This is a genomic window from Streptomyces sp. NPDC058758 (genome assembly GCF_042746075.1).
GTDB lineage: Bacteria > Actinomycetota > Actinomycetes > Streptomycetales > Streptomycetaceae > Streptomyces.
The window spans coordinates 55,727-111,606 of record NZ_JBHYPS010000027.1 but is presented as its reverse complement, the minus strand read 5'-3'; the positions used below and the strand labels follow the sequence as shown (position 1 = coordinate 111,606).

At 74.0% G+C, this 55,880-nt stretch carries 50 protein-coding genes and 2 pseudogenes (2 of these 52 running past the window's edge); 29 read left to right on the top strand and 23 right to left on the bottom strand.

Going from position 1 to position 55,880, the window contains the following annotated elements:
* Together ACFW6A_RS27165 and ACFW6A_RS27160 are read left to right on the top strand one after the other, a co-directional pair.
* Nucleotides 1-900, top strand: partial view of a serine/threonine-protein kinase gene (locus ACFW6A_RS27165; RefSeq protein WP_386643558.1) — the 3' portion only. 561 nt of this gene lie to the left of the window's left edge; 900 of the gene's 1,461 nt are visible here — the last part of the coding sequence; its start codon lies beyond the left edge, outside the window; it ends in the stop codon at nt 898-900.
* 269 nt (nt 901-1,169) lie between these two features.
* Nucleotides 1,170-1,619 (top strand): PASTA domain-containing protein, encoded by a 450-nt coding sequence (locus tag ACFW6A_RS27160; protein ID WP_386483258.1) that lies wholly within the window; start codon nt 1,170-1,172, stop codon nt 1,617-1,619.
* 35 nt (nt 1,620-1,654) lie between these two features.
* Here the strand turns inward: ACFW6A_RS27160 and ACFW6A_RS27155 are convergent, their stop codons facing one another.
* Entirely contained in the window at nt 1,655-2,809 is a 1,155-nt protein-coding gene (locus tag ACFW6A_RS27155) for an acyl-CoA dehydrogenase family protein (RefSeq protein WP_351854449.1), read from the bottom strand.
* 116 nt (nt 2,810-2,925) lie between these two features.
* On the opposite strand from ACFW6A_RS27155, the gene ACFW6A_RS27150 reads away from it, so the two are divergent.
* Complete coding sequence (locus tag ACFW6A_RS27150; RefSeq protein WP_351854451.1) at nt 2,926-3,531, top strand: TetR/AcrR family transcriptional regulator; 606 nt, start codon at nt 2,926-2,928, stop codon at nt 3,529-3,531.
* Nucleotides 3,532-3,599: 68 nt separating this feature from the next.
* Complete coding sequence (locus ACFW6A_RS27145) at nt 3,600-4,925, top strand: ROK family transcriptional regulator (protein ID WP_351854454.1); 1,326 nt, start codon at nt 3,600-3,602, stop codon at nt 4,923-4,925.
* A gap of 26 nt (nt 4,926-4,951) precedes the next feature.
* On the opposite strand, the gene ACFW6A_RS27140 is transcribed toward ACFW6A_RS27145, so the two are convergent.
* Both ACFW6A_RS27140 and ACFW6A_RS27135 read right to left on the bottom strand, forming a co-directional pair.
* Nucleotides 4,952-5,287, bottom strand: a complete 336-nt coding sequence (locus tag ACFW6A_RS27140; RefSeq protein ID WP_351854456.1) for a hypothetical protein — start codon at nt 5,285-5,287, stop codon at nt 4,952-4,954.
* A 43-nt stretch (nt 5,288-5,330) separates the two neighbouring features.
* Nucleotides 5,331-5,639 (bottom strand): hypothetical protein, encoded by a 309-nt coding sequence (locus tag ACFW6A_RS27135; protein WP_351854458.1) that lies wholly within the window; start codon nt 5,637-5,639, stop codon nt 5,331-5,333.
* 203 nt (nt 5,640-5,842) lie between these two features.
* On the opposite strand from ACFW6A_RS27135, the gene ACFW6A_RS27130 reads away from it, so the two are divergent.
* Nucleotides 5,843-6,718 carry a helix-turn-helix transcriptional regulator gene (locus ACFW6A_RS27130; RefSeq protein WP_386643553.1) on the top strand — a complete coding sequence of 292 codons (876 nt, stop codon included), beginning with the start codon at nt 5,843-5,845 and terminating at the stop codon, nt 6,716-6,718.
* A gap of 4 nt (nt 6,719-6,722) precedes the next feature.
* Here the strand turns inward: ACFW6A_RS27130 and ACFW6A_RS27125 are convergent, their stop codons facing one another.
* From ACFW6A_RS27125 to ACFW6A_RS27105, 5 genes are all read right to left on the bottom strand, one after another.
* Nucleotides 6,723-7,862, bottom strand: coding sequence for an XdhC/CoxI family protein (locus ACFW6A_RS27125; protein WP_351854463.1), 1,140 nt, complete (start codon nt 7,860-7,862; stop codon nt 6,723-6,725).
* A gap of 38 nt (nt 7,863-7,900) precedes the next feature.
* Nucleotides 7,901-9,373: an NCS2 family permease gene (locus ACFW6A_RS27120; RefSeq protein ID WP_351854465.1), complete on the bottom strand. Its 1,473-nt coding sequence runs from the start codon at nt 9,371-9,373 to the stop codon at nt 7,901-7,903.
* Between the two features lie 251 nt (nt 9,374-9,624).
* Nucleotides 9,625-12,024, bottom strand: coding sequence for a xanthine dehydrogenase subunit D (gene pucD, locus ACFW6A_RS27115; RefSeq protein ID WP_386643549.1), 2,400 nt, complete (start codon nt 12,022-12,024; stop codon nt 9,625-9,627).
* 2 nt (nt 12,025-12,026) lie between these two features.
* Nucleotides 12,027-12,632, bottom strand: coding sequence for a (2Fe-2S)-binding protein (locus ACFW6A_RS27110; RefSeq protein ID WP_351854470.1), 606 nt, complete (start codon nt 12,630-12,632; stop codon nt 12,027-12,029).
* Nucleotides 12,633-12,634: 2 nt separating this feature from the next.
* Entirely contained in the window at nt 12,635-13,525 is an 891-nt protein-coding gene (locus tag ACFW6A_RS27105; RefSeq protein WP_043231124.1) for a xanthine dehydrogenase family protein subunit M, read from the bottom strand.
* A gap of 318 nt (nt 13,526-13,843) precedes the next feature.
* Between ACFW6A_RS27105 and ACFW6A_RS27100 the strand changes: the two genes are divergently transcribed.
* Complete coding sequence (locus ACFW6A_RS27100) at nt 13,844-15,538, top strand: PucR family transcriptional regulator ligand-binding domain-containing protein (protein WP_351854473.1); 1,695 nt, start codon at nt 13,844-13,846, stop codon at nt 15,536-15,538.
* A 381-nt stretch (nt 15,539-15,919) separates the two neighbouring features.
* Nucleotides 15,920-16,723 carry a hypothetical protein gene (locus ACFW6A_RS27095; RefSeq protein WP_386485095.1) on the top strand — a complete coding sequence of 268 codons (804 nt, stop codon included), beginning with the start codon at nt 15,920-15,922 and terminating at the stop codon, nt 16,721-16,723.
* Nucleotides 16,724-16,810: 87 nt separating this feature from the next.
* Here ACFW6A_RS27095 and ACFW6A_RS27090 read toward each other — a convergent pair whose 3' ends face one another.
* Both ACFW6A_RS27090 and ACFW6A_RS27085 read right to left on the bottom strand, forming a co-directional pair.
* Nucleotides 16,811-18,436 carry a WD40 repeat domain-containing protein gene (locus tag ACFW6A_RS27090; protein WP_351854478.1) on the bottom strand — a complete coding sequence of 542 codons (1,626 nt, stop codon included), beginning with the start codon at nt 18,434-18,436 and terminating at the stop codon, nt 16,811-16,813.
* Nucleotides 18,437-18,527: 91 nt separating this feature from the next.
* Nucleotides 18,528-19,340 (bottom strand): GntR family transcriptional regulator, encoded by an 813-nt coding sequence (locus ACFW6A_RS27085; protein WP_386643545.1) that lies wholly within the window; start codon nt 19,338-19,340, stop codon nt 18,528-18,530.
* Nucleotides 19,341-19,533: 193 nt separating this feature from the next.
* Between ACFW6A_RS27085 and ACFW6A_RS27080 the strand changes: the two genes are divergently transcribed.
* The gene (locus ACFW6A_RS27080) at nt 19,534-20,403 is read left to right on the top strand and encodes a (2Fe-2S)-binding protein (protein ID WP_386643543.1); all 870 of its coding nucleotides are present in this window, start codon (nt 19,534-19,536) and stop codon (nt 20,401-20,403) included.
* Between the two features lie 213 nt (nt 20,404-20,616).
* Nucleotides 20,617-21,714: a DUF2637 domain-containing protein gene (locus ACFW6A_RS27075; protein WP_386643541.1), complete on the top strand. Its 1,098-nt coding sequence runs from the start codon at nt 20,617-20,619 to the stop codon at nt 21,712-21,714.
* 33 nt (nt 21,715-21,747) lie between these two features.
* Here ACFW6A_RS27075 and ACFW6A_RS27070 read toward each other — a convergent pair whose 3' ends face one another.
* From ACFW6A_RS27070 to ACFW6A_RS27055, 4 genes are all read right to left on the bottom strand, one after another.
* Complete coding sequence (locus ACFW6A_RS27070; RefSeq protein ID WP_386643538.1) at nt 21,748-22,110, bottom strand: ATP-binding protein; 363 nt, start codon at nt 22,108-22,110, stop codon at nt 21,748-21,750.
* Between the two features lie 127 nt (nt 22,111-22,237).
* The gene (locus ACFW6A_RS27065; RefSeq protein ID WP_351849600.1) at nt 22,238-23,980 is read right to left on the bottom strand and encodes a pyruvate dehydrogenase; all 1,743 of its coding nucleotides are present in this window, start codon (nt 23,978-23,980) and stop codon (nt 22,238-22,240) included.
* A 27-nt stretch (nt 23,981-24,007) separates the two neighbouring features.
* The gene (locus tag ACFW6A_RS27060; protein ID WP_386643534.1) at nt 24,008-25,663 is read right to left on the bottom strand and encodes a protein phosphatase 2C domain-containing protein; all 1,656 of its coding nucleotides are present in this window, start codon (nt 25,661-25,663) and stop codon (nt 24,008-24,010) included.
* Between the two features lie 123 nt (nt 25,664-25,786).
* Nucleotides 25,787-29,557 carry a S8 family serine peptidase gene (locus ACFW6A_RS27055; protein ID WP_386643531.1) on the bottom strand — a complete coding sequence of 1,257 codons (3,771 nt, stop codon included), beginning with the start codon at nt 29,555-29,557 and terminating at the stop codon, nt 25,787-25,789.
* 230 nt (nt 29,558-29,787) lie between these two features.
* Between ACFW6A_RS27055 and ACFW6A_RS27050 the strand changes: the two genes are divergently transcribed.
* Both ACFW6A_RS27050 and ACFW6A_RS27045 read left to right on the top strand, forming a co-directional pair.
* Nucleotides 29,788-30,771: a helix-turn-helix domain-containing protein gene (locus ACFW6A_RS27050; protein ID WP_351849595.1), complete on the top strand. Its 984-nt coding sequence runs from the start codon at nt 29,788-29,790 to the stop codon at nt 30,769-30,771.
* Between the two features lie 118 nt (nt 30,772-30,889).
* Complete coding sequence (locus ACFW6A_RS27045; RefSeq protein WP_386478084.1) at nt 30,890-31,372, top strand: DUF456 domain-containing protein; 483 nt, start codon at nt 30,890-30,892, stop codon at nt 31,370-31,372.
* Here ACFW6A_RS27045 and ACFW6A_RS27040 read toward each other — a convergent pair.
* From ACFW6A_RS27040 to ACFW6A_RS27025, 4 genes and pseudogenes are all read right to left on the bottom strand, one after another.
* Nucleotides 31,359-32,702 (bottom strand): AlkA N-terminal domain-containing protein, encoded by a 1,344-nt coding sequence (locus ACFW6A_RS27040; protein ID WP_351849594.1) that lies wholly within the window; start codon nt 32,700-32,702, stop codon nt 31,359-31,361. The genes ACFW6A_RS27045 and ACFW6A_RS27040 overlap by 14 nt on opposite strands.
* A gap of 63 nt (nt 32,703-32,765) precedes the next feature.
* Nucleotides 32,766-33,893, bottom strand: a complete 1,128-nt coding sequence (gene rsgA / locus ACFW6A_RS27035; protein ID WP_386478090.1) for a ribosome small subunit-dependent GTPase A — start codon at nt 33,891-33,893, stop codon at nt 32,766-32,768.
* Nucleotides 33,894-34,213: 320 nt separating this feature from the next.
* Complete coding sequence (locus ACFW6A_RS27030) at nt 34,214-34,885, bottom strand: hypothetical protein (RefSeq protein WP_386478080.1); 672 nt, start codon at nt 34,883-34,885, stop codon at nt 34,214-34,216.
* 121 nt (nt 34,886-35,006) lie between these two features.
* Nucleotides 35,007-35,785: pseudogene (locus ACFW6A_RS27025) on the bottom strand (IS5 family transposase); the annotation flags it as partial.
* A 282-nt stretch (nt 35,786-36,067) separates the two neighbouring features.
* Here ACFW6A_RS27025 and ACFW6A_RS27020 point away from each other — a divergent pair.
* Genes ACFW6A_RS27020 through ACFW6A_RS27010 form a run of 3 tightly spaced genes read left to right on the top strand, consistent with a single transcriptional unit; the run spans nt 36,068 to nt 38,712 of the window.
* Nucleotides 36,068-36,553, top strand: a complete 486-nt coding sequence (locus ACFW6A_RS27020; protein WP_351849591.1) for a hypothetical protein — start codon at nt 36,068-36,070, stop codon at nt 36,551-36,553.
* Nucleotides 36,554-36,599: 46 nt separating this feature from the next.
* Complete coding sequence (locus ACFW6A_RS27015; RefSeq protein WP_351849589.1) at nt 36,600-38,072, top strand: hypothetical protein; 1,473 nt, start codon at nt 36,600-36,602, stop codon at nt 38,070-38,072.
* A 10-nt stretch (nt 38,073-38,082) separates the two neighbouring features.
* Nucleotides 38,083-38,712 carry a hypothetical protein gene (locus ACFW6A_RS27010; RefSeq protein ID WP_386643528.1) on the top strand — a complete coding sequence of 210 codons (630 nt, stop codon included), beginning with the start codon at nt 38,083-38,085 and terminating at the stop codon, nt 38,710-38,712.
* A 254-nt stretch (nt 38,713-38,966) separates the two neighbouring features.
* On the opposite strand, the gene ACFW6A_RS27005 is transcribed toward ACFW6A_RS27010, so the two are convergent.
* The 3 genes and pseudogenes from ACFW6A_RS27005 to ACFW6A_RS26995 all read right to left on the bottom strand — a co-directional run.
* Entirely contained in the window at nt 38,967-39,101 is a 135-nt protein-coding gene (locus ACFW6A_RS27005) for a hypothetical protein (protein ID WP_351849586.1), read from the bottom strand.
* Between the two features lie 36 nt (nt 39,102-39,137).
* Nucleotides 39,138-39,287: a hypothetical protein gene (locus ACFW6A_RS27000; protein WP_351849608.1), complete on the bottom strand. Its 150-nt coding sequence runs from the start codon at nt 39,285-39,287 to the stop codon at nt 39,138-39,140.
* Nucleotides 39,288-39,318: 31 nt separating this feature from the next.
* Nucleotides 39,319-39,537: pseudogene (locus ACFW6A_RS26995) on the bottom strand (GTPase RsgA); the annotation flags it as partial.
* 152 nt (nt 39,538-39,689) lie between these two features.
* Between ACFW6A_RS26995 and ACFW6A_RS26990 the strand changes: the two are divergent.
* On the top strand, nt 39,690-40,064 hold the full coding sequence (locus tag ACFW6A_RS26990; protein WP_351849603.1) for a VOC family protein: 375 nt from the start codon (nt 39,690-39,692) through the stop codon (nt 40,062-40,064).
* Here ACFW6A_RS26990 and ACFW6A_RS26985 read toward each other — a convergent pair.
* Nucleotides 40,004-40,762 (bottom strand): helix-turn-helix domain-containing protein, encoded by a 759-nt coding sequence (locus tag ACFW6A_RS26985; RefSeq protein ID WP_351849585.1) that lies wholly within the window; start codon nt 40,760-40,762, stop codon nt 40,004-40,006. The two genes, ACFW6A_RS26990 and ACFW6A_RS26985, sit on opposite strands and share 61 nt — an antisense overlap.
* Nucleotides 40,763-40,799: 37 nt before the next feature.
* Entirely contained in the window at nt 40,800-41,924 is a 1,125-nt protein-coding gene (locus ACFW6A_RS26980) for a YihY/virulence factor BrkB family protein (RefSeq protein ID WP_351849583.1), read from the bottom strand.
* Nucleotides 41,925-41,941: 17 nt separating this feature from the next.
* Here ACFW6A_RS26980 and ACFW6A_RS26975 point away from each other — a divergent pair, with 17 nt between their 5' ends.
* From ACFW6A_RS26975 to ACFW6A_RS26910, 14 genes are all read left to right on the top strand, one after another.
* The gene (locus ACFW6A_RS26975) at nt 41,942-43,579 is read left to right on the top strand and encodes an acyl-CoA dehydrogenase family protein (RefSeq protein WP_386643523.1); all 1,638 of its coding nucleotides are present in this window, start codon (nt 41,942-41,944) and stop codon (nt 43,577-43,579) included.
* Between the two features lie 498 nt (nt 43,580-44,077).
* A complete protein-coding gene (locus ACFW6A_RS26970) occupies nt 44,078-45,370 on the top strand; it encodes a GAF domain-containing protein (RefSeq protein WP_351849580.1) in 1,293 nt (430 codons plus the stop codon).
* 417 nt (nt 45,371-45,787) lie between these two features.
* Nucleotides 45,788-46,357, top strand: a complete 570-nt coding sequence (locus ACFW6A_RS26965) for a GNAT family N-acetyltransferase (RefSeq protein WP_351849579.1) — start codon at nt 45,788-45,790, stop codon at nt 46,355-46,357.
* A gap of 145 nt (nt 46,358-46,502) precedes the next feature.
* Nucleotides 46,503-46,586, top strand: a complete 84-nt coding sequence (locus ACFW6A_RS26960; RefSeq protein ID WP_311136957.1) for a putative leader peptide — start codon at nt 46,503-46,505, stop codon at nt 46,584-46,586.
* A gap of 126 nt (nt 46,587-46,712) precedes the next feature.
* Nucleotides 46,713-48,410: a nitrite/sulfite reductase gene (locus ACFW6A_RS26955; protein WP_351849577.1), complete on the top strand. Its 1,698-nt coding sequence runs from the start codon at nt 46,713-46,715 to the stop codon at nt 48,408-48,410.
* Between the two features lie 180 nt (nt 48,411-48,590).
* Nucleotides 48,591-48,770, top strand: a complete 180-nt coding sequence (locus tag ACFW6A_RS26950) for a hypothetical protein (RefSeq protein ID WP_200428559.1) — start codon at nt 48,591-48,593, stop codon at nt 48,768-48,770.
* Nucleotides 48,767-49,483 carry a phosphoadenylyl-sulfate reductase gene (locus tag ACFW6A_RS26945; protein WP_351849575.1) on the top strand — a complete coding sequence of 239 codons (717 nt, stop codon included), beginning with the start codon at nt 48,767-48,769 and terminating at the stop codon, nt 49,481-49,483. Before ACFW6A_RS26950 ends, ACFW6A_RS26945 begins: the two co-directional genes overlap by 4 nt.
* Nucleotides 49,465-50,049: an adenylyl-sulfate kinase gene (gene cysC / locus ACFW6A_RS26940; RefSeq protein WP_386478060.1), complete on the top strand. Its 585-nt coding sequence runs from the start codon at nt 49,465-49,467 to the stop codon at nt 50,047-50,049. Before ACFW6A_RS26945 ends, cysC begins: the two co-directional genes overlap by 19 nt.
* Complete coding sequence (cysD, locus tag ACFW6A_RS26935) at nt 50,046-50,981, top strand: sulfate adenylyltransferase subunit CysD (protein WP_351849571.1); 936 nt, start codon at nt 50,046-50,048, stop codon at nt 50,979-50,981. The genes cysC and cysD overlap by 4 nt, the downstream gene beginning before the upstream one ends.
* Before the next feature lie 2 nt (nt 50,982-50,983).
* Nucleotides 50,984-52,327: a GTP-binding protein gene (locus ACFW6A_RS26930; protein ID WP_351849570.1), complete on the top strand. Its 1,344-nt coding sequence runs from the start codon at nt 50,984-50,986 to the stop codon at nt 52,325-52,327.
* A 200-nt stretch (nt 52,328-52,527) separates the two neighbouring features.
* Nucleotides 52,528-53,637, top strand: coding sequence for an aliphatic sulfonate ABC transporter substrate-binding protein (locus ACFW6A_RS26925; protein WP_351849569.1), 1,110 nt, complete (start codon nt 52,528-52,530; stop codon nt 53,635-53,637).
* A 26-nt stretch (nt 53,638-53,663) separates the two neighbouring features.
* Complete coding sequence (locus tag ACFW6A_RS26920; RefSeq protein ID WP_351849567.1) at nt 53,664-54,461, top strand: ABC transporter ATP-binding protein; 798 nt, start codon at nt 53,664-53,666, stop codon at nt 54,459-54,461.
* The gene (locus ACFW6A_RS26915; protein ID WP_351849565.1) at nt 54,448-55,335 is read left to right on the top strand and encodes an ABC transporter permease; all 888 of its coding nucleotides are present in this window, start codon (nt 54,448-54,450) and stop codon (nt 55,333-55,335) included. Before ACFW6A_RS26920 ends, ACFW6A_RS26915 begins: the two co-directional genes overlap by 14 nt.
* A gap of 4 nt (nt 55,336-55,339) precedes the next feature.
* Nucleotides 55,340-55,880 carry the 5' portion of a sirohydrochlorin chelatase gene (locus ACFW6A_RS26910; protein WP_351849564.1) on the top strand. Its footprint extends 209 nt past the window's final position, so the window shows 541 of its 750 coding nt (coding positions 1-541); the start codon lies at nt 55,340-55,342; its stop codon lies beyond the right edge, outside the window.

The following is a 55,880-nucleotide window of genomic DNA, read 5'->3' as shown; positions in this document are numbered from 1 at the left end:
GAGCCGGTGGCCCCGTCGAGCGACGTCTTCTCCCTGGGCGCGGTCCTGGCGTACGCCGCGACCGGCCGGGCCCCCTTCGGCGAGGGCCCCGTCCCCACGCTCCTCTACCGGGTCGTCCACGACGAGCCGGACCTGGACGGGGTGCCGCCGGGCCTGCGGCCGCTCGTCGCCGACTGCCTGGACAAGTCCCCGGACCTGCGCCCGACCCCCTCCGGGGTCCTGAACGTCCTGCTGGGCCCGGACGCCGCGGGCCGCCCGGCTCCGCCCCGGCCCCGTGCCGCCGGCCGCGCGGACGCGGAGGCCGCCGGGGCGCCGGGGCCGGCGGAGGCCACGGAGACGGCCGTACCCGACGGGACGGTGGAGGTGAGCGCGGGTCTGCTCGCGGAGCCGAGCAGGCGCTCGGACAACGGCGGCTGCCTCGTGTTCCTGGGCGGGCTCACCGTGCTGCCCGGCTCCGTGGTGGTCGCCCTGTTCGCCCCCTGGCTCGTGGCCGCCCTCGTCGCGGGGGTCGGCCTGGCCGTCTTCGTCGCCGGGGGCTTCCTCCTCTCCGGCCAGCCCACGGTGCGGCGCACGGTCACCCTGACCGGGGCCCATCTGCACTGCCGCTCCCAGCAGCGCGTCTGGTCCTCGGCGTGGCCGGACGTCGCGCGCGTCACCGTGCGGCCCGCCACGGAGGGCGCACGGGACGAGCGCCGCTGGCAGGTGGCGGCGACCCTGCGCAAGGGCGTGCCGGTGCCGACGGGCTTCGCGGGCAAGGGCGGGGAGGCCGCCATGAGGCTCGACTTCGACGCCTCCGAGGACCCCCGGCCGGCGCTCCGGGAGCTCGACGCCGCCCTGCGCCGGCACGCCGGGGAGCGCTACTCCCCGGACGCCGTCCTCACCGCCTACCTGGACCGGTGAAGCGGGGGCGTCGCGGAGCGCCGCACGGAGAGGTGACGGATTCGGCGGCGAGCCGCTTCCGGACAACGGCCCCCCGCCGGCGCACGACGGGGCCGCTCGCCGCCGCCAAGGCGCACCGGTCATCGGCGCCGCGCCCACTGATCCACCATGAGGAGAGCCCGAACCGGCCTGCCCCTGCCCGGGCTTCGGGCCCTGGACCCGCCCCGGGGCAGGCACCACGCGCGTCACAGCGGCGCGCGGCAGCAGAAACCCGCCGAGGAGACACCCGCATGAAGGTCAGCCGCAGCACCCTCGCCGCCGCCACGGCCGTGCTCGCCGTCGTCGCGCTCGCCGCCTGCGGCCCGGAGCCGGCCGACCCGGCGCCGACGCGGACCGCCACGACGCGGCCGGCCACGGAGCCCGCCACTCCGGAGCGGACCGAGGAGGCGCCGGCCACTCCGGAGCGAACCGAGGAGGCCCCCGCCACCCCGGAGCGGACCGAAGAGGCTCCGGCCGCCCAGACGGCCGAGGTCCCCGACGTCGTCGGCATGAACCACGCCGAGGCGCAGAGCCTGCTGCGCAGCCAGGGCTTCATGGTGAACGAGGAGGACGCCGGTCCGGAGGGACGCATGATCCTCAACAACTCCAACTGGAAGGTCTGCCGCCAGGACCCGCAGCCGGGCGCGACGGACGCCCTGCGCGTCGCGATCTACTCGGTCAAGCTCGACGAGTCCTGCTGACCTGACGATCCGGGACCGTCCTCGACCTGCTGCCGCTACTTCTCCGGCCGGGCCAGCCCCCGGCTGATCACCAGCCGCTGGATCTGGTTCGTGCCCTCGAAGATCTGCATGATCTTCGCTTCGCGCATGTAGCGCTCGACCGGGAAGTCGCGGGTGTAGCCGTAGCCGCCGAGGACCTGGACCGCGTCGGTGGTGACCTTCATGGCCGTGTCCGTGGCGATCAGCTTGGCGGCGCTGGCCTGGCGGCTGAAGGGGCGGCCGAGGTCGCGGCGGCGGGCGGCGTCGAGGTAGGTGGCGCGGGCCGCGTCGACGGCGGCGGCCATGTCGGCGAGGAGGAAGCCGAGGCCCTGGTGGTCGACGATCCGGCGGCCGAAGGTGGTGCGCTCGTTGGCGTAGTCGACGGCGGCGTCCAGGGCGGCCTGGGCGAGGCCGGTGGCGCAGGCGGCGATGCCGAGGCGGCCGTTGTCGAGGGCGCTGAAGGCGATCTGGAGGCCCTGGCCCTCGGCGCCGACGAGCCGGTCCTCCCCGATGAGGGCGCCGTCCCAGTAGGCCGAGGTGGTGGGGACCGCCTGGAGGCCCATCTTGCGCTCGGGGGCACCGAAGGAGAGGCCCTCGGTCTCGCCGGGGGCGAGGAAGCAGGAGATGCCGTGGCCGCCGGGAGCGGTGCGGGCGAAGAGGGCGTAGAAGCCGGCCCTGCCGCCGTGGGTGATCCACGCCTTGGTGCCGGTGATCCGGTAGCCGCTCCCGTCCTCCTGGCGCTCGGCCTTGCAGGCGAGGGCCGCGGCGTCCGAGCCGGCCTGGGGCTCGGAGAGGCTGTAGCCGCCGACGAGGCGGCCCTCCAGCATCGAGGGGAGCCAGCGCTCCTTCTGCGCCTCGGTGCCGAAGGCGTAGAGCGGGTGGCAGGCCAGCGTGTGGACGCTGGTGGCCACCGCGACGGCCGCCCAGCGGGCGGCCAGCTCCTCCAGGACCTGGAGGTAGACCTCGTACGGCTGGCCCCCGCCGCCGTACTCCTCGGGGTAGGCGAGGCCGAGCAGGCCGGCCCGGCCGAGCGTGGCGAAGAGACCCTCGGGATAGGTCTCGGCGGCCTCGTGCTCGTCCACCCGCGGCGAGAGCTCGTTGTCGGCGATCTCGCGGGTGAGGGCGATGAGGTCCGCCGCCTCGGGGGTGGGAAGCAGGCGGTCGACATCCATGGCGACTCCATCGGCGCGCAAAGTGGTACTTGGACGGGTACTCCAGTACCGCCAAAAATAGCGCACGGTTCGCCGGGGGACATCCCCCCGGCCGGGCGGCCCGGCATACTGTTCGGGTGATCGAGACCTCCGCCGCCGACGCCCCGAAGCTCACGGGCCGCGGAGCGGCACGCCGTTCCGCGCTCTTCGAGGAACTGGTCGCCCTGCTCGTCGGCGAGGGCTTCGCCCGGCTGACCCTCGACGACCTCGCGGCCCGGCTGCACTGCTCCAAGCGCACCCTGTACGGCCTGGCGGGCAGCAAGGAACAGCTGGTCAGAGCGGCCGTCGTGTACTTCTTCCGGCGCGCCACGACCCGGGTCGAGTCGGTCCTGGCCGCCGCGAACGGGCCGGCCGAGCGGCTCGCCGCCTATCTGCGGGCCGTCTCCGCCGAGCTGGCGCCGGTCTCCCCGCGGTTCTTCGACGACGTGGCCGCCTTCGAACCCGCCGCCGAGGTGTACGAGCGGAACACCCGGGCCGCCGCCGGCCGGATCAAGGAGATCATCGAGGAGGGCGTCGCCGCCGGCGTCTTCCGGGAGGTCCACGTGGCCTTCGCCGCCGACGTCATCTCCTCCGTGATGGTCCGCATCCAGCGCCGTCAGGTGGCCGGCGCCACCGGCCTCGCGGACGCCGAGGCGTACGACCAGCTGGCCGAGCTGCTGCTCAGCGGGCTGCGCCGGGCCTGAGGCGGCCGCCGGATGACCCGCCCGAGCCCCTCTCCCCGCCCGACGGACCACGACCGCGAGGTGCCCCAGTGACCAGACCGAACGGCCGGACCGTGCGGGACCTGCGGCGCGAGAACCGCACCGCGGTCCTCCGGCGGCTCTACTTCGACGGCCCGATGAGCCGCTTCTCGCTCGGCCCCGCCACCGGGCTCAGCTCCGGCTCGGTCAGCAACGTGGTCGCGGAGCTGGTCGCCGAGGGGCTCGTCGAGGAGGCCGGCAGCGTCGAGTCGGCGGGCGGACGCCCCCGGATCCTGCTGCGGGTCGCCCCCTCCGGCGGCCGCATGATCGGCGTCGACGTGGGCGAGACCCGCGTCCGGATCGAGCTCTTCGACCTCACCCTCACCGAACTCGCCCGCGCCGAACGCCCGCTGTCCCCCTCGGCGGAGGGCGGCGAGCGGTACGACGTCGGGGTCGTCGTCGACCACATCCGCGAGGGCATCGCCGAGGTGCTGCGCACCGCGGAGGTCCCCGCCGGGACGCTGCTCGGCGTCGGCGTCGGCGTCCCCGGCATCGTCGAGCACCCCCCGGCCGGGGGCTCCGGGGACGACGGCGGCGGGGCGGTCGTGCACGGCCAGACCATCGGCTGGGACGCGGTGCCCCTGGAACGGCTGCTGCGCGAGGCGGTCGACCTGCCGCCGGAGGTCCCGTACCGGATCGACAACGGCGCCCAGACCCTGGGCCAGGCCGAGATGTGGTTCGGCGCGGGCCGGGGCGCGGCCAGCGCGGTCGTGGTCCTCTTCGGCTCCGGCGTCGGCGCCTGCGTGACCACCGATCCGCTCGGCCCCGGCCGGGCGCTGGAGTGGGGCCATCTGAAGGTGCGGGTCCGGGGGCGCCGCTGCCGCTGCGGCGCCCGGGGCTGCCTGGAGGCGTACGCGGGGGCCGCCGCGCTGCTGGAACGGTGGCGGGAGGCGGGCGGGGAGCCGCCGGCCGGCGCCGGCGAGGAGGCCGCGCTCGCCGCGATGGCGGCGGCCGCCCGCCCCGCGGACGGCGGCGCGCCCGACCCGGCCGCGCTCGCCGTCCTGGAGGAGACCGCCGAGTACCTGGGCGCCGGTTTCGCCGACCTGATCAACCTCTTCCAGCCGGAGCGGATCCTCGTCGGCGGCTGGGCCGGTCTGCTGCTCGGGCCCCGCTTCCTGGCGGACGTCGAGGAGCACGCGCGCGCGTACGCGCTGGCGTACCCGGCGGCCCGGGTCGCCCTCGGCATGGGCACGCTCGGCCCGGACGCGGTCACCGTCGGCGCGGCGAGCCTCCCGCTGGCGGACTTCTTCGCCCGCGGCGGGCGCCGCGAGGAGCCCGGCCCCGTCGGGGAGGCCCCCGCCTGGGCGGAGACCGTCCGGGAGCGCACCGCGCGCTGAGCCCTCGGCCCGGGCCCGCACCGGCCTCAGGGCGCCACCCGGTCCTGGGCGTCCGGGGCGGGCGGCGCGACCCGGGTGACCAGGACCTCCCCGTCGGGGGTGGCCACGGCCAGGAAGCCCTCTTCCCTGAAGACGCTGAGCAGCGCGCGGTCGAGCACCGCCCGGATCCCGTCCATCCGGGCCAGCGCGGCGACCTCGGGGTCGTCGGCGTGTGCGGCGATGGTGGGCCTGAGCAGGGCGTCGGCGTGCCAGCCGACCCGGACGCCGTCGCCCCGGGCCTCGACGGTGAGGCCGCTCCCGGGTCCGTACCCCGCGGCGGCCAGCACGGCCTGTACGTCCCGGACCAGGCGGGTGTCCCTCACGGGCCCTCCTGTCGCCGGCCGGGCCCGCGGCCGTCCGCGGCCCTCACTCCGCGGTCCCGGGGAGCGGGAGGGGCCCGGCGGCCGGGGCGGGCGCGTGGGCGGTGAGCGGCACGCCGAGGCTCCGGCACATGCGGCCGGTCCGCCCGACGGCGCTGAGGGTGGCCGGCGCGGGCCGCTCCGACGGCAGGACGAGCCGGACGCGCCCCGGCCGGTGCGCCGCGACGAGCGCCTCGATCCGCAGGGCCGCCGCGGCCCGGGTGGTGACGTCCAGCTCCCGCAGGAGCTCGATCACGAGTACGTCGCCGTCCCTGCGGTGGGTCAGGAGCTCCGTCTCCTGCTCGCGCCCGCGCATGTCGCCTCCGGTCTCCGTGGCTCTGGGCTCCGGTCCCCGAGACCGCCTTCCCGCCCGGGGACGCTCCGGATGCGTGGCGGGAGGCGGCGACTCCATCCTCGGGGAAGACTCCGGGGTGTGACGTGCGGACGGGGCCGGTCGTTCGTCCGGCGGACAGGTCGTTTCGTGCGGCGGATGCCGGTACCGGGGACGGAAGGGGCGCGATGGAGACGTTCCGCTTCGACAGCGGGAGCCTGGACGAGACCGAGGCGTTCCTCTCGGAGGCGTACACGCCGATGCGGATCGGCGGGCGTCCCGAGGACGCCCGGGCCCGTGTGGTGCGCCGTGAGGCGGGCGGGCTGGTCTCGGACCGGCTGGAGTTCGGCTACACGATGGCGTACGACGCGGGCCGTCTGAACCGGATCTGCCTGGTGACCGTGCACGCCGGGAGCCTCGTCGACACGACCGGGGGCGGCGAGCGCCTGTTCGGGCCCGGGGAGACCTTTCTGCTGGCGCCGCCCGACCGGCCGTACCGGGGCCGGGTGCGCTCCGCCCGCTACACGATCACGATGTTCGACCCGGCCCTGCTCGCCGAGGCCGCGGGCACCGGCGGCGGCTTCCGCGGTCCGGTGCGGCTCACCGGACAGCGCGCGCTCGACGAGGCGGCCCGGCACCTGGCGGCGGTCGTCCTGACCGCGCTGCCCAGCACGGTCCTCGACGACGGGCCCGCGCCGCTGGACGGGCGGGACGCGCACAGCGACACGCTGCGCCGGGCCATGGCCTTCATCCAGGAGAACGCCCACCGGGACATCGGCCTCGCCGACATCGCGGCGGCGGTGCCCGTCACCCCCCGCGCCGTGCAGTACGCCTTCGCCCGGCACGCCGGCACCACCCCGCTCGCGCATCTCCGCCGGGTGCGGCTGGCCCGCGCGCACGAGGAGCTGCGGGCCGCGGACGCCGCGACGACCGTCGTGGCGGCGGTGGCGGCCCGCTGGGGCTTCGCCCACCCGGGGCGCTTCGCCGCCGCCCACCGGCGGGAGTACGGCACCTCGCCGTCCGAGGTCCTGCGCGGTGGCCGGCGCGCGGGGCCGGCCGGCTGAGCCGTCAGGCGACGGAGCCTATGCGGCCCGCCACCGGGGAGTCCGGGCCGTCGTGGTGGATCGGGGTGTGGGCGCCGGTGAGGGAGGCGCCGGTGCCGCCGCGGCGGTTGGCGACGATCTCGGCGCCGATCGACAGGGCGGTCTCCTCGGGGGTGCGGGCGCCGAGGTCGAGGCCGATCGGGGAGCGGAGGCGGGCGAGTTCGAGTTCGGTGACGCCGACCTCGCGGAGCCGCTTGTTCCGGTCCTCGTGGGTGCGGCGGGAGCCCATCGCGCCGACGTAGGCGACGGGAAGCTTCAGGGCGGCCTGGAGGAGGGGGACGTCGAACTTGGCGTCGTGGGTGAGCACGCACAGCACGGTCCGGGCGTCGACCTCCGTCGACTCCAGGTAGCGGTGGGGCCATTCGACGACGATCTCGTCGGCCTCGGGGAAGCGGAGCTTCGTCGCGAAGACCGGGCGGGCGTCGCAGACGGTGACGTGGTAGCCGAGGAACTTGCCGACCCGCACGAGGGCGGAGGCGAAGTCGATGGCGCCGAAGACGATCATGCGGGGGGCCGGGACGGAGGACTCGACCAGCAGGGTCAGCGGCTGCCCGCAGCGGCTGCCGTCCTCGCCGATCTCCACCGTGCCGGTGCGGCCGGCGTCGAGCAGCGCGCGGGCCTCGGCGGCGGCGGTGCGGTCCAGCTCGGGGTGGCCGCCGAGCCCCCCCTCGTACGAGCCGTCCGGGCGGACCAGGAGCGCCGCGCCGAGGAGGTCGCGGGGGCCGGAGACGATCCGGGCGAGGGCCGCCGCCTCCCCCGAGGCGGCGGCGGCCAGAGCGGCGGGGAAGACCCCGCCGCGGACCGGGGTGACGAGGATGTCGATGATGCCTCCGCAGGTCAGGCCGACCGCGAAGGCGTCCTCGTCGCTGTAGCCGAAGCGTTCGACGACGACCTCGCCGTCGTCGAGCGCCGTCCGGCACAGCTCGTACACCGCGCCCTCCACGCACCCTCCGGAGACCGAGCCGATCGCCGTGCCCTCGCCGTCGACGGCGAGCGCGGCGCCGGGCTGCCGGGGCGCGCTGCCGCCGACGGCCACCACGGTGGCCACGGCGAAGTCGCGTCCCTGCTCGACCCACCGGTGCAGCTCTTCGGCGATGTCCAGCATGTCGGTCTCCTTGGCTGTGGGAAGGGAGCGGACGGGCGTCAGCTGACGCCCAGCCAGCCCTCGATCGGGTGAAGGGCGAAGAACACGATGAAGATGGCGGTCAGGCACCACATGAACGCGCCGACCTCCCGTGCCTTGCCCTGCGCCACCTTGATGACGGTGTAGGCGATGACGCCGGCCGCGACGCCCGGGGTGATGCTGTAGGTGAACGGCATCAGGACGACGGTCAGGAAGACCGGGATGGCGACGGAGCTGTCGCCCCAGTTCACGTGCTTGGCGTTCATCATCATCATCGCGCCGATGACGACCAGGGCGGCGGAGCCGACCTCGCGGGGCACGATCTGGGTGATCGGGGTGAAGAAGAGGCAGGCCGCGAAGAACAGGCCGGTGATCACCGAGGAGAAGCCGGTGCGGGCGCCCTCGCCGACGCCGGTGGCGGACTCCACGAAGACGGTCTGGCCGGAGGCGCCGGAGACGCCGCCGATCGCGCCGCCCGCGCCGTCGATGAACAGCGCCTTGGACAGGCCGGGCATCCGGCCCTTGTCGTCGGCCAGGTTGGCCTCGGTGCCGACGCCGATGATGGTGGCCATGGCGTCGAAGAAGCCCGCGAGGACCAGGGTGAAGACGATGACGCCGACGGTGATGTAGCCGACGTCGCCCCAGCCGCCGAAGGAGACGTCGCCGAAGAGCGAGAAGTCCGGGGCGGAGACCGCGCTGCCCTTGAGCTCCGGGGCGCCGTTGGCCCAGGCGCCCGGGCCCTTGGCCGGGATGTCGGCGACGGCGTTGACGATCAGCGAGACGATCGTGCCGCCGACGATGCCGATGAGGATGGCGCCGGGGACCTTGCGGGCCTGGAGGGCGAAGATCGCGAGGAGGGTGACGGCGAAGATCAGGACGGGCCAGCCGACGAGTTCGCCGCCGGAGCCCATGGTGACGGGCGGGCCGAACTGCGGGCCGGCGCCGACGAAGCCGGCCTTGTTGAAGCCGATCAGGGCGATGAAGAGGCCGATGCCGATGGTGATGCCGTGCTTGAGCGGCAGCGGGATGGCGTTCATGATCATCTCGCGGAGGCCGGTGACCACCAGGAGACAGATCACCAGGCCGTAGACCACGCACATGCCCATGGCCTGCGGCCAGGTCATCTGGGGCACCACCTGGGTGGCCAGCACGCCGGAGACGCTGAGGCCGGCCGCGAGGACCAGCGGCACCTTGCCGACGAAGCCCATCAGCAGGGTGGTCACCGCCGCGGCGAGGGCGGTCGCCGTGATGACGGCGGAGGAGGCGAGGACGTGCTTGTCGACGTCGGGGCCGCCGAGGAGGATCGGGTTGAGCAGGAGGATGTACGCCATCGCCATGAAGGTGGTGACGCCACCGCGGATCTCCGTGCCGACGGAGGATCCTCTCTCCGAGATGTGAAAGTACCGGTCGAGCCAAGAACGTCCGGCGGGGTTGCGCGAGCCGGAGCCCGCGTCTTCCGCGGCGGTCTTGGGCTCCACAGACGACTGGGTCATGGGGCCTACTCCCAAGGTTCAAAGGGGCACCCGCATCAGATGTCGGACTCTGCCGTGGTTTCTGAGGATGGAAACGCGGGATTTGGGATATTTCGTTGGCTGCACGACCCGGGGGACGGCCCGAGGCGAACGGGATACTGCGGGTACTGCCGGTACTGCGGTACTGCGGTACTGCGGGGGTGTACGACTCCGGGCGGTGCGGGCGGGGGACGGTGTGACGTTCCTGGGAGGCGCACACCGCCCGGAGGGTCCTACAGGGTGCCGGTGAGCGCCTCGGGGCGGACCGGCGTCTTGTTGAGCTCCAGGCCCGTCGCCGCCCGGATCGCCGCGAGGACGGCCGGGGTGGACGACAGGGTGGGCGCCTCGCCGATGCCGCGCACGCCGTACGGCGCGTTCGGGTCGGCCAGTTCGAGGTAGTCGACCGGGATGGTCGGCGTGTCGAGGATGGTGGGGATCAGGTAGTCCGTGAAGGAGGGGTTGCGCACCTTCGCGGTCTTCGGGTCGACGATGATCTCCTCCATCACCGCGACGCCCAGGCCCTGGGTGGTGCCGCCCTGGATCTGGCCGACCACGGAGAGCGGGTTGACCGCCTTGCCGACGTCCTGCGCGCAGGCCAGCTCGATGACCTTGACGAGACCCAGCTCGGTGTCCACCTCGACCACCGCGCGGTGCGCCGCGAAGGCGTACTGCACGTGTCCGTTGCCCTGGCCGGTGACGAGGTCGAAGGCCTGGGTCGGACGGTGCCGCCACTCCTCCTCGATCTCGACGACCTGGTCCTCCAGGACGTCCGCGATGGTGGCGAGGGCCTCGCCGCCGTCGGTGACGACCTTGCCGCCCTCCAGGAGGAGTTCGGCGTTGGCCCACGCCGGGTGGTACGAGCCGAACTTGCGCCGGCCGATCTCCAGGACCTTCTCGCGGACGAGCTCGCAGGAGTTCTTGATGGCGCCGCCGGTCATGTACGTCTGGCGGCCCGCGGAGGTCGAACCGGCCGAGCCCACCTGGGTGTCGGCGGGGTGGATGGTGACCTGCTGGACGCCGAGCTCGGTGCGGGCGATCTGGGCGTGGATGGTGACGCCGCCCTGGCCGACCTCCGCCGCGGCGGTGTGGACGGTGGCGACGGCCTCGCCGTTGATGACCTCGATGCGGATCCTGGCGGTCGAGTAGTCGTCGAAGCCCTCGGAGAAGCCGACGTTCTTGATGCCGACGGCGTAGCCGACGCCGCGCACGACGCCCTCGCCGTGCGAGGTGTTGGACAGGCCGCCCGGCAGCGCGCGGACGTCCGCGCCCTCGCCGGCGGTCTCCCACTGGCGCTCCGGCGGCATCGGGCGGGCCTTGACCCGGCGCAGCAGCTCGGCGACCGGGGCGGGCGAGTCCACGACCTGGCCGGTCGGCATGATCGTGCCCTGCTCCATGGCGTTGAGCTGGCGCAGCTCCACCGGGTCCATGCCCAGCTTCGCCGCGAGCTTGTCCATCTGGGCCTCGTAGGCGAAGCACGCCTGGACCGCGCCGAAGCCGCGCATGGCGCCGCAGGGCGGGTTGTTGGTGTAGAGGCCGATCGCCTCGATCTCCACGTCCTCGACGACGTAGGGGCCGATCGAGAGGGAGGAGGCGTTGCCGACGACCGAGGCCGTGGAGGAGGCGTACGCGCCGCCGTCGAGCACGATCCTGCACTTGACGTGCGTGAGCTTGCCGTCCTTGGTGGCGCCGTGCTCGTACCAGAGCTTCGCCGGGTGGCGGTGGACGTGCCCGAAGAAGGACTCGTACCGGTTGTAGACCATCTTGACCGGCTTGCCGGTGCGCAGGGCGAGGATCGAGGCGAGGATCTGCATGGAGATGTCCTCGCGGCCGCCGAAGGCGCCGCCGACACCGGCCATGGTCATCCGGACCTTCTCCTCGGGCAGGCCCAGGCAGGGGGCGATCTGCTTGAGGTCCGAGTGCAGCCACTGGGTGGCGACGTAGAGGTCGACGCCGCCGTCCTCCGCGGGCACGGCGAGGCCGGACTCGGGGCCGAGGAAGGCCTGGTCCTGCATGCCGAAGGTGTACTCGCCGGTGACGATCACGTCGGCGCGCTTCGCGGCCTCGGCGGCGTCGCCGCGGATGATCGGCTGGCGGTGCACGATGTTGGGGTGCGGGACGTGGCCGGAGTGGTGGTCGTCGCGGTTCTCGTGCACCAGGATCGCGTCCGGGGCGAGGGCGGAGGCCTCGTCCGTGATGACCGGGAGCTCCCGGTACTCGATCTTGATCTTGGCGGCGGCGCGGCGGGCGGTCTCCGGGTGGTCGGCGGCCACGAGGGCGACCGGCTCGCCGTGGTGGCGGACCTTGCCGTAGGCGAGGACCGGGGTGTCCTGGAACTCCATGCCGTAGTTCTTCGCGGCCGGCAGGTCCTCGTGGGTCAGCACGGCGTAGACGCCGTCCATCGTGAGGGCCTCGGTGGTGTCGATGGACACGATCTCGGCGTGCGCGACGGTGGAGCGCAGGATCTGGCCCCACAGCATGTCCTCGTGCCACATGTCCGAGGAGTAGGCGAACTCGCCGGTGACCTTGAGGGTGCCGTCCGGGCGGAGCGTGGACTCGCCGATGCCGCCCTTGACGTGGTTCTGGGTGACGTCGGTGGGCGTGCCCACCGGCGCGGTACGGGTGTTCTGAGCCATCGTCAGACCGCCTCTCCCTGACGCTCCTGGCGCGCGGCCGCGAGGCGGACCGCGTCGAGGATCTTCTCGTAACCGGTGCAGCGGCAGAGGTTGCCGGAGAGCGCCTCGCGGATGTCCGCGTCCGTCGGGGACGGGTTACGCTCCAGCATCTCGTCGGCCGCGACGAGCAGACCGGGGGTGCAGAAACCGCACTGGACCGCGCCGGCGTCGATGAACGCCTGCTGGATCGGGGAGAGTTCGACGCCCTCACCGGTCTGCGAGTCCTGGGCGGGCTTGGCCTGCCACCGCTTGGCCTCGTCGAGGCCGGTGCCGCAGCCGCCGGTGCCGCAGGCACCGCCCGGGTGGGCGTCCTCGCGGTGCTGGGCGTAGTCGGCCAGGCCCTCGACGGTGACGACCTCGCGGCCCTCGACCTGACCGGCGGCGACCAGACACGAACACACCGGCACGCCGTCGAGGCGGACCGTGCAGGAGCCGCACTCGCCCTGCTCGCACGCGTTCTTGGAGCCGGGCAGGCCCAGGCGCTCGCGCAGAACGTAGAGGAGGGACTCGCCCTCCCAGACGTCGTCGGCTTCCTGCGGACGACCGTTGACCGTGAAATTGACGCGCATGGTTATGCAGCTCCCTCAAGCGTGCGGCCGGCGCCGCGGTACTGCTCCCACGTCCAGCCGAGCTGGCGGCGAGCCATGATGCCGACGGCGTGGCGCCGGTACTTGGCGGTGCCCCGGACGTCGTCGATCGGGTTGGCGGCGGCCGAGCACAGGTCGGCGAACTGCTTCGCGATCGAGGGGGTGATGATCTTCCCGTTGTCCCAGAAGCCGCCCTCCTCCAGCGCCGCGTTCAGGAAAGCCTCGGCCTCCTTGGCGCGGATCGGGGTGGGTGCGGCCGAACCGATGCCGGTGCGCACGGTCCGGGTCTCCGGGTGGAGCGCCAGGCCGAAGGCGCAGACCGCGATGACCATCGCGTTGCGGGTGCCGACCTTGGAGTACTGCTGGGGGCCGTCCGCCTTCTTGACGTGGACGGTCTTGATGAGCTCGTCGGGCTGGAGCGCGTTGCGCTTCACGCCCGTGTAGAACTCGTCGATCGGGATGAAGCGGCTGCCCCGGACCGACTCGACCTCGACCTCGGCGCCGGCGGCGAGGAGGGCGGGGTGGGCGTCACCGGCCGGGGAGGCGGTGCCGAGGTTGCCGCCGACACCGCCGCGGTTGCGGATCTGCGGGGAGGCGACCGTGTGGGAGGCGAGTGCCAGGCCCGGCAGCTCGGCCCGCAGGTTCTCCATGATCTGCGTGTACGGAACGGAAGCGCCGAGCCGGACGTTCTCCTCGCCGACCTCCCACTCGCGCAGCAGCTCGACGCGGTTCAGGTCCAGCAGGTACTCGGGGCGCCGGTGGTCGAAATTGATCTCGACCATGACGTCGGTACCGCCGGCGATGGGCACGGCTGTGGGGTGCTCGGCCTTGGCGGCGAGCGCCTCCTCCCAGCTGGCGGGGCGAAGGAAGTCCATGGTGGCTCTCTTCTAGTGATTCTGGTGGGGGTCGGACGTCTGGGCCCTGGGGGACGTTCGGCCCTCGACTTCGGAGTTCATGTCCTGTTCACGCGGTGTGTGGCCTAGTACACAAGCCACGATGGCCGGGGTGTAGCCACCGAAAACATGAAGGAGTTGGCCGGTGCCCGGGCACGTCTTGTAGATTCGAACGAAAGACGGGGAACGGATACCTCGCCGTTTCCCCCCGGAAACGGCGGCACCCCCTACCCGTCCCCACCGTCGAATACTCGACAACCCCACCACCCACTCCCCACTCGAAGGAACGGCGGCGACACGATGCGGCTGCGCGCACTGCTGGAGAACGACGCGCTCGGGCTGCGCCTGCTGGGCGGCGAGGACGAGCTGGACCGCTCCGTCCGCGGCGTGATGACCACGGACCTCAAGGATCCCAGCCGGTACCTGTCCGGCGGCGAGCTGGTCCTCACCGGCCTGGCCTGGCTGCGGGAGCCCGCCGACGCCGAGCCCTTCGTGCGGATCCTCGGCCAGGCCGGGGTCGCCGCGCTGGCGGCGGGCGAGGCCGAGCTGGGCGACATCCCGGACGATCTCGTGGAGGCGTGTTCGCGCCACCGGCTGCCGCTCTTCGCGGTCAACGAATCGGTTGCGTTCGCGACGATCACCGAGCACGTCGTTCGACAGGTCTCCGGCGAGCGGGCCGGCGACCTGGCCGCCGTCGTGGACCGGCACCGGCGGCTGATGACCTCCGGACCGGCGGGCGGCGGCCCCGAGGCCGTCCTGGACCTGCTCGGCTCCGACCTGGACCTGCGCGCCTGGGTCCTCTCCCCCACCGGCCGGCAGATCGCGGGCGCCGGCGAACCGCTGGACCCTGCCCTGGCCGCCGGCCTCGCGGGCGAGCACCTGGCGGCCACCCGGACCGGCCGGCGCGGCCCGCACCGGCTGACCGTGCACGGCACCGCGTACTCGCTCTTCCCGATCCGCAACACCGGCAGGGCCTCCGGGCCCGCCTCCCGGGACGTCCGCGAGACGGTCCTGTCCGACTGGCTGCTGGCCGTCGAGGCCGACGCCGGGGACTGGCCGGCCGCCCGGCTCGACCTGCTCCAGGGCGTCACCCAGCTGATCTCCGTCGAGCGCGACCGGCGCGACGCGGCCCGCACGGTGCGCCGCCGGCTCGCCCAGGAGGTCCTGGAGCTGGTGCAGACGGGCGCCGCGCCGGCCGAGATCGCGGCCCGGCTGCGGGTCGCCGCCCCGGTGCTGCTGCCCGGCCTGGGCGCGGCCCCGCACTGGCAGGTCGTCGTGGCCCGCGTCGAGTGGGACCAGGACGGCGGCCAGGCCCCGGTGGAGCCGGGGCCGGTCACCCAGGCGCTCCTGGAGGAGATCCTGGTCGACCCGGCGACCGTCGGCGCCGAGTCCGCCGACCGGATCGCCGTGGCCCACACCGGCGACGAGGCCATCGCGCTGGTGCCGCTGGCCGCCGGACCGCTGCCGGAGAGCGAGGACGACGGCCCCGCGCCCGCCCTCGGCCTGCACGCGGACGCCCTGCTCGCGGCGGTACGGGCCCCGCTCTCGGCCGGCCTCGCCGACGACGGGCGGCTCACGCTGGGCGTCAGCGCCGCCGTGCACTCGGCGGAGGGCCTGCGCGGCGCCCTGGAGGAGGCCCGGCACGCCCGCCGGGTGGCCGCGGCCCGCCCCGGCCGGGTCTGCGCGGCCGGGCACCACGAGCTGGCCTCGCACGTCCTGCTGCTGCCCTTCGTCCCGGACGACGTGCGGCGCGCCTTCACGGCCCGGCTCCTCGACCCGCTGCGGGACTACGACCGGCGCCACCGGGCGGAGCTGATCCCGACCCTGGAGGCGTTCCTGGACTGCGACGGCTCCTGGACGCGCTGCGCGACCCGGCTGCACCTGCACGTGAACACGCTGCGCTACCGGGTCGGCCGGATCGAGCAGCTGACCGGCCGGGACCTCTCCCGCCTGGAGGACAAGCTCGACTTCTTCCTCGCCCTGCGGATGAGCTGACGTCCCGGGAGGCCCTCTCCGCCACGCCCCGCCGGGCCCTCTCCGCACCCCGTCCGTACCCCGTCCGCGTTCCGGCGGGGCGCCCGGCCGGGCTCCGGGCGGGTGCGGAATTCACTCCTTCGGTTGAGTCCGAAGGAGTGGGAAAGGAGCCCCCGGACCACCCCTCCGGCGTCTCCCGGCGAAGCGCCCCCCTCCCTGATCACCGCCGTGATCACGGGCCCCGGCGCCCTCCGGAGCCCCGTCGGACCCGGTTCCGGCGGGGCGTCACACCCGCCCCCCGGCTTTGTGAAATTTTTCACCCGACCCCTTGGCCGGGTACGGCCGTTCGTGCTGAGATGCCGTCCTACTCAACAGCTCGATGGCGCGCTCGGGGAGGGCAATGTGGCGGACACCGCCATGTCTGGTTCCGAATCAGGGGGCGGCGGAAGTCCGTCCCTCGCCCACGGCAAGGAGACTCCGGTGGAGACCGCCATATGGCGGCTCCGCTCCCGCGGCTGCTGGGCCGACGCGGCGGCGCTGCTCGCCCCCCGCGCCCACGAACCGGCCGCCGCGCTCGAACGGGCGGCGCTGCTGATCGAGCGCTGCCTCTACACCGAACAGGGCTGGGCCGAGGCCGAGGAGGCGCTGCGCGCCGCCGAGGCGGTCGCGAGCAGCGACGAGGAGCGCGGGGCGGCGGCCTGCGAACGCGGCTATCTCGCCTACGCCTCCACCCTGTTGGGCGTGCGGGACCGCGCCGACGAGGCCCGGATGGCGCTCGGCCGCGCGGCGGCCCTGATCGCCCCCTCCGAGCCGGGCCGTCCGCTGCTCGACTACCGGCGCGGGCTGATCGCCCAGAACCTCGGCGACTCCCCGCAGGCGGCACGCGCCGCGTACCGCCGGGCGCACGCCGGCGCCACCGCGCAGGGCGACTCGCTGCTGCTCTCCTCCACCTGGCGCCATCTCGCCGGACTCGCGCTGCGCGAGGGCGAGCTGGCGGAGGCCCGGCACGGCTTCGCCGAATCGCTGCGGATCCGCGAGGAGTTGGGCTATCTGGTCGGTACGGCCCCGGCGCTCACCGCGCTGGCCGACACGGAGACGGAGCCGGAGGCGGGCCGGCTGCGCGCCGAGGCCCGCAGGCTCTTCCGCCTCCTCGGCGGCGTACCGACCTGGCTGGCCGGGCAGTTGACGCCCCGGACGGCCATGTGACACCGGCCTGACGCGCCACCCCGCACGCGGTGCGCGTGGCGTGGCCCGGTGGCCGCGAACCGCCGGGCCCTCCTCCGGGACGGGCCGTCAGTTTCCGTACGGCTCCAGGCAGATGAGGCTCTCGTCGGTGCCGACGAGGAGCGCCCCGGTGGCGGTGACCGCGACCGCGCGGACCGCGGGGCCCGGGCAAAAGGCCCGGCGCCGGCCGCCCTCCGGAGGAATCAGCTCGACCCGGCCGTCGGCCCAGGCGACCGCGACGAGCGGACCGCCGGGGGCGGGGGCGGCGTGCAGGGCGACGACCGGCGCCCGGCGCTCCGCGAGCGGTTCGGTGACCGGGGCGCGGCCCGGGGTCCAGAGCCGTACGGTGCCGTCGGCGCCGCCCGAGCAGACGAAGGGGGCCTCCGACTCCACGGCGGTCACGGCGGTGACCCGGCCGCTGTGCGGGGCGGCCTGGTGCAGTCCGGTGACCCCGAAGGCGTGGACCGAGCCGAGCCGGTCCCCCACCACCACCGAGCCCGCGATCGCCGCGAGCGCCGTGCCGGGATGCCGGGACAGGGTGGTGGAGACGGCGTCGGTGAGCCGTTCCAGATACGGCGGGCGGGGCGCCGTGCCCCGCACCGTGTGCAGCCGGCCCCGCTCGTCGAGCAGCAGCACCGTCCCGTCGGCGGTCGGCGCGAGGGCGGTGATCCGGCCCTGGACCCGGTGGGCGAGCCGGCCCTCGACGGAGGCGTCGGCCTCCCGCAGCAGCCGGACGGTGCCGGTGCGGTCGCCCACCAGCAGCAGACCGGCCGAGGGCCCGCCGGCCGTCGCGCCCAGCACCCCGACCGGCCCGGGCCACGGCGGGGTCACGTCGCCCCGGTGCCGGGCCCAGCGCACCCGCCACGGCGCGGGGTCCGCCTGCCCGGCGAGCGCGGGCCGCAGCCGGGGGTCGGCGGCGTCGCCGAGGGCGGTGAGCAGCACCAGGGCCCGGTCGGCCGGGCCGTCCGCCGCGCACAGCGCCTGCCCGGCCCGCAGCCACGCGTCGCGCAGTCCGCCGTGGTCGTCGGCGGGGGCCGCCGCGTATCCGGTGGTGACGAGGAGGGGGTCGGCGGCGCAGACGGCGACCGGGTCGGAGAGGTCGGGGAGCGCCGGCGGCGGCGGCAGCGGGCCGGGGCCCGCGTCCCCGTCGAGGTCGACCACGGTGGTGCGGGCGGCCCTGGGGGCCCGGGTGCCGGTGCGGGTCTCCACCACGAGGCGGATCCGGCCGGTCTCGGCGAGCCCGGCGAGCAGGTCGGCCACGGCGTCCGGTTCGGCGGCGGCGTGCAGGTCGGTGAGGAGCAGCACGGTCCGGCCGGTGCGGCGGGCCTCGCTGGTGGCGAGCGCGGGGCCGAGGTCGGCCGGGGTGCGGGCGACCACGCCCAGGCGGTTCGCGAGCGTCCAGGCCACGCCGAGCACGCCCTGGCCGGCGAGCGGGACGAGGATCCGCTCGGTGCGGCCCCGGCCGCGCCGGCCCCGGGTCGCGTGGCCGGCGAGCCAGCCGAGGAGGGCGGTCTTGCCGCTGCCGGGGGCGCCGGTGACCAGGCACAGCCGGGGCGCCTCGGGGTCGGTGAGCCAGCCGAGGAGTGCGGCGGCCCCGCGTTCCGCGCCGGTGCGGTTCGCCCCCCGTTCGAGCGGCGCCGGGGGCCTGGGGGAGGGTCGGCGCCGGTCCGCGGGGGACGGGGTCGCGGACGGCATGGGGCACCTCACGGGCGACGCGGTACGTACGAACGTCTGTCGCCCCCGACCTTAGTCGGCGGCGGCCCGCCTGACCGCCCCCTCGCGGGGCTCAGCCGCCGGCGCCGGTGAAGTGCTCGCGGACCAGGGACTCGACGACCGGGAGGTCCTGGGCGCCGAGGGCGTCGAGGAGGGCTCCGTGCTCGGCGGCGTCGGCGACCAGGTCCGCGTGGCGCGGGACCGGGGCGCTGAGCAGGGGCCACTGGGAGCGGCGGTGGAGGTCGTCGGCGACGGCGAGGAGCTGTTCGTTGCCGGCGAGGGCGAGGACCGCGCGGTGGAAGGCGCGGTCGGTCTCGGCGTAGTGCGCGCGGTCGCCGCGGGCGGCGGCGGCGCCGGTGGCCTCGGCGAGCGGGCGCAGCGCGGCCCACCGCCCGGCCGGGACCGTGCGGGCGAGCCGCAGCATGACCGGGACCTCGATCAGGGCGCGCACCTCGGCCAGCTCGGCCAGTTCGCGGGGGGTGCGGACGACGACCCGGAAGCCGCGGTTGGGGACGACCTCGACGGCGCCCTCGACGGCGAGGCGCTGCATGGCCTCGCGGACGGGGGTCGCGGAGACGCCGAAGCGTTCGCCGAGAACCGGGGCGGAGTAGACCTCGCCGGGCCGCAGCTCGCCGGCGACGAGGGCGGTGCGCAGGGCGTCGAGGATCTGGCCCCGGACGGAGTGGCGCCGCACGGCGGACGGGCCGCCGCCGGGCGGGGGCGGCGGCGCCCCGCCGTGGGTGTGCTCGCCCCTGGCCTGCTCGGGGACGCGCGCGGCGCCGGGATCGCGCGCGCCGGTCCCGGGGCCGTACGGACCGGCCGCGGGGTCGCCGAATCGCACGGACGGTCCCTCCGTCGCCCACTCGCGCGCTGCGCCCTGCTCCACCCGGGTCCTCCTGCGGCCTCGTGCCGGGCCCGGCTCGCGGTGCCGGGGTCCCCTGTGCACCATAGGCGAACGGACCGTTCCGCGGGGCCGCCCGCCTCGGGCGCGGAGGGGAGCGGGCCGCCGGTGGTGAGACGCGATGCCGTTTCGGGTAAGGTAAGGCTAACCTGCTAACGATCGCGATTCGGTGGTCCGCATGACCGTCCCCGGCCTGTTGCCCTCCCCCCTCGTCTCGCCCGTCGCGGCCTCGTACGCCCGGCTGACCGAGGCCTTCTCCGGCCTGCGGATAGAGGAGACGGCCGGGAACGAGCGGCTGCCGGGCGGCGCCGGCTGGGTGCGCGCCGAGGAGCTGGCCGCCGGCGGGGCCGTGCTCGACGCCTTCCTCGCCTGGGACAACGCGCAGGTGCTCCGGGACTACGGGCAGCAGGCCCGCCCCGACGTCGTCGCCAGCTTCGGCCTCCACCGCTACGCCTGGCCCGCCTGCCTCCTGGTGACCGTCCCCTGGTTCCTGCACCGCCGGGTCCCCCGCCTCCCCGTGGAGGCGGTCTCCTTCCAGCGGGCCCTGGGCCGGATGGCGGTCCGGGTGGAGGAATTCGCCTGTCTGCCCGGCGATCCGGCCGCCGCCCTGCCCGGCGCCCGGGTGGTCTCCGGCGAGGACGCCCTGCGCGCGGAGGTCCGCGCCTCGCTCGCCGAGCACTTCGAGGCCCTCCTGGGCGGCTTCGGACCGCGGATGCGGCGGGGCAGGCGCGCCCTGTGGGGGATGGTGACGGACGAGATCGTGGAGAGCCTCTGGTACGTCGGCGCCCTGCTCGGCGAGGAGGAGCGGGCCATGGCCGAGCTGGAGCTGCTGCTGCCGGGGAGCACCGGCAGGCCGGAGAAACCGTACGCGGGCGGGGCCGGCTTCCGTCCGCTGCCCGGGGCCGAGGCGCCGGACGGCACCCCCCGCGCCACCCGGGACCGGGCCACCTGCTGCTTCTTCTACACGCTGCGCCCCGAGGACACCTGTCTCACCTGTCCGCGCACCTGTGACGCCGAGCGGGTCCAGCGGCTCGCCGCGACCGCCTGAGCCACCCCTCGCCCCGGGCACCTCACACCACCCTCACGAGTGACGTGAATCGAACGCAACTCCGGTCACCCTGCTCCCCGTTCGATCAGAAGGTACCTATTCGTATGCCCTGGGCCCCCGTTGGCGTGCTCTTGCCCCGAAACCCCGTGGGCCCGCCGATCGGTCGGACAGTATGGGCGGCCAAACGCCCCACTGCGATGCGAGGGACACCGCATGAGACTGACCGACATATCGCTGGACTGGCTGCTTCCGGGCGGCGTGATGGTGGCCGGAGTCCTGACGGCGGTGGCGGTGCTCGCGCGCGGGAAGCGCGCCGGTGACCAGGCCGCGGCCGAGGACTCCTGGGAGCGCAGCGAGGAGCGGCGCAGACGCAAGGAGGCCATCTACGGGTTCGCCTCGTACGGGCTGCTGTTCTGCTGCGCCGCCGTCGCGGCGGCGCTCTCCTTCCACGGGCTGGTCGGCTTCGGCCGGCAGAACCTCAACCTGACGGGCGGCTGGGAGTACCTGGTGCCGTTCGGCCTCGACGGCGCCGCCATGTTCTGCTCGGTGCTCGCCGTCCGCGAGGCCAGCCACGGCGACGCGGCCCTCGGCTCCCGCCTCCTGGTGTGGCTCTTCGCGGGGGCGGCGGCCTGGTTCAACTGGGTGCACGCGCCGCGCGGCCTGGGCCACGACGGGGCCCCGCAGTTCTTCGCGGGGATGTCCCTGTCGGCGGCGGTCCTCTTCGACCGGGCGCTGAAGCAGACCCGCCGGGCGGCGCTGCGCGAGCAGGGCCTGGTGCCCCGGCCGCTGCCGCAGATCCGGATCGTCCGGTGGATAAGGGCTCCGCGGGAGACCTTCGCCGCCTGGTCGCTGATGCTCCTGGAAGGCGTGCGGACCCTGGACGAGGCCGTGGACGAGGTCCGCGAGGACCGGCGCGAGAAGGAGCAGAACCGGATCCGCCGGCGCGAGCAGGCCAAGCTCGACCGGGCGCAGATCAAGGCGCTCAACCGTCAGCACCGGGCCTTCGGCCGGGGCGGCGGGCGCCAGGTGGAGGTGGCGGCCCTGTCCGCCGCCACCGGGACCGGCGGGGGCCAGGCCCCGGGGTCCGGGCCGGGTTCCGCGACGGCTGCGGTCACCGCAGCCGTCGCGGAACCCGCCATAGCGGACCCGGGACAGCTGCCGCTTCGGCCCCGGCCCTCCCTGCAAGCCGTCAGGGGCAGTGAGGCGCGGACGGTGGACCTCACCGCCGAGGACGACACCCAGTCGATGCCCCGGTACGCGTTCGACTCCCTGGAGGCCAAGCTCTCCGAGATGGAGCGCAAGCTCGGCTAGCGGGATCGCACCACCCCACGGCGGGGCCGCCCCTCAGGCGGCCCCGCCGTTCAGTTCGAACCAGACGACCTTGCCCGTGGCGCGCTCCTCGACGCCCCAGGAGTCGGCGAGCTCCCGCACCAGGAAGAGCCCCCGGCCGTGCGTACCGTCGTCGGCGGGCGGTACGGGCGGCACGGCGAGCCCGGACTCGAAGTCACGTATCTCGACCCGGAGTTGACGCGGTTCGACGGTGGCGGTCACCACCGCGCCGTGGCCGGTGTGGACCAGCGCGTTGGTGACCAGTTCACTGGTGAGCAGTTCGGCCACGTCCCCGGCACCCGGACCGCCCCAGGCGACGAGGAGTTCGCGTAACGCGTGGCGGACCTCCGGCACCGCGGTCAGGTCGGCCCCTCCCACCTTCCTGAGCAGTTGAGTCGGCTGTCGTGCCTTCCCGGCCATAGCCCCCACCCACACGGTCGCTTCGAACAGACTCACGGAAGAGCCTGCCCCGCGCGCCGGGCGGCATGCGCCGGGCCCCGGCCCCTCAGGGGCGGGGCACGTTGCGCAGGTTGGAGCGGGCCATCTGGAGCATCCGGCCCACTCCCCCGTCCAGGACGATCTTGCTCGCGGAGAGGGCGAAGCCGCCCACCATCTCGGCGCTGATCTTCGGGGGGATGGAGAGGGCGTTGGGGTCGGTGACGACGTCCACGAGGGCGGGGCCCTTGTGCTTGAAGGCGTCCCTGAGGGCGCCCGCCAGGTGCTTGGGCTTCTCGACCCGGACCCCGTAGGCGCCGGCGGCGCGGGCGACGGCGGCGAAGTCGGGGTTGCGGTTGGCCGTGCCGTACGAGGGGAGGCCGGCGACGAGCATCTCCAGTTCGACCATGCCGAGCGAGGAGTTGTTGAACAGCACGATCTTCACCGGGAGTTCGTACTGGACGAGGGTGAGGAAGTCGCCCATGAGCATGGTGAAGCCGCCGTCGCCGGAGAGCGTGACGACCTGCCGGCCCCGGTCGGTGAACTGGGCGCCGATGGCCTGCGGCAGGGCGTTGGCCATGGAACCGTGACTGAAGGAGCCGATGATCCGACGGCGTCCGTTCGGCGTGAGGTAGCGGGCCGCCCAGACGTTGCACATGCCGGTGTCGACGGTGAACACGGCGTCGTCGTCGGCGAGTTCGTCGAGGACGGAGGCGACGTACTCGGGGTGGATCGGGGTGTGCTTCTCGACCTTGCGGGTGTAGGCCTTCACCACGCCCTCCAGGGCGTCGGCGTGCTTCTTCAGCATCTTGTCGAGGAAGCGGCGGTCGGTGCGCTCCCGGATCCGGGGGGTGACGCAGCGCAGGGTCTCCCGGACGTCGCCCCAGACGGCGAGGTCGAGCCGGGAGCGGCGGCCGAGGTGCTCGGGGCGGACGTCGACCTGCACGATCCGGACGTCGTCGGGGAGGAAGGCGTTGTACGGGAAGTCGGTGCCGAGCAGGATCAGCAGGTCGCACTCGTGGGTGGCCTCGTAGGCGGCGCCGTAGCCGAGCAGTCCGCTCATGCCGACGTCGAAGGGGTTGTCGTACTGGATCCACTCCTTGCCCCGCAGGGCGTGTCCGACGGGGGCCTTGAGGCGCTCGGCGAACTGCATCACCTCGGGGTGGGCGCCGGCGGTGCCGCTGCCGCAGAACAGCGTCACCCGTTCGGCCGCGTCGATCATCCGGACCAGGGCGTCGATCTCGGAGTCGCCCGGGCGGACGGTGGGGCGGGCGGTGACGAGCGCGCTGCCCGCGGACTTCTCCGGGGCGGGCTGGTCGGCGATGTCGCCGGGGAGCGCGACCACGGAGACGCCGCCGCGGCCGACGGCGTGCTGGACGGCGGTGTGCAGCAGCCGGGGCATCTGCTTGGGGCTGGAGATGAGTTCGCTGTAGTGGCTGCACTCGCGGAACAGCTGGTCGGGGTGGGTCTCCTGGAAGTAGCCGAGCCCGATCTCGCTGGAGGGGATCTGGGAGGCGAGGGCGAGGACGGGGGCCATCGACCGGTGGGCGTCGTACAGGCCGTTGATGAGGTGGAGGTTGCCCGGTCCGCAGGAGCCCGCGCAGGCGGCGAGGCTGCCGGTGATCTGCGCCTCGGCGCCCGCGGCGAAGGCGGCGGTCTCCTCGTGGCGCACCTGGATCCAGTCGATGGCGGGATTGCGCCGGATGGCGTCGACGACCGGGTTCAGGCTGTCGCCGACCACGCCGTACAGCCGTTGCACGCCCGCGCGGACGAGGATGTCGACGAACTGCTCCGCTACGTTCTGTTTGGCCATGGGTCCATCAACACACGGCCCGGCCTCTCACGCCTCCCAGACCGCCGCTCCCGTACGGTCATCGGCGTACCCGGTCACCCTCAGCTGGGTGTCGGCGAGGAAGGCGGCGAGGCCGGGGGGCTCGGCGCCGGACCAGCGGTCCGCCAGCTCGCGGGCGAGGGCGGGCTCGCCGCGCATCGGCTCCGCGAGCCCGGGCGAGGCGAGCAGGAGGGTGTCGCCGGGCCGGGCCACCGAGGCGCGGAAGCGGAAGGGTTCGGCGGGCGGCGGGACGGGCTCCTCGATGACCGGCCCGGGGGCGGTGGTGATGCCGAGGTCCATGGTGAGCCGGTCGCCCTCCTCGGTGACCTCGGGCGTCCCGTGCGGCGGCGTCGAGCCGAAGCCCACGACGGGCGCGCCGGTGACCGAGGCCGGGTCGGGCAGCAGCGGCTCGATGTCCTGCCAGGCGCCGTCGCGGAGCCGGAAGAGACCGCCGCCGCCGATGCCGAAGAAGACCCGGGTGCGGCAGTCGGGATCGGCGGGGATCAGCAGGCAGCGCAGGGTGGCGGTGTACGTGTCGGGGGCCAGGCCCCGCTCGGCCGCCCGGGACCGGAGCCGGCCGTAGGTGCGGTCGGTGAGCCGCTGGAGACCGGACTTGAGGTCGCCTCGGCGGCCGGAGCGGATGTCCTCGGAGAGCCGGGCGTGGCTGCGGCCGACGGCCTCGCCGATCCAGCGGCAGACGTCGGCGGCGGCGAGGTGGGCCTCGTCGGCGGCGCGGGAGCCGGCCGCGACGGCGACCAGCACGAGCGCGGTCTCGTCGTGGCCGAAGCGGGCGGTGAGGAGGGCGTCCCTGCGGGGTTCGCCCCGGTAGCGGGCGGAGTCGCCGCGGACGGAGGCGGCGCGGAGGGTGGCGGTGCCGTAGCGGGCGCCGTCGAGGACGGTGTCGGCGACCAGGCCGCCGAGTTCGCCGGGGCGCGCGGCGGGCAGGGCGGTGGGCTCGGCCTCGTAGGTGGGCGGCCGGCTGCCGACGAAGCCGGTGCGCGGCCGGGGCACGGAGGCGGGCAGCGGCACCCGGAGCGTCGGCTCGTGCCCGCCGGGCAGCTGCACCCGCACGGTGGCGTCCCCGGGTACCGGCTCCGCCTCGGCGGCCACCGGCTCGGGCTCCGGTTCCGGGGCGGGCGGCGGGGGCGGCGCCGGGAAGGTGCGGGGCCCGCTGACGGGCGCCTCCCACGGGGCGGGCCCGAGGACCGCGGGCGGCGCCGCGGGGCGCACCGGCGGAGGCAGCACCGCCCTCTCCGGCCGGGACGCGCCGGGCGCCTCACCCGCCGGGAGCGGCGGCACGGCCGGATGGGCCGGCGGCGGAGGCCCGGCCGGACGGACCGGCGGGGGCGCGGACGCGGAGGCCGGCGGGGACGTGCTCGGACGGACCGGAGGAGGTGTGGACGGCGCCGGGGGCGCGGGCGGCTCGGGCGCGGACGGCGCCGGGGGCACGGCCGGACGGACCGGCGGGGGCGCGGTCACCGGGGGCGGCGGGGGCGCGGAGGCCTCGGGCGCGGGGGGCGGGGGTGGGGTGGCGGGGTCGGGTGCGGTGGCGCGGGTGGCGGAGGCGAAGCGGGCGTCGAGGGTGTCACCCGGGGCCGTCGGGGCGGGGTCCTCCGCCGCTTCGTCGTAGAGCGCGTCCCACCAGTTGTCCCCCTGCTGCGTCATGCCCTTATTGTCCACCGCGGGCGGCCCGGGAAAACGGGACACGAGAAAAACCGTTGCCGCAAATGGGTGGTCCGCCGGACGACCCCACCCCCCACGGGAAGGACGTCCGGCGGACCGGCGTGGTCAGCGCACGTCGTAGGCGCGGACCACGGTCTGGGTGACGGAGTTGCCGTTGGCGTCCGTCAGTTCGGTCTTCAGGGTGACCGGCTTGCCCGTCGCGCCCGCGTGGTCCACGGTCGCGACCCACTCGCCGCCCGCCTCGGCGACCCGCGCCTCGGTCCAGGTGGTGCCCCCGTCGTAGGAGTACGAGAGCGTGGCCGAGGTGAGGGCGCCCGGCTCGTATCCGGCGTGACCGGTCACGGAGAGGCGGATCCGCTGGCCGTCGGTGGCGGCGAGGGTCTTGAGTCCGTCCACCGGCAGGTCGTACCGGGGGAAGAGAATCGGGATGCCCTGAGAATAGACGGTCTCGTCGAGCTGGGAGGTGAATTTCCAGATCGACTGCACGGAGGTGGAGCGGGCCCAGTTCCGGTTGCCGATCTTCGTGGTGTTCTGTTCCAGCTCGTAGGTGCCGCGCTCGGCGGGCACCTCGAAGACTCCGGAGGGCCAGGCGTTCTCGCCGATCAGCTCGCCGTCGCGGCGCAGCCGCAGGTTGCCGAGGTCGCCGAAGGAGCCCGGCTCGGCGTGGTGCGGGCCGTCGCCCCACATCGCGGCGGCGAAGCCGATGAGGTCGCCCTGCCGCTCGGAGACGAGGACGGGCTCGCCGGAGGTGTCGCGCGGGGCGGTCGGGACGATGACGCCGTCGTACCACTTCTCGGTGCGCCGCTCGCCCGGGGCGTAGGCGTGCCGGTCGCCGACCATCAGCTCGCCGTAGGGGAAGCTGCTGCCGGTCATCTGCTGCCAGACGGTGTCGCCGGCCGTGTAGTACTCGGTGCGGCTGCCCGGGGCGGGGACGGTCTCCAGGCCGGCGAAACCGACGGAGAGGCCGTTCGGACGGTACGCGGCGGGGAAGTTCATGAAGTCCGCGGCGACGCCGGCCGAGCCGTAGGAGACCTCGGAGCGGCCGAGCCGGGAGTCGCGGGGCCGGTAGACGCGGTCGCGGTCGACCTCGCCGGTCTCGGGGAAGGCGAGGCTGTAGACGTAGGACGGCTTGGCCGAGGCCTTCCAGTGCAGGGTGACCTCGCCGGCGGCGAGCCGGTCGCGGAGCGCGCCGGCCTCGGCGGCCGGGACCGCGAGGGCGGGCAGGCCGACGCCGGTGAAGCCTCCGGTCGGGTACCAGCGGAGCGCGGACTCGTGGTGGACGACGACGCCGATCGCGCCGGCGGCCTTGGCGTTGCGGGCCAGGGCGGCGACGCCGGTGGTGTCGTCGGGGAGGCGGACCAGGGCGAGGCGGCCCTGGACGCCGGCGGCCTTCAGCTCGTCGGGGGTGCCGGTGCCGGCGTCGACGAGGGGGGCGGAGCCGGTGCCGTCGAGGTTGTCGGAGCCGGTGGAGGCGGTCAGCGGGTGGAGGTCCAGGCCGTCGCCGGTGCGCAGCGAGGAGATCTGCGGGGCGGCGGCGCGCCAGTAGCTGCCGGACTCGAAGTCCCCGTCGCGGGCCTCGCCCTCGACGGAGGCGTAGTACGCGCGGATGGTGCGCGGGCCGATGGCCGTGCCGGAGTGCGTCCAGACGTCGTCCCAGGAGCGGGCGAACGCGAGGGTGGTGCCGCGGGCCTCGGACGGCCGGTCGGTGCGGACCGACAGCCGGGCGGCGTCGCGGGCGTCGAGGACGACGGTGGTGTCCTCGCGCACCTCCAGCTGCGGGCGGGCCAGGTGGGTGAGGGAGTCGGTCAGCGTGGCGCCCTCGCCGGCGTCGGGGGTGGTGACGAAGGAGGTGAGGAAGTAGCTGCCGGGGCGCACCCGGAAGACCTGGTCGGTGGCGCCCTCGTTGAACCGGCGCTCGCCGGTGGCGTCGTCGGTGCCGATGACGTCGAGCGAGGACGCGCCGTCGGCCGGCTTGCCCTGACGGTCGATCAGCTTGACGCGGAGGGTGACGGTCTCGGGTTCGACGTAGAGGGAGAAGGGGGTGGAGACGTGGACGCCGCCGCGGGCGGTGGCGACGACCCTGCCCGTGACGTCGCCGTACTGCGCGCGCTCCAGGCGGGCGGTGGGGTCGATCGCCAGCGGGACCCCGACGGTCGCGCCGGCCGGGACGGTGACGGTCCGGCGGCCGAGGCGGGCGACGGACGACTTCACGGCGGAGCCGTCGTTGCCGGTGACCTTCTCGACGGCGAGGTCGAGGGTGACGGGGGCGCCGGAGGTGTTGGTGTACGGGACGGTGACCGTGGTGCGGTCGCCGCGGTCCTGCGGCCAGTGGAAGGTGCCGCCCTGGACGGCCGGGGCGGACAGGACCGTCTGGTCGATCGCGGCCTTGACGTCGAGCCGGCCGCCGCCGGTCTCCCGGACGTCGCCGGGGATGTCGGTCTCGGCGGAGGAGACGAGCGCGGCCTTCAACTGCTGTGCGGTCCAGTCGGGGTGACGCTGCTTCAGGATCGCGGCGGCGCCGGCGACGTGCGGGGTGGCCATCGACGTACCGGACATCTCCTGGTACGCGTAGGGGCCCCGGCCGCCGGCCGCGGCGGCGGAGATCCCGACGCCGGGGGCGGCGATCTCGGGCTTGAGGGCGTGGGCCTCGTTGGCGACCGGGCTGCGGCTGGAGAACCACGCGGTGGAGTCGTCGCGGTCGGTGGCGCCGACGGTGAGGACGCCGGGAGCACAGCCGGGCGAGGAGACCGAGTTGAGGGACGGGCCGGCATTGCCCGCGGCGACGACGAACAGCGTGCCCTCGTTCTGCGCGAGCTGCTCGGCGGCGGCGCTCATCGGGTCGTCGCAGTCGGTCTCGGAGGGGTTGCCCAGGCTCATGGAGACGACGTCGGCACCCTGGGCGACGGCCCACTCCATGCCGGCGATGATCCACGAGGTGGCGCCGGAGCCGGAGTCGTTGAGGACCTTGCCGTTGAGGAGTTCCGCGCCGGGGGCGACGCCCTTCTTCCTTCCGTCGCTCGCGGCGCCCGAGCCGCCGACGGTGGAGAGGGTGTGGGTGCCGTGGCCCTGGCGGTCACCGGCGGTGGCGGAGTCGGTGAAGTTCTCCGAGGCGGTGATCCGACCCTTGAGGTCGGGGTGTTCGGCGTCGGCGCCGGTGTCGAGGACCGCGACCTTGGTGCCCGTGCCGTCGTAGCCGGCGGCCCAGGCCTCGGGGGCGTGCACCTGCCGGGTGGACTGCTCCAGGGCGGCCTCGACCTTGCGGTCCAGCCACAGCTTCTCGATGCCTGCGGAGGCGGAGCGGGCGGTGGGGGCGGAGACCTCGGACCAGAAGGCGGCGGCCTGCTTCTTGTCGGCCTGGAGGGCGACGCCGCCGATGGTCTTCAGCACCTGGCCGCGGCGGGCGCCGCGGGGGGCGGCCGGGGCGGTCCGGGCGGTGGCGCCGGAGCCGTAGACCGCGATGAGGGGGAGCGTGGTGGTGGAGGCGTCGTCGTAGCCCTGGCGGACCAGGCCGGTGACGTTGAACAGCTCCTCGTCGACCAGGTCGGCGGCGAGCGCGTCGGTGGCGCCCTCGGGGTACACGTACAGGTCCTGGCCGGAGCGGCGGGTCTGGACCAGCGGGACGGTGCCGTCCTCGCGGGGCAGCACGGTGGCGGCGGGGCCGCCCTGTGCGTCGCGGCCGACCAGGACGCGGTCGCCGGTGACCAGGGTCACCGTGTCGGGCCGCTCCGAGGAGCGGCCGTGGGCCTCGCTGCCGACCAGTGGGCGTGCGGCGGAGCCGCCGGCCGGCGGCTGGGCCGCGACGGACGGCAGGGCCGCTGTGACGGCCAGGACGGCGGCGGTCGCCGCCCCCAGGGCCGTACGCGAAATCGGGCGCATCGCTCTCCCCATCAGAATCCGGACAACAGGCGCAAGTCACCCTTGTCCGGAGGCGGTTGGTGCTGCGGTGGCGCCACATTGGCAGAGGTGAGGGCGGTGCAGGGATGATGGGAGAGGCGGGAATACGCCGTGGCCGTTTCCCGCCAGGTCACCAACGGAACGAATGCCTCCGGAGAACGTCCGCGGAACGCCGCGCGGAACGCCGGAGACACGGCGAGGGGCGGGAACCGATGCTGGGTGCGATAGGACTGGACGAGCGGCAGGAATCCGCGTACCGGGCGCTGATCGCGCTCGGGGCCGCGGAGGTCACCGACCTGGCGCACCGGCTCTCGCTGCCCGAGCAGGACACGGAACGGGCCCTGCGCCGCCTGGAGGCGCAGGGCCTCGCCGCCCAGTCCTCGGCGCGCACCGGGCGCTGGGTGGCGGCCCCGCCCGCGGTCGCGCTCGGCGCGCTCCTCACCCAGCAGCGCCACGAGCTGGAGCAGGCGGAGCTGGCGGCGGCGCTGCTGGCGGAGGAGTACCGGGCGGAGGCGACCGAGCCGGCCGTCCACGACCTGGTCGAGGTGGTCACCGGCGCCAGCGCCGTCACCCACCGCTTCCTCCAGCTCCAGCTCGGCGCGACCGAGGAGGTCTGCGCGCTGGTCACGGGCAAGCCGATCGCCGTCTCCGGCCTGGAGAACGACGCCGAGGAGCTGGCCGCCGGGCGGGGCGTGCGCTTCCGGGTGGTCATCGAGCGGGAGGTGCTCACCCTCCCCTCCGGGCTGCTCGAACTGTCCGCGGCGCTCGGCCGCGAGGAGCAGATCCGGGTCGTCGACCGGGTGCCGACCAAGCTGGTCGTCGCCGACCGCAGCCTCGCGATGGTCCCGCTCACCGGCCGGGGCGCCGAGCCTGCCGCGCTCGTGGTGCACGCGAGCGGCCTCCTGGAGTCCCTGATGGGCCTCTTCGAGGCGGTCTGGCGGGAGGCGCTGCCGCTGCGGCTCGGGGCGGGCGCCCAGATCAGCGAGGACCAGGCCCCCGGCCCGGACGTCACCGACCTGGAGATCCTCTCCCTGCTGCTCGCCGGCATGACCGACGCGAGCGTGGCCAAGCAGCTGGACCTCGGCCTGCGGACCGTCCAGCGCCGCGTGAAGGGCCTGATGGAGCTGGCCGCCGTGACCACCCGCCTCCAGCTCGGCTGGCACGCCTACGAGAAGGGCTGGGTGGCCCGCCACTGACGAACCACGAGCGGGGCGGGGCGGGGCCCTGCCGGCGGCGGGGCGGGGGCCCTGCCGGGGCGGGCCCTAATGGGCCCCGTGGGCTGCGGGGGCGGCCGGGGTGGTGGAGGCTGGGGGCGTGGGTGTGTGGCAGCTCCTGATGGTCGCGGCCGTCATGCTGCTCGGCCTGTTCGGGGTCCTGGCGCCCGGCGTGCCGGGCAGCTGGCTGGTGTGGGCCGCCGTGCTCTGGTGGTCGCTGCACGAGCAGACCGGCCTCGCCTGGATCCTGCTCGTCTCCTCGACCGCCCTGCTACTCCTCACCCAGGTGGTCGTCTGGCAGCTGCCGGCCCGCCGCTTCCGGGGCGTCGGCCTGACCCGCCGGACCATCGGGTACGCGGGCGCCGGCGCCCTCCTGGGCTTCGTCCTGGTCCCCGTGCTGGGCGCGGTGCCCGGTTTCGTCGGCGGCGTCTACCTCTCCGAGCGGCTCCGCCTCGGCGGCCACGGCCAGGCCCGCGCCGCCACCCGCGCCCTGATGCGCGCCGCCGGCACCAGCGTCCTGGTCGAGCTGTTCGCCTGCCTGCTGATCGTGGGGGCGTGGGCGGGCGCGGTCATCGCGGGCTGACGTCCAGGAGGCGCCGGGCGTACGACCTCCAGGGCGCCCACTCCGGGACGTCCGGGCCGTCCGGCGGCGGCACGTCCGGGTCGGCGAGGGAGCGGGTCCTGATCAGCGCGGCGGCGCGGGCGTCGACGCCGGGCACGTCCGCGAGGGCGCGGGCCGCCTCGTCGCGGTCGGCGCCCGGGTCGAGGCGCAGGCCGCCGCCGTCGAGGGCGCGGGCGAGCGGGCCGGCGACGGGGTGCGCGGTGAGCGCCCCGGCGGCGGGGAAGAGCGCGCGGAGGGTGCCGTCCGGGGCCTCCAGCGGGGTGCCCAGCTCCGTGAGGACGCGGGCGGACTCCGCCGGGCCGAGGACGGTCCTCAGGGCGTACTCCTCCGGGTCGGCGGCGCCCGGCGAGCGGATGCCGGGCCGGGCGGCGACCGCGGCGGCGAGCCGGGGGTCGGCGCCGAGCCGCTCGGCGACCGCGTACGGGTCGGCGTCGAGGTCGAGGAGGCGGCGCAGCCGGTGCACGGCGGTGGTGAGGTCGCGCAGTTCGGCGAGGTGCAGCCGGGCCTCCAGCCAGCGGCCCGGCGCCCCTTCGCCGACGGCGACGACCCCGGGGCCGTACGGCAGCCGCAGGGTGCGCCGGTAGGTGCGGGCGCCGGGCGGCCCGGTGACCTCCTCGACGCCCGGCAGCGCCTCGGCGGCCAGCAGGTCGAAGACCTCGGCGGCGGCGTACGCCCCCCGGTACGCGAGCCGCAGCGGCACGCCGGTGGCGGGGGCGGCGCGCGGCCCGGAGGTCTCGGCGCGCAGTTGGGTGGGGGTGCGGGCGTAGACGGCCCGGATGGTGTCGTTGAACTGGCGGACGCTGCTGAAACCGGCGGCGAAGGCGACGTCGGTGACCGGCAGGGCGGTGGTCTGGAGCAGGACGCGGGCGGTGTGGGCCCGCTGGGCGCGGGCGAGCGCCACCGGTCCGGCGCCCAGCTCGGCGGTGAGCTGGCGCTGGACCTGGCGGGTGCTGTAGCCGAGGCGGACGGCGAGGCCGGGGACGCCCTCGCGGTCCACGACGCCGTCGCCGATCATCCGCACGGCCCGTCCGACGACGTCGGCCCGGACGTTCCACCCGGCGGAGCCGGGCACCGCGTCGGGCCGGCAGCGGCGGCAGGCGCGGAAGCCGTGCCCCTGGGCGGCGGCGGCCGTCGGGTAGAAGGCGACGTTCCGCCGCTTGGGGGTGACGGCCGGGCAGCTGGGCCGGCAGTAGATGCCGGTGGTGCGGACGGCGAAGAAGAACTCGCCGTCGAAGCGTGCGTCCCTGCTGCTCACCGCCTGGTAGAGGGTGTCGCCCTCGTCGTCCGTCATGCCTCCAGTGTGCGGCGGCGGACCGCCGCACACTCGCGGCTTTCGGACACGGCGTCCGGCCGGCTACCGCAGCCGGCCCTCGCGCTTGAGGGCCAGCGCGGCCCGGCCCTCGGCGCCCTTGCGCTTCCAGTCCTTGCGGATCTCGTGGCGCATCCGGGCGTCGGTCTTGGCGACCAGCCGCTGGTTCTCGCGGAGCAGCTTGCGGTAGCTCTCCAGGCGGCGCACCGAAAGGGTGCCGTCGTCGAGGGCGGCGGCCACCGCGCAGCCCGGCTCGGACGCGTGGGAGCAGTCGTGGAAGCGGCACTCGGCGGCCAGTTCCTCGATCTCCGCGAAGGTCTGGCCGACGCCGGCCTCCGCGTCCCACAGGCCGACCCCGCGCAGTCCGGGGGTGTCGATGAGGACCCCGCCGCCGGGCAGCACGAAGAGGTTGCGGGTGGTGGTGGTGTGCCGGCCCTTGCCGTCGACGTCGCGGGCCGCCTGGACGGTCATGACGTCCTCGCCGACGAGCGCGTTGGCGAGGGTGGACTTGCCGGCGCCGGAGACGCCGAGCAGCACGGTGGTGCCGCCGGAGACGACGGCCGAGAGGACCTCGATCCCCTCCCCCGTCGCCGAGCTGAGCGGCAGCACCTCGACGCCGGGCGCCGCGGCCCGGACGTCCTCGACCAGGTGGGACAGGACGACCGGGTCGCCGACCAAATCGGCCTTGGAGAGCACCACGGTCGGCTGGGCGCCGGACTCCCAGGCGAGGGCGAGGAAACGCTCGATCCGGCCGAGGTCCAGTTCGACGGCGAGCGAGACGGTGATGACGGCGTGGTCGACGTTGGCGGCGAGGATCTGCCCCTCGGACCGCTTCGACGAGGTCGACCGCGCGAAGGCGGTCCGCCGCGGCAGGCAGGCCCGTACGTACCGGGGGTCGGACGCCCCCTCGGGGTCGACGGCCGCCCAGTCGCCGGTGCAGACGACGCGCAGCGGATCGTGCGGCGTCACGAAGGCGGTGTCGGCCCGGACGGTCCCGTCGGCCGTGGCGACGTCGCACTGGCCGCGGTCGACCCGGACGACCCGCCCCGGGACGAGCCCCTGGGCGGCGTACGGAGCGAAGCTCTCGGCCCAGCCGGAGTCCCAGCCGTGGGCGTCGAGGACGGAGGAAGGGGCGGAGGCGGAGGTGCGGAAGGAGGTGGAGAAGGAGGACAGCGGGGAACGCGGGAAAGACAAGGGGAACCCTTCGAAGGGTGGCCCCGGCGGCGCGCTCCGAGCGCGCGGAAGTGGAGTGGGTGTCAGCCGGAGACCACAGGGGTGGGAACGATGAACTCCTGAATGCGGGCAGAGCCCGTCACCGTGACAGTCATCAATGTCCTCACCTCCTGCTTCTTCTCAACGAACCAATACCGCGCCCCGGGCAACGACACAGCCGCGCCCTGGAACGAGCAGAACCATAGCCCCACCCAGGACCCGACACCACCGATTAAATTCGTGGCCTCCCCCGCGCAACGCCGGCAACCAGCCGACCGGCGTCACGCCGCGAGTCGTACAGCGTCCTGGGCGAGGCCCCGGGTCCTGCCGACCTCGACGATCGGCCGCCTGTGGCTCACGGCGATCCCCGAACGTGTGGTGAATTCCACCAGTCCGTACCGCAGCACACCCACAGCCGGAACGGCCGCCGCGTCCAGGGCGGCAGCCAACACGGGCAGCTCGGCAGCGAGTTCCCATGAAGTCGATGCGAGGGAGAACACGCCCAGCCCGGGAAGGTCCGCCGGCCGGAAGTCGACTCGGACCTCTGGCCTCGGTCCGCAGCCTGCTCGGGCTGCCGCCTTGCGGTCAGCCAGGCTCGCCGGACAACCACACAGCGATCCACGCGCACCCGTCGGCTCCGAGAACCGAATTCCATCGCCACCATGGAAAGTCTCACCGGCTCCGCGCATCACCGCGCGAAGCGGAACGGCCCTGCTCCCACCCAGCAAGACAGGGATGTGATCGCGGCATGTCAGGACCTCGCCGGCATGCCCGCCGCCGGTGTCCGACGGCTGCGGTACGCCCCCATGCAGCCCACCCACAGCGTCAGCGACCGCGTGGTCCTCTGTCGTAACGTGCCACGCAGACACCGCATTGGGCCTTCCACCTCGCTGTCGCGCCACGCGCAAGCGGCCCACGGGCTCCAGGCGGGTGCCGCAGCTCAGCCCTGCCATCGTCAAGATTCCGATTCCAAATGGAGCCGGGAGACATGGTCTACCTCCGGTAGCAAGATGTTGAGTCGCCCCGAGGATCCGGAACGCTCGCTGCTTGCCCCAAGAGGTCCTGGCAAAGGCGTTGGACGTGACGGTGGGTGATCAGGCGGGCCGCGAGGCCGAGGAAGGCTTCGTCGATGTCGTCGCGTCGTTCCCAGCGGACGCGGAGACCGCGGAAGCCGTGCGGCCAGGCGATGGTCCGCTCGACGACTCGGCGGTGGACGCCGAGGCCGGAACCGTGCGGGACGCCGCGGCGGGCGATGACCGGTTTGATGCCTTGGGCCCCGACCAGGCGGCGGTACTTGTCGTGGTCGTAGCCCCGATCGGCCAGCAGCGTGTCGGGACGTCGTCTCGGTCGGCCAACCAGGCCGGCAACGGACAGAATCTTCGCGAGCAGAGACATCAACCGGGTGACGTCGTTGCGGTTCCCGCCGGTCAGCGACACGGCGAGCGGGACGCCCTGCCCGTCGACGATCAGGTGGTGCTTGCTGCCCGGACGTGCGCGGCCGACCGGGCGGGGTCCGCTTTTGAGCCTCGTCGGGCGGCCCTGACATGACTGGAGTCGATCACCGCCCTCGACCAGTCCTGTTTCTTCGCGACCCGCAGCTTCTTCAGCAGCACCAGGTGCAGCCGGCCCCAGACGCCGGCCTTGTGCCACGCGGCCAGACGCCGCCAGCAGGTCATTCCGGACCCGCAGCCCAGCTCCTGGGGCAGGTACTCCCACTGGATCCCGGTATGCAGGACGAACAGGATCCCGCATAGGGCTTGCCGGTCCGGCACCCGCGGACGGCCCTCCACCTGTTCCGGAGCCGGCGTGGGCAGCAACGGCTCTACCAGCGACCACAGTTCACCCGACACGATCTACGGCCGCGACTGACGTTTCCCCACGGCCAGACCAACGACCACCCGAACCGAAAGCCACATGATCAACAGCTTCTGTTGGGACCTCTAAGGCGGCCGGAGAACACCGCGCCGACCGTGCGACACAGAGGGTCGGGCGGAGGGCGGGCAATCACCTCCCACGGCAGCGGCACCGGCCACGCCGCCGCGAGGAGCCCGGACACATCAGGCCCCGGTCCAGGAGCGCGACTCCAACACCGCTGCTAGGGTGAACCGTTGATTTCGATCAGGGGTGGGGGACCCATGACGTTCGACGACGAGTGGGCGGCACTCAAGTCTGACGCGCTAGACAGGAAGTCGGCGCAGATGAGCCTCAACACGGCCGGGGCCCAGCCCGGTGTTCCGGCATCCGGTACCGATTCCGACCTCGTGGTGCACCGGGACGAGCTGGGCGCGGTGGGTAACGAGGCCTTCCGGATCCACGGCGAGCTGCGGAAGCGTGCTGACGTGGCGGGTGCCGGTGCCGACAAGGCCGGCGCGGGGACCACTGCGCGGGCTGCGGCGGAGTTGCAGGGTCACAACTTCAGCGCGGGCGGCGAGTTGTACACCACGCTCGAAGTCTGGACTTCGCAGGTGAAGACAGTTCTCCAGATGTTCGCGCATATCTCCAACCACCTGGACTACTCGAAGAAGTCGCACGCCAACGACGACGTGGAGATCGCCGCCACGCTGAGAGGGCGGGACGGCTCCGCGATGCCGGTGTCGGAGTTGCAGAAGTACGTGAAGTGATCAGGGGGAGCGGGACAGCATGGGGGCGTTCTCGTACACGGATCTGATGGAAGCCGACCTGGACAAGCTGAGCTCGGCGGCCGAGGACTGGTCCTCCACGGCGGCCGGTCTGAAAAGGTTGATGACCGAGGTCTACAGCGGTCTCCTGCAGTTGTCCGACGGGGCCGACTGGGCTGGGCTGAATGCGACCGTCACCAAGGAGTTCGTCCGCAAGTCGGTCAAAGAGGTCGCGGATCTCCAGATGGAGGCGCAGAGCATCGCGGCAGTCCTCCGGGACGGGCACGCCGAGCTGAAGCACGTCCAGAAGCGTGCTCGCGAGCTGTCCGCGGAAGCCCGCAAGGGTGATCCTGACCGGTCGGCGGGCCCTGATCCGGGGCTGTTGGTATCGGATGGTCCCCACGGGACAGTGAAGGTCATGGAGGCCTTCTGCGGTGTGGAGGGCACGTCCCAGCGGACCAAGGACCTGATGCAGTGGTACGCCGATACCCTCACGGGTCTGGTGGCGCACGCGGCCGAGATCGACGCCGCCGTGACCCGGGCGCTGAAGCGAAGCCACGGCGGCGACCCGCACAACGCGGGGCACGCAACGTACACGTCGCTCGACGAGGACCAAATCCCCCGCGCTACCAGGCTCGCCTCCCTCGGGGGCGACGCGAGCACGGCGCAGCGGGCCGAGCTGCGGCGGCTGTGGACATCGCTGAGCCCCCAGGCGCGTGCGGAGTTGTGGACCGGGCACAGGGATGGCCTTCTCGCGGCGGGACTGCTCGCTCCGACCATCAAGAAGGCCGCCCCCGACCGGGGCTCCGGGCCCCATGGTGTCGAAGATCCGGGAGCCGAGGAGCGCAGGACCCGGGAGAAGATGAACCTGATCGCCGAGGCCGCCGACTGGAAGGGCGACAATGACGCCGCGCGGCACATGGCGCACTATCTCGGGAACAGCGGGACGGACATGGAGCTGCCCGTCGACAAAATGATGTCGGACGTGCCCGGCTTCAACGCGCACATCGAGGACGGCATCAGGGAACATCAGGCGGCTTGGCGCGACGACGCTCTCGCGGAGTTCCGGCGCAATGGCGGACAACCCGTCTCGATGCCGGTGGAGACCGGAAACCGGGACTTCTCCTTCACACCGGACGTCGACAACAACTGGTTCTACGCAGTCGGGTCCACCCGGTCGAACGTGACCGGGGTGGTCACCGTCATAGCGGACGAGAACGGGCAGCCCAAGGTCGGTCTCGACTACCAGGCCAATGCCTGGGACCGCTACAACTGGGACGAGAGCAAAGGCGTGACCATCGATCTCCCGTGGGGCGGCGAAATGAGCATTCCGGACGGTCAGATGGCCCGCCTCCACACCACGGGCATCGCCCAGGAGTTCGACATGGCGGGCAGCAGCTCCGTCAAACACTACGATCTGGGCGGCCCCGCCCCGAACCAGGGATCTCTGCCACAGCCGGACCAACCGGGCCGCGAGGGCGACCGGACGGATCCGGGTCGTGAGCAGCAGGAAGCGCGATAGAGGATCACGGATGGACACCTCCCCCCGGCCCGCTGCCGACCCCCGGCCCGGGCGCCGCCGTCGTGTACCGGTCGCAGTCGTCGTCGTTGCGGTTTTCCTCGGCTGCGTCGCCACCGCGATCGGTGTGGTGTCCTGGGTCGCCGATGACGTGTCGTCGGATCTGGCGGACCAGGAGATGACGTGCTGCTGGGAAGAAGGGGCCACGCCCGCCTGGATGAGCGACCAGCTCGGTATCCGTATTCCGGAGGGAGCCTCGGACCGGCGGTCGGGCTACAAGACCGGCCGGCGTTACGACACCGGCCTGCTCGCCTTCGTCCTGCCGAGCGAGGACGCGGAGCGGTACACGGGCAGACTCATCCGGAGCGGCACCGAGATGATCGGGAACGTGCACCCCGAGGAGAAGGGCTACCGGCCCGCCGCCGCCTTTGGTCACCTCGGACTGCCCGAACCCGAGACGCTCGTCCAGGGCCTCCGGAAGGCCAGCCTGTGCCCGGACGACCTGGCGTCCCCGGAGGGCAAATACCTCCAGCGCTGCGTCGACCTCTTCGCCCACGAGTTCACACCCGGCACCACGCGGATCTACGTCCGGTCGACCATCGAACCGTCCGTCACGCCTCCACCCGCGAGCAGCGCTCCGTAAGCCCGTTGCGCGAGCATCGCATAAAGGTCGGCGGAACCCCTGCTCTGTACCGCTGTCACCGCCAGGAGCACGGGCGCGGCCGGGACGACGGCGTCCGAGCGCACTGCGGCCGAGTGGGAGCGGGTGCGGCTGGTTCCGCCGATCCCGGCGCGCTCGGGGTGGCGCGGAGTGCTGCCCCGCCCCGCCGGTCGGTCCCGCCGTGGGGAGCGGCGCGGACCCGGCGGGGAGGGTGGCGGGGTCGAGCGCACGGTTGCTCAATCGGCGGCCCTGTCAGGGTCGGCAGCCTTGGCCTCGGCAAACGTGCCGTCCTCGGTGGAGCGGTTGAGCAAGGTGAAGTCCATGTCGCCGGCGGTGAACCGGCTGGTGCAGGAGTGCCCGGTGGCAGCCATGGACTTGAGACCCGTCACCGTTGTGCGGCAGGCCCCTCATGGCGGGGGCGTGTTGTCGTACAGGAAACCGATCTCGGCGGTCCCGGAGTTCTCGGGGGCGCCGATGGTCGCGTTACTCGACCGCGAGGTGCTCTCCATGGTCCGGAGGGTGGCGTGCAGGCTCCAGAAGGTCTGCGCGATCGTCATGTAGGTGGTGATCGGTCCCCGGTTCCCCTTCGGGTATGTGGCTGTCGGGGCTCCGGGGGCCGGACGCCCCCTCGGGGTCGACGGCCGCCCAGTCGCCGGTGCAGACGACGCGCAGCGGATCGTGCGGCGTCACGAAGGCGGTGTCGGCCCGGACGGTCCCGTCGGCCGTGGCGACGTCGCACTGGCCGCGGTCGACCCGGACGACCCGCCCCGGGACGAGCCCCTGGGCGGCGTATGGGGTCCGGCGGTCCCGGACGTGCGTCAGCCTAGCCGGGGCCCCGCGGACGGCGCCACCGGTTATTCCGGTGTCCGATCCGTACAAGCCGCGGGTCCCGCCGGCGGCCTAGCGTCGGGGGCGTGAAGACACCTCGACTCGACCTCATCGGCCTGGTGGTCGCCGACATGGCCGCCTCGCTCGCCTTCTACCGACGGCTCGGCCTCGCCTTCCCCGAGGGGGCGGACGGCGCTCCGCACGTGGAGGCGGTGCTGCCCGGGGGGCTGCGGCTGGCCTGGGACACGGAGGAGTCCGTCCGCTCCTTCGACCCGTCGTTCCGGCCGGCGGAGGGGAGCCGGGCGGAGCTGGCCTTCCGGTGCGACACGGCCGAGGAGGTGGACGCGGCGTACGCGGAGCTGACGGAGGCCGGGTACGAGGGGCACCTGAAGCCGTGGGACGCGGTCTGGGGGCAGCGGTACGCCGTGGTGCGCGACCCGGACGGCTACGGGATCTCGCTCTTCGCCGACGTCCCGGCCGGCGCCGGGGCTCCCGGCGGCACCTGACCGGCCGCCACGCGCGCGTAGGCACCGGGCGTGGTGCCCGCCAGGGCGCGGGTGTCGCGGGTCAGGTGCGCCTGGTCGGTGTAGCCGGCGCGGGCGGCGGCCTCGGCGGGCGGCAGCCCGGCGCGCAGGAGCGCCAGGGCGCGCTGGAGGCGGAGGACCCGGGCGAGGACGCTGGGGCCGTAGCCGAAGGCCGCCAGGGAGAGCCGGTGCAGGCGGCGGACGCCGAGGCCGAGGGCGTCGGCGGTCTCGGCGACGGGGCGGCCCGCGCCGAGCCGGGCCGTGACCGCCCGGACGAGCGGGTCGGCCGGTCCGGTGCGGGCGGCCCCGCGGAGCGCGTACGCCTCCAGGGCGGCGGCCTGGTCCGGGGCCGCGCCGATCCGTCCGGCGAGGCGGCGGGCGGGTCCTGCGCCCCACAGGTCGGCCAGGTCCACCCGGCGGTCGCGCAGCTCCGCGGCGGGCACGCCGAGCAGGCGCGGGGCGTCGCCGGGCGCGAAGCGGAGTCCGGCGTAGCGGGCGACGGCCTCCGCCGAGCGGTGGGCGCGGGTGTCGGCGCCGGCGACGAGCAGCCGGCCGTCGGCCCAGATGAGGTCCATGCACCCGTCGGGGACGACGAGGGCGTCGGAGACGACGGGCGCGGGTGCGGTCCGGGTCCACAGGACGGCGCCGTCGAGCCGGGCGGGGCGTTCCTCGTACACCATCCTCCCAGTGTCGCCGGTGGGTCGTGTCGCCGGTGGGTCAGTCCTTCTCCCAGCCGGTGTGGAGGCGGGACTTCACGTCGTCCGGGGGGAGGAACCTGGACCAGCGTTCGGGGAACTCGGAGGGCATGTCGGGGTCGTCCTCGTCGACGTCCTCCGCCTCCGCGCGGATGCGGGCGACGAGTTCGGCGGCCTGGACGGCGCGGGCCCGTTCGTTGGCCTCGCGGGCGGCGGCGGTGGCGACGGACGGCCAGACGCGGTCGATGGCCGCGTTCACGGCCGCGCCGACGAGGACGGCGAAGGCGGACACGCCGATCCACAGGAGGATGGCGATGGGGGCGGCGAGGGAGCCGTAGATGGTGGGGCCCTCGACCTGGCTGGTCAGGTAGATGCGCAGCAGGAAGCTGCCGAGGACCCACATCGCGAGGGCGACGAGCGCGCCCGGGATGTCCTCGATCCACGGCGACCTGACGGGGACGGAGACGTGGTAGAGGGTCGTGAGGAAGGCGACGGAGAGCAGGATGACGGCCGGCCAGTAGAGGACGGCGACGACGTCGGTGCCCCAGGGGACGAGCTCGACGACCCGGTCCGGGCCGACGACCGCGAGGGGCAGGACGACCGCTCCGATGAGCAGCGCCACGATGTAGAGGAGGAGGGCGAGCAGCCGGGTCTTGACGATGCCCCGGTGGCCGTCGAGGCCGTACATGACGGTGATGGTGTCGATGAAGACGTTCACCGCGCGGGAGCCCGACCACAGGGCGATGGCGAAGCCGAGGGAGATCAGGTCGGGCCGTTTCGCGCGGGTGATGTCGTCGAGGATCGGCTGGGCGATCTCGCCGACGCCCCGCTCGGAGAGGATCGTGCCGGCGGCCCGGAGGATGTTCTCCTCGATGCTGGCGACGGTGTCGGTGTTGGTCCAGTCGTCGGCGTAGCCGAGGACGGCGATCAGGCCGAGCAGCAGGGGTGGCAGCGACAGCAGGGTGAAGAAGGCGGCCTCCGCCGCGAGGCCGAGGATCCGGTACTCGATGCACGAGTTGACGGTGTCCTTGAGGAGCAGCCAGACCATCTTCCGCTTGGAGACGTTGCGGTAGAGGACGCGGGCGCGGTGGAGCCTGCTCCAGGGGCGCCGCTCCGGCCGTTCGGGTGTTTCGCTTGCTGCCTGCACCTGCTTACCGTATCGGCATGGAAGCACGCTCCCACACCGTGACCAATCAGGCTCCGCCCCTGGTGGGGTACGACGTCTTCACCTGCGACCGGGCGCTGTCGGAGGCGGTCGCCCGCCACCTGCCCGCGGAGCTCCTCGACGGGGTCCGCGAGGAGCTGCGGGGACTGGGCCGGGCGGCCGGTTCGGAGCAGGTGCGGGAGTGGGGCGAGCTGGCGAACGCCTTCCCGCCGCGGCTGCGGACGCACGACCGGTACGGGCGGCGGATCGACGAGGTGGACTTCCATCCGTCCTGGCACCGGCTGCTCGGCAAGGCGGTGGCGGCGGGGCTGACGGACGCGTGGGGGCGGCCGGGCGGGCACGTGCGGCGGGCCGCCGGGTTCCTGGTGGCCACCCAGGCGGAGGCGGGGCACGGCTGCCCGGTGTCGATGACGCACGCGGCGGTGCCGGCGCTGCGTGCCGAGCCGGAGCTGGCGGCGGTCTGGGAGCCGCTGGCGGCCTCCCGGGTGTACGAGCGGGGGCTGCGGCCGGCCGCCGGGAAGGCGGGGGTGCTGCTGGGGATGGGGCTGACGGAGAAGCAGGGCGGCAGCGACCTGCGGGCGGTCGCGACGTCGGCGCGGCCGCTGGCGGAGGACGGCGCGTACCTGCTGACGGGGCACAAGTGGTTCTGCTCGGCGCCGATGTCGGACGCCTTCCTGGTGCTGGCGCGGGCGCCCGGCGGGCCGACGTGCTTCCTGGTGCCGCGGGTCCTGGACGACGGCTCGCGCAACGCCTTCGCGCTCCAGCGGCTCAAGGACAAGCTGGGCAACCGGTCGAACGCCTCGGCGGAGGTCGAGTTCGACGGGACGACGTGGGCCCGCCGGGTCGGCGAGGAGGGGCGCGGGCTGCGGACCGTGATGGGCATGGTGGCGGCCACCCGCCTGGACTGCGTGCTCGGTTCCGCGGCGCTGATGCGGCAGGCGGTGGCGCAGGCCGTGCACCACGCCTCGTACCGCGCGGCCTTCGGGGGCCTCCTCGCCGACAAGCCGCTGATGCGGAACGTGCTGGCGGACCTGGCGGTGGAGTCGGAGGCGGCGACCGTCCTCGGGATGCGGCTGGCGGCGGCGTACGACTCCGGTACGGAGCGGGACCTGGCGCTGCTGCGGATCGCCGTGCCGGCGGCGAAGTACTGGGTGACCAAGCGGTGCGTGCCGGTGGTGGCGGAGGCGCTGGAGTGCCTGGGCGGGAACGGCTACGTGGAGGAGTCCGGGCTGCCGCGGCTGCTGCGGGAGTCGCCGCTGAACTCGGTGTGGGAGGGCGCGGGGAACGTCCAGGCGCTCGACGTGCTGCGGGCGCTGCGCACGGAGCCGGCGGCGCTGGACGCGTATCTGCGGGAGGTCGGGGAGGCGCGTGGCGCGGACCCGCGGCTCGACCGGGCGATCCGGGGGCTGCTCGCCGAACTGGCCGACCTGGACGGGGTCGAGGCCCGGGCGCGGCGGCTCGCGGAGCGGCTGGCGCTGGTGCTCCAGGGGGCGCTGCTGGTCCGCTGGGCCCCGCCGGAGGTGGCGGACGCGTTCTGCGCGGGCCGGCTGGGCGGGGAGGCGGGCGCGGCCTTCGGGACGCTCCCCCACACGCTGGACCTGCGCGCGGTGGTGGAGCGGGCCCGGCCGGTGGAGTGAGCCGGCCGGGCCGGACGCGCGGGGACGGGCGCGGGCGTACGGGGACGGGCTCGGGCGTCCGGGACATGGCCGCGTGCGGCGTGGGGCGTGGCCGCGGGGGCGCACGCGGAGACGCGCGAAGTGCGGACGTGTGGGGGGGGCGCCGGGGGCGCGGGAGGCTGGGCCGCGCGTACCGGGGGTGGACCTCGCGACCCGCGGGGCGGGCGCGGGGACGGCACGCGCGGAAGGCGGGGGTGGTGCTGCGCCGACACGGCACCACCACCCGCCGTCACCACCTTCGTGCAGGGGGCGGGGTGGGGCCAGAGTTGCAAAGGGTTGCAGGATTACCCGAACCGGGCTCCGCGGAGCCCTTCCGGACGGCACGATGGACCCGCGACACTGCGAGCCACGGCCCCGGACGACCCTGCGGACGGGGGCCGCGGGTCGCTCACGACGCTCCGGTCATCCGCCCGGACACTGCAGAACCGATACAGCACACCGGGTGGCGGGGAGGGACCGATGAACAACACGCGGCTCGACATGAAACGGCTGGCCACCATGGACGCCGCCCAGGCGGCCCGGCTGCTGCACCGCGTCCGCGAGGAGACCCTGGCCGGCCGGACCCCGCCGATCGCGCCCCGCCCGGAGATCGACGCCTCCTGGCGGCGGATGGCCCGGCTCGGCCTCGACCCCGACCAGGGCACCAGCAGCGTGCTGCTGCGCCGCGACGAGCTGGAGCGGCGGCGGCGGGGCACCCTGCTCGCCGAGGTGATGCAGACGCTGAGCTCCGGGCTGGCCGGGATCGCCGACGCCTCCCTCCAGATCATGGTCGTCACCGACGAGCAGGGCCGGGTGCTGTGGCGCGAGGGCCACCCCGCGGTGATGCGGCAGGCCAACGGCATCTGCCTGGAGGAGGGGGCGGCCTGGACGGAGCACACCGCCGGCACCAACGCGGTCGGCACCGCACTCGCCACCCACCGCGCGGTCCAGGTCCACTCGGCCGAGCACTACGTGCAGGCGCTGCACAACTGGACCTGCGCGGCCGCCCCCGTCCACGACCCGCGCGACCAGCGGCTGCTCGGCGTCCTCGACGTCAGCGGGCCCGCCTCCACCTTCCACCCCTCGATGCTGGCCCTGGTGGGCTCCGTCGCCCGGCTCGCGGAGGCCGAGCTGCGCGAGCGGCACCGCGGCTCCGTCGAGCGGCTGCGGGCGGTGGCCGCGCCGATCCTGTGCCGGGTGGGCGGCCGGGCCGTGGCGGTGGACGCCCACGGCTGGACGGCCGCCGTGACCGGGCTCGCCCCGGTGGACCGGATCGCGCTGCCGAAGACCCTGGGCGCCGGCCGGGTCTGGCTGCCCTCGCTGGGCCTGTGCGCGGTGGAACCGCTGCCGGGCGGCTGGCTGCTGCGGGTCGAGGAGGACACCGTGCCGGCCGGTGCGGAGTCGGGTGCGGCGAGCCGCGTGGTGCTGGACCTGAGCCGGCCGCGCCGCTGGACGGTGGCGGTCTCCGGGGCGGCCGGGAGCTGGCAGCAGGAGCTGAGCCCGCGCCACGCGGAGCTGCTCTACCTCCTCGCCCTGCACCCGGACGGGCGGACGGCCGCCGAGCTGGCCCAGGACGTCTTCGGGGACCGGACGAGGACGGTGACCGTCCGGGCCGAGATGTCCCGGGTGCGCCGCACCCTCGCGGGGGTCCTGGCCCACCGCCCGTACCGCTTCCGCGAGGAGATCGCGGTGGAGGTGCGGCGCCCGGAGTCCCCGGCCGACCTGCTCCCCCACTCGACGGCCCCGGCGATCCGGGCGGGCAGCCGGGTCTAGGCCATTTCTTTCGGATCAGGCCGGGTCAGGGAGCGGCGTATGGTGCGTGCGATCGCAAGGCGGAGGAGGGAGTCCATGCGGAGCATCGGCGACCGACGACAACGCGGCGAGCGTGCGTGCCAGGCGTCGCGAGCCCGGCAAGATCCGAAAGAGATGGCCTAGGGGCCCGGGCGGGCGCCGCGGCCGGATCCGGCCCCCGGTGTCCACATGCCGGACAGGGCGTCCGGCGCGGGCGGCGGATCCGCCGGGAACGGGACGGGGGGCGGAACGGAACGGGGCGAGGAGAGGGAACGGGGGACGGGATGGGGGGACGGGATGGGGGGGACGGGATGAGGATGGCGGGGCGGGGCGGCGGGGTGACGACCGTGACCCCCGGCCGGCCTGGGAATCCGGCGCTCCGCATGATGCGATAAGGGCATGAGCATCACTCTCACCACCTGGTCCCTGGAACAGACCTCGCCCGACGACCTGCGTCCGGCGCGGACCCCCGAGGGCGACGATGTCGTCGTGCGCCGGGCCGAGGTCCCCTCCCCCGAGTTCAGCCGCTACCTCTACACCGCGGTCGGCGGCGACATCCACTGGGCCGACCGGCTCCCGCTGACGTACGCGCAGTGGAAGGAGATCGCGGAGAAGCCGGGCGCCGAGGTCTGGGTGGCGTACGACCGGGGCACGCCGGCCGGGTACGTGGAGTTCGACCCGCAGGACGACGGCGTCGTCGAGATCGTCTACTTCGGCCTGATCCCCGCCTTCCGGGGCCGCCGCATAGGCGGCCACCTGCTCACCGAGGGCGTCCGGCGCGCCTGGGACCTGGCCGAGCGCTGGCCGGACCGGGAGCCGACGAAGCGGGTGTGGCTGCACACCTGCTCGCTGGACGGGCCGCACGCGATGGCCAACTACGAGCGCCGCGGCTTCCGCCTCTTCGACACGAAGACGGAGACGGTCGAGCGGGCCGAGACGCCCGGGCCGTGGCCCGGCGCGCAGGCCTGAGCCACCGTCGGCGCACCGCGAAAGGGGCCCTGATCAGGGCCCCTTTCGCGTGACCCAGACCACACCGTCTCATAAAGCGAGACTTTCATGTCCACATAACGGACGATGCTGGACTGGGTCCAAAGTCCCGTGACACGCTTCCGCCATGCCTGGAACTGGAACTGCCTTGGTGAGTCGGCGGCACGTCGACCTCGGCCGCATGTCCAGCGCCATCTGTCCGGCGCGCTGAGCAAGCCCAGCACCGCCGCATTCCCTCTCTGCCCGACCCTGCTGCGCACCGCCGCGCCACTCTCTGTTCTGCGCGCGAGTGTGCAGGTCAGAGCCGCCCTCCAGCAGTCCCGAAGGACAAGACGCCATGGCCGCCACCCCGGAAAACCCCACTCCCGCCGCCGCCCGCCGCAAGGCCGGGCGCCACCGTGGCGAGGGTCAGTGGGCCGCGGGGCACTTCACCCCGCTGAACGGCAATGAGCAGTTCAAGAAGGACGACGACGGTCTCAACGTGCGGACACGCATTGAGACGATCTACTCGAAGCGCGGATTCGACTCGATCGACCCCAACGACCTGCGCGGCCGCATGCGCTGGTGGGGCCTCTACACCCAGCGCAAGCAGGGGCTGGACGGCACCAAGACCGGCGTCCTGGAGCCGGAGGAGCTGGACGACGAGTACTTCATGCTCCGCGTCCGCATCGACGGCGGCCGGCTGACCACCCGGCAGCTGAGGGTGATCGGCGAGATCTCCGAGGAGTTCGGCCGCGGCACCGCCGACATCACGGACCGGCAGAACGTCCAGTACCACTGGATCCGCATCGAGGACGTCCCCGAGATCTGGAACCGCCTGGAGGCGGTCGGCCTCTCCACCACCGAGGCCTGCGGCGACACCCCGCGCGTCATCCTCGGCTCGCCGGTGGCCGGCATCTCCGCCGAGGAGATCATCGACGGCACCCCCGCCATCGACGAGATCCAGCGGCGGATCATCGGCAACCCCGAGTTCTCCAACCTGCCCCGCAAGTTCAAGTCCGCGGTCTCCGGCTCGCCGCTGCTCGACGTGGCGCACGAGATCAACGACATCTCCTTCGTCGGCGTCGTCCACCCGGAGCACGGCCCCGGCTTCGACCTCTGGGTCGGCGGCGGCCTCTCCACCAACCCCAAGCTCGGCGTCCGCCTGGGCACCTGGGTCTCCCTGGACGAGGTCCCCGACGTCTACGAGGGCGTCATCTCGATCTTCCGCGACTACGGCTACCGCCGGCTGCGCAACCGCGCCCGCCTGAAGTTCCTCGTCGCCGACTGGGGCCCGGAGAAGTTCCGCCGGGTCCTGGAGGACGAGTACCTCAAGCGGAAGCTGACCGACGGTCCGGCGCCCGCGCAGCCGGCCGGCCGCTGGCGCGACCACGTCGGCGTGCACCGGCAGAAGGACGGCAACTTCTACGTCGGCTTCGCCCCGCGCGTCGGCCGCGTGGACGGCCCCACCCTCGTCAAGATCGCCGAGGTCGCGGAGGCGCACGGCTCCGGCCGGGTCCGCACCACCGCCGAGCAGAAGATGCTCGTCCTCGACGTCGAGGAGGCGCAGGTCGACTCGCTCGTCGCCGCCCTGGAGGCGCTGGACCTGCGGGTCACCCCGTCCCCCTTCCGGCGCGGCACGATGGCCTGCACCGGCATCGAGTTCTGCAAGCTGGCCATCGTCGAGACGAAGGGCCGCGGCTCCGCGCTCATCGACGAACTGGAGCGCCGCCTCCCGGAGTTCGACGAGCCGCTGACCATCAACATCAACGGCTGCCCCAACGCCTGCGCCCGCATCCAGGTCGCGGACATCGGCCTCAAGGGCCAGCTGGTCCTGGACGACGAGGGCAACCGCGTGGAGGGCTACCAGGTCCACCTGGGCGGCGCCCTCGGCCTGGAGGCCGGCTTCGGCCGCAAGGTCCGCGGCCTCAAGGTCACCTCCGCCGAACTGCCCGACTACGTCGAGCGCGTCCTCACCCGCTACCAGGCGGAGCGCGAGGACGGCGAGCGGTTCGCCACCTGGGCGGCCCGCGCCTCGGAAGAGGCCCTGTCGTGAGCGACGCACGCGCGGCCACCGGGCCGCGGACGGACACGAAGGCCGCACCGGTGCGCCGCGCGGGCGGAGAAGCGAACGAGGAGACGCCGTGAGCGACGCGCGCGCGGCCACCGGGCCGCGGACGGACACGAAGGCCGCACCAGTGCGCCGCGCGGGCGGAGAAGCGAACGAGGAGACGCCGTGAGCGAGCGCGCCGCCCCGTTCTTCTGCCCCTACTGCGGGGACGAGGACCTGCGGCCGAACGAGCAGGGACACGGCGCCTGGGAGTGCGCCGCGTGCAGCCGGGCCTTCCAGCTGAAGTTCCTGGGGCTGCTGGCTCCCGGCGCTTCGAACAACACCACGGGGAGGGAAGGGATATGACGGTCACCCAGAACGTCGAGCGGGCCACCGACGCGGAGCTGAAGGCTCTCGCCGAGCAGGCCGGCCGCGACCTGGAGGAGGCGTCCGCGCTGGAGATCCTCCGGTGGGCCGCCGCCACCTTCGGCCCCCGGTTCTGCGTCACCTCCTCCATGGAGGACGCGGTCGTCGCCCACCTCGCCTCCCGCGCCATGCCCGGCGTGGACGTCGTCTTCCTCGACACGGGCTACCACTTCGAGGAGACGATCGGCACCCGCGACGCCGTCGAGGCCGTCATGGACGTCAACGTCATCACCCTGACCCCGCGTCAGACCGTGGCCGAGCAGGACGCCGAGTACGGGCCGAGGCTGCACGACCGCGACCCCGACCTGTGCTGCGCGCTGCGCAAGGTCAAGCCGCTCCAGGAGGGGCTCACCGCCTACTCCGCGTGGGCGACCGGACTGCGCCGCGACGAGTCCCCCACCCGGGCGAACACCCCGGTCGTCGGCTGGGACGAGAAGCGGCGGAAGGTGAAGGTCTCCCCGATCGCCCGCTGGACGCAGGACGACGTCGACGCGTACGTGGCGGAGCACGGGGTCCTCACCAACCCGCTCCTCATGGACGGTTACGCCTCCGTCGGCTGCGCCCCCTGCACCCGCCGGGTCGAGGCCGGCGAGGACGCCCGGGCCGGCCGCTGGGCCGGCCGCGCCAAGACCGAATGCGGGCTGCACGGCTGATGACCACCCCCGACACCCCCCTGGAGAATCACGTGACCGGTGCCACCGTCTGGCTCACCGGCCTGCCGAGCGCCGGCAAGACCACGATCGCCCACGAGCTGGCCGGCCGGCTGCGCGAGGAGGGCCGCCGCGTCGAGATCCTCGACGGCGACGAGATCCGCGAGTTCCTCTCCGCGGGCCTCGGCTTCTCCCGCGAGGACCGGTTCACCAACGTGCAGCGGATCGGCTTCGTCGCCGAGCTGCTCGCCTCGCACGGCGTGACCGTGCTGGTCCCGGTCATCGCCCCGTACGCCGACAGCCGCGAGGCGGTCCGCAAGCGGCACCTCGCCGAGGGCACCGCCTTCGTCGAGGTCCACGTGGCCACCCCCGTCGAGGTCTGCTCGGTCCGCGACGTCAAGGGCCTCTACGCCAAGCAGGCGGCGGGCGAGATCGCCGGCCTGACCGGCGTCGACGACCCGTACGAGGCCCCCGAGGCCCCCGATCTCCGGATCGAGTCCCAGAACCAGACCGTGCAGGAATCGGCGGCGCAGCTCCACGCGCTGCTCACCGAGAGGGGCCTGGCGTGACGACTGTCGCCCACACGCATGACACGACGGACAGCCCGTTCGCGCTGTCGCACCTCGACTCGCTGGAGTCCGAGGCCGTCCACATCTTCCGCGAGGTGGCGGGCGAGTTCGAGCGGCCGGTGATCCTCTTCTCCGGCGGCAAGGACTCCATCGTCATGCTGCACCTGGCGCTGAAGGCCTTCGCCCCGGCGCCGGTCCCCTTCACGCTGCTGCACGTCGACACGGGCCACAACTTCCCCGAGGTCATCGAGTACCGCGACCGCGTGGTCGCCGAGCACGGCCTGCGGCTGCACGTCGCCTCCGTGCAGGAGTACATCGACCGCGGCGCCCTCAAGGAGCGTCCCGACGGCACCCGCAACCCGCTCCAGACGGTGCCGCTGACCGAGGCGATCCAGCAGCACCGCTTCGACGCCGTCTTCGGCGGCGGCCGGCGCGACGAGGAGAAGGCCCGCGCCAAGGAGCGGGTGTTCTCGCTGCGCGACGAGTTCTCCCAGTGGGACCCGCGCCGCCAGCGCCCCGAGCTGTGGCAGCTGTACAACGGCCGGCACGCCCCCGGCGAGCACGTCCGGGTCTTCCCGCTCTCCAACTGGACCGAGCTGGACGTCTGGCAGTACATCCAGCGGGAGCGGATCGAACTCCCGGAGATCTACTTCGCCCACGAGCGCGAGGTCTTCGCCCGCAACGGCATGTGGCTGACGGCCGGCGAGTGGGGCGGCCCGAAGGAGACCGAGACGGTCGAGACGCGGCTGATCCGCTACCGCACGGTGGGCGACATGTCCTGCACCGGCGCCGTCGACTCCGACGCCACCACGCTGGACGCCGTCATCGCCGAGATCGCCGCTTCCCGGCTCACCGAGCGGGGCGCCACCCGGGCCGACGACAAGCTGTCAGAGGCCGCGATGGAAGACCGCAAGCGCGAAGGGTACTTCTAACCATGAGCACGTCCACCGAGCAGCCGGCCGCCGAGCTGGCCGCCACCACCCTGCTGCGCTTCGCCACCGCCGGCTCCGTCGACGACGGCAAGTCCACCCTGGTCGGCCGCCTCCTGCACGACTCCAAGTCGGTCCTCGCCGACCAGCTGGAGGCCGTCGAGCACGCCTCGCGCTCGCGCGGCCAGGAGGCGCCCGACCTGGCGCTGCTCACCGACGGCCTGCGGGCCGAGCGGGAGCAGGGCATCACCATCGACGTGGCGTACCGCTACTTCGCGACCCCGCGCCGGCGGTTCATCCTCGCCGACACCCCGGGGCACGTGCAGTACACCCGGAACATGGTGACCGGCGCCTCGACGGCCGAGCTGGCCGTCGTCCTCGTCGACGCCCGCAACGGCGTCGTCGAGCAGACCCGCCGGCACGCCGCCGTCGCCGCGCTGCTCCGCGTCCCGCACGTGGTCCTGGCGGTCAACAAGATGGACCTGGTCGAGTACCGGGAGTCCGTCTTCGCCGCGATCGCCGAGGAGTTCACCACGTACGCCTCCGAGCTGGGCGTCCCGGAGATCACCGCGATCCCGATCTCGGCGCTCGCCGGCGACAACGTGGTGGAGCCGTCCGCCAACATGGACTGGTACGGCGGCCCGACCGTCCTGGAGCACCTGGAGACCGTGCCGGTCAGCCACGACCTGACGGCCTGCCACGCGCGCTTCCCCGTCCAGTACGTGATCCGCCCGCAGACCGCCGAGCACCCCGACTACCGGGGCTACGCGGGCCAGATCGCGGCCGGCGCCTTCCGGGTCGGCGAGCAGATCACCGTACTGCCCTCCGGGAAGACCTCGACGATCACCGCGATCGACGCGCTGGGCGAGCCGGTGGACATCGCCTGGGCGCCGCAGTCGGTCACCATCCGGCTCGCCGACGACATCGACATCTCGCGCGGCGACCTGCTCGCCCCGAGCGCCGACGCCCCGGCCACCAGCCAGGACGTCGAGGCGACGGTCTGCCACGTGGCGGACCAGCCGCTCACCGTCGGCCAGCGGGTGCTGCTCAAGCACACCACCCGCACGGTCAAGGCGATCGTCAAGGAGATCCCGTCCCGGCTGACCCTGGACGACCTCTCCCAGCACCCGGAGCCCGGGCGGCTCGTCGCCAACGACATCGGCCGGGTGAAGGTCCGCACCGCGGAGCCGCTGGCGCTCGACGCGTACGCGGATTCCCGCCGTACCGGCTCGTTCCTGCTGATCGACCCGGCCGACGGCACTACGCTCGCGGCGGGCATGGCGGGCGAGTCGTTCGCCACCGCCAAGGCGGTCGTGACCGCCGACGACGAAGAAGGGTGGGACTTCTGACCATGACTCAGGACTTCTACGGCACCTTCGCGAAGGAAGGGGGCCGGGTGGGTTCCGGCGCCCTCGGCGCAGGCAGGGGAGGTGTCGCGCGATGTGCGTGCTGACCGCCTCCGCGCACGGCTGTCGCCGTGCGACGCCGCTCCACCCGCACCGTCGTAAACGCAGACTTCAGCTCCACTGAATCGAGGGGAAGACCTCCCGTGCCTGCCACCACCCGCACCACCCCGCTCCGCGGCCTCGCCGCCGCCGCCACGCTGCCGCTGTTGATCGGCGCGCTCGCGTCGTGCGGCTACGGCTCCGAGACCAAGAACGACGAGAAGAAGGTGGCGGCGACGGGCGAGAAGCTCTCCGCCGACACCGTACGGCTCGGGTACTTCCCCAACCTGACGCACGCCACCGCCCTGGTCGGCCACCAGGAGGGCATCTTCCAGAAGGAGCTCGGCGGCACCAAGCTGAACGTCTCCACGTTCAACGCCGGCCCCTCCGAGATCGAGGCGCTCAACGCGGGCTCGATCGACATCGGCTTCATCGGCCCCTCGCCGTCCATCAACGGCTACACCAAGTCCAAGGGCACCAACCTCCGCATCGTCGGCGGCTCCGCCTCCGGCGGCGTGAAGCTGGTCGTGAACCCGGACAAGATCAAGACCCTGGACGACGTCAAGGGCAAGCGGATCGCGACCCCGCAGCTCGGCAACACCCAGGACGTGGCCTTCCTCAACTGGGTCTCCGAGAAGGGCTGGAAGGTCGACGCCCAGAGCGGCAAGGGCGACGTCTCCGTCTTCCGCACCGACAACAAGGTGACCCCGGACGCCTACAAGTCCGGTTCCATCGACGGCGCCTGGGTCCCCGAGCCGACCGCCTCCAAGCTCGTCAGCGAGGGCGCCAAGGTCCTCCTCGACGAGTCGACGCTGTGGCCGGACAACAAGTTCGTCATCACCAACATCATCGTCTCGCAGAAGTTCCTCAAGGAGCACCCGGACGTGGTGGAGGCCGTGCTGCGCGGCTCGGTGAAGACCAACGCCTGGATCAACGCCAACCCGGACAAGGCGAAGGAGTCGGCCAACTCCAAGCTGAAGGAGCTGTCCGGCAAGCCGCTCGGCGCCAAGGTCATCGACGGCGCCTGGCCCTCGATCGGGTTCACCAACGACCCGCTGGCCGCCACCCTGCAGGCGCAGGCGGACCACGCGGTGAAGGCCGGTCTCCTGGAGCAGCCCGACCTCAAGGGCATCTACGACCTCACGCTGCTCAACAAGGTCCTCAAGGCCGAAGGACAGCCCGAGGTCTCCGACGCCGGTCTCGGCGTGAAGTAACGAACCCGAACCAGGAGGTGACGACCATGGCCACGCCCACGACGCTCGCCAAGGCCGAGGACCGCGCGACCCCGACCGGTCACGCCGCGCGCCTCGCGCACGTATCCAAGTCCTTCGGCGGTCCCGCCGGCGGCCAGCTCGTCCTGGACGACATCTCGCTCGATGTCGCGCCCGGCGAGTTCGTCACCCTCCTGGGAGCCTCGGGCTGCGGGAAGTCCACGCTGCTCAACCTGGTCGCGGGGCTCGACCGGCCGTCCGCGGGGTCCATCGAGACCCCCGGCGGCCGGCCGGCCCTGATGTTCCAGGAGCACGCCCTCTTCCCGTGGCTCACCGCGGGGAAGAACATCGAGCTGGCGCTGAAGCTGCGCGGGCTGCCGAAGGCGGCGCGCCGCCCCGAGGCCGAGCGGCTGCTCGAACTCGTGCGGCTCGGCGGCTCGTACGGCAAGCGGGTGCACGAGCTGTCCGGCGGCATGCGGCAGCGCGTGGCGCTGGCCCGCGCCCTCGCACAGGCAAGCGACCTGCTCCTGATGGACGAGCCGTTCGCCGCGCTCGACGCCATCACCCGGGACGTCCTCCACGACGAGCTCACCCGGATCTGGCGGGAGACGAACCTCTCCGTCCTCTTCGTCACCCACAACGTGCGCGAGGCCGTGCGGCTGGCCGAGCGCGTCGTCCTCCTCTCCTCCCGGCCCGGCCGGATCGCCCGGGAGTGGACCATCGACATCCCGCAGCCGCGCCGCATCGAGGACGCCGCCGTGGCGGAACTGTCCGTCGAGATCACCGAAGAACTGCGTGGGGAGATCCGCCGCCATGGCCAGCACTGAGACCACCGCCCGCAAGGGCGACGACCTCGCGGGCCTGGAGGCCGGACTCGACGCGCTGGACAGCGTGCAGATCAGCCGCACCCCGCTGCGCGAGGTCCTGCTGAAGAAGGTCCTGCCGCCGGTCCTGGCGATCGTGCTGGTCCTCGGGGTGTGGCAGCTGCTCGTCACCCTGGAGGTCGCCGACGCGGGCAAGCTGCCCTCGCCCGGCGCGGTCTGGGACAGCCTGGAGACGATGTGGCTGGAGGGCACCCTCCTGGAGGTGCTGTGGACCAGCGTCTCCCGCGCGCTCCTCGGCTTCCTCCTCGCCCTGGCGATCGGCACCCCGCTGGGGCTGCTGGTCGCCCGGGTGGGCGTGGTCCGCACGGCGATCGGGCCGATCCTGGCCGGCCTCCAGTCGCTGCCGTCGGTGGCCTGGGTGGCCCCCGCCGTGCTCTGGCTGGGCCTCAACGACTCGATGATGTACGCGGTGATCCTGCTCGGCGCCGTCCCGTCCATCGCCAACGGCCTGGTGGCCGGCGTGGACCAGGTGCCGCCGCTCTTCCTGCGGGCCGGGCGGACGCTCGGCGCGACGGGGCTCAAGGGCGCCTGGCACATCGTGATGCCGGCCGCGCTGCCCGGCTACCTCGCGGGCCTCAAGCAGGGCTGGGCGTTCTCCTGGCGCTCGCTGATGGCCGCCGAGATCATCGCCTCCTCCCCCGACCTGGGCCTCGGCCTCGGCCAGCTCCTGGAGAACGGCCGCAACAACTTCGACATGCCGGGGATCTTCCTCGCGATCTTCCTCATCCTGCTCGTCGGTATCGCCATCGACCTGCTCTTCTTCAGCCCGCTGGAGCGCGCGGTGCTCCGCCGCCGCGGCCTGCTCGTGAAGGCCTGATCCGGTGAGCGCGTCCCCGACCCTCCTTGTCGTCGCCCACGGCAGCCGCGACCCGCGGCACGCGGCGACCGTCCGGGCGCTGGTGCGCCGGGCCGGCGCGCTGCGGCCGGGGCTGCGGGTGGAGACCGCGTTCCTGGACTTCAACCTGCCCTCCGTGGCGGGCGTCCTTGACCGGCTCGCCGCCGAGGGGGTACGGGACGTGGTGGCGCTCCCGCTGCTGCTGACCCGGGCCTTCCACGCGAAGGCCGACATCCCCGCCGTCCTGCGCCGGGCGCCCGCGAGCCTGCGGATCCGCCGGGCGGAGGTCCTCGGCCCGTCCCCGCTGCTCCTCGCGACGGTGGAACGGCGCCTGTACGAGGCCGGGCTCACGCCCGGCGACAAGAGCACCACCGGGGTCGTCCTGGCCTCGGCGGGCTCCTCCGACCCGGAGGCGATCGCGGCGATCGCAGAAACGGCGCGGGAGCTGCGGCGCACCGGTTGGTGCTCCGTGCGGCCCGCGTTCGCCTCCGCATCCCTTCCCCGCACCGAGGAGGCCGTGCGGGCGC

What these genes read in the sequence shown, in the direction of transcription:
- ACFW6A_RS27030 (WP_386478080.1), bottom strand. Translation starts at nt 34,885, where the DNA reads ATGGCAGGGCTGAGCTGCGGCACCCGCCTGGAGCCCGTGGGCCGCTTG.
- ACFW6A_RS27050 (WP_351849595.1), top strand. Translation starts at nt 29,788, where the DNA reads ATGCTGGGTGCGATAGGACTGGACGAGCGGCAGGAATCCGCGTACCGG.
- ACFW6A_RS26930 (WP_351849570.1), top strand. Translation starts at nt 50,984, where the DNA reads ATGAGCACGTCCACCGAGCAGCCGGCCGCCGAGCTGGCCGCCACCACC.
- cysC (WP_386478060.1), top strand. Translation starts at nt 49,465, where the DNA reads ATGCGGGCTGCACGGCTGATGACCACCCCCGACACCCCCCTGGAGAAT.
- ACFW6A_RS27060 (WP_386643534.1), bottom strand. Translation starts at nt 25,663, where the DNA reads ATGACGCAGCAGGGGGACAACTGGTGGGACGCGCTCTACGACGAAGCG.
- ACFW6A_RS27105 (WP_043231124.1), bottom strand. Translation starts at nt 13,525, where the DNA reads ATGGACTTCCTTCGCCCCGCCAGCTGGGAGGAGGCGCTCGCCGCCAAG.
- ACFW6A_RS27090 (WP_351854478.1), bottom strand. Translation starts at nt 18,436, where the DNA reads ATGCCGTCCGCGACCCCGTCCCCCGCGGACCGGCGCCGACCCTCCCCC.
- ACFW6A_RS26975 (WP_386643523.1), top strand. Translation starts at nt 41,942, where the DNA reads ATGGAAGCACGCTCCCACACCGTGACCAATCAGGCTCCGCCCCTGGTG.
- ACFW6A_RS27055 (WP_386643531.1), bottom strand. Translation starts at nt 29,557, where the DNA reads ATGCGCCCGATTTCGCGTACGGCCCTGGGGGCGGCGACCGCCGCCGTC.
- ACFW6A_RS27020 (WP_351849591.1), top strand. Translation starts at nt 36,068, where the DNA reads ATGACGTTCGACGACGAGTGGGCGGCACTCAAGTCTGACGCGCTAGAC.
- ACFW6A_RS27040 (WP_351849594.1), bottom strand. Translation starts at nt 32,702, where the DNA reads ATGACGGACGACGAGGGCGACACCCTCTACCAGGCGGTGAGCAGCAGG.
- ACFW6A_RS26965 (WP_351849579.1), top strand. Translation starts at nt 45,788, where the DNA reads ATGAGCATCACTCTCACCACCTGGTCCCTGGAACAGACCTCGCCCGAC.
- ACFW6A_RS27000 (WP_351849608.1), bottom strand. Translation starts at nt 39,287, where the DNA reads ATGACGATCGCGCAGACCTTCTGGAGCCTGCACGCCACCCTCCGGACC.
- ACFW6A_RS27160 (WP_386483258.1), top strand. Translation starts at nt 1,170, where the DNA reads ATGAAGGTCAGCCGCAGCACCCTCGCCGCCGCCACGGCCGTGCTCGCC.
- ACFW6A_RS26915 (WP_351849565.1), top strand. Translation starts at nt 54,448, where the DNA reads ATGGCCAGCACTGAGACCACCGCCCGCAAGGGCGACGACCTCGCGGGC.
- ACFW6A_RS27155 (WP_351854449.1), bottom strand. Translation starts at nt 2,809, where the DNA reads ATGGATGTCGACCGCCTGCTTCCCACCCCCGAGGCGGCGGACCTCATC.
- ACFW6A_RS26990 (WP_351849603.1), top strand. Translation starts at nt 39,690, where the DNA reads ATGGCCGCCTCGCTCGCCTTCTACCGACGGCTCGGCCTCGCCTTCCCC.
- ACFW6A_RS27075 (WP_386643541.1), top strand. Translation starts at nt 20,617, where the DNA reads ATGAGACTGACCGACATATCGCTGGACTGGCTGCTTCCGGGCGGCGTG.
- ACFW6A_RS27080 (WP_386643543.1), top strand. Translation starts at nt 19,534, where the DNA reads ATGACCGTCCCCGGCCTGTTGCCCTCCCCCCTCGTCTCGCCCGTCGCG.
- ACFW6A_RS27010 (WP_386643528.1), top strand. Translation starts at nt 38,083, where the DNA reads ATGGACACCTCCCCCCGGCCCGCTGCCGACCCCCGGCCCGGGCGCCGC.
- ACFW6A_RS27125 (WP_351854463.1), bottom strand. Translation starts at nt 7,862, where the DNA reads ATGCTGGACATCGCCGAAGAGCTGCACCGGTGGGTCGAGCAGGGACGC.
- ACFW6A_RS27065 (WP_351849600.1), bottom strand. Translation starts at nt 23,980, where the DNA reads ATGGCCAAACAGAACGTAGCGGAGCAGTTCGTCGACATCCTCGTCCGC.
- ACFW6A_RS27100 (WP_351854473.1), top strand. Translation starts at nt 13,844, where the DNA reads ATGCGGCTGCGCGCACTGCTGGAGAACGACGCGCTCGGGCTGCGCCTG.
- ACFW6A_RS27015 (WP_351849589.1), top strand. Translation starts at nt 36,600, where the DNA reads ATGGAAGCCGACCTGGACAAGCTGAGCTCGGCGGCCGAGGACTGGTCC.
- ACFW6A_RS26920 (WP_351849567.1), top strand. Translation starts at nt 53,664, where the DNA reads ATGGCCACGCCCACGACGCTCGCCAAGGCCGAGGACCGCGCGACCCCG.
- ACFW6A_RS26945 (WP_351849575.1), top strand. Translation starts at nt 48,767, where the DNA reads ATGACGGTCACCCAGAACGTCGAGCGGGCCACCGACGCGGAGCTGAAG.
- ACFW6A_RS26955 (WP_351849577.1), top strand. Translation starts at nt 46,713, where the DNA reads ATGGCCGCCACCCCGGAAAACCCCACTCCCGCCGCCGCCCGCCGCAAG.
- ACFW6A_RS26985 (WP_351849585.1), bottom strand. Translation starts at nt 40,762, where the DNA reads ATGGTGTACGAGGAACGCCCCGCCCGGCTCGACGGCGCCGTCCTGTGG.
- ACFW6A_RS27130 (WP_386643553.1), top strand. Translation starts at nt 5,843, where the DNA reads ATGGAGACGTTCCGCTTCGACAGCGGGAGCCTGGACGAGACCGAGGCG.
- ACFW6A_RS27005 (WP_351849586.1), bottom strand. Translation starts at nt 39,101, where the DNA reads ATGGCTGCCACCGGGCACTCCTGCACCAGCCGGTTCACCGCCGGCGAC.
- ACFW6A_RS27110 (WP_351854470.1), bottom strand. Translation starts at nt 12,632, where the DNA reads ATGCGCGTCAATTTCACGGTCAACGGTCGTCCGCAGGAAGCCGACGAC.
- pucD (WP_386643549.1), bottom strand. Translation starts at nt 12,024, where the DNA reads ATGGCTCAGAACACCCGTACCGCGCCGGTGGGCACGCCCACCGACGTC.
- ACFW6A_RS26970 (WP_351849580.1), top strand. Translation starts at nt 44,078, where the DNA reads ATGAACAACACGCGGCTCGACATGAAACGGCTGGCCACCATGGACGCC.
- ACFW6A_RS27135 (WP_351854458.1), bottom strand. Translation starts at nt 5,639, where the DNA reads ATGCGCGGGCGCGAGCAGGAGACGGAGCTCCTGACCCACCGCAGGGAC.
- ACFW6A_RS27120 (WP_351854465.1), bottom strand. Translation starts at nt 9,373, where the DNA reads ATGACCCAGTCGTCTGTGGAGCCCAAGACCGCCGCGGAAGACGCGGGC.
- ACFW6A_RS26960 (WP_311136957.1), top strand. Translation starts at nt 46,503, where the DNA reads ATGCCTGGAACTGGAACTGCCTTGGTGAGTCGGCGGCACGTCGACCTC.